Here is a 57,291-nt window from a genome sequence, read left to right on the forward strand (position 1 = left end):
CGGATCCTGCGCGACCTGTCGCTGTGGGAGAAGAAGGACAGCAAGGTCATAGCGCTGTCCGGCGGCATGAAGCGCCGCGTCATGATCGCCAAGGCCCTGTCGCACGAACCGCGCATCCTGTTCCTGGACGAGCCGACGGCCGGCGTGGACGTGGAGCTGCGCCGCGGCATGTGGGAGATGATCGGCCGCCTGCGCGAGAGCGGCGTGACCATCATCCTGACCACCCACTACATCGAGGAGGCGGAGGAGATGGCCGACACCGTCGGCGTCATCTCCGGCGGCCGCATCATCCTGGTGGAGAAGAAGGCCGCGCTGATGGAGCAGCTGGGCCAGCGCCAGCTGACGCTTCAGCTGCAAAGCCCCTTGCCCGCCATCCCGGCGGAGCTGTCCAGCTATCCCCTGACCCTGTCGGAGGACGGGCGGAAGTTGGTCTACCGCTTCGACAGCCAGCACGAGCACACGGGCATCGCGACCCTGCTGCGCCGGCTCGGCGACCACGGAATCGATTTCACCAACCTGCGCACCGAGGAAAGCTCCCTGGAGGAGATCTTCGTCAGCCTGGTCAGGGAGCGCGCGTGATGACCGCCGCGATCAATCTTCACGCCATCAAGGCGATCTATCTGTTCGAACTGGCCCGCACCTGGCGCACGCTGTTCCAGAGCATCGCCGGCCCGGTGATCTCCACCTCGCTCTACTTCATCGTGTTCGGGGCGGCGATCGGGTCGCGCTTCACGGCGGTGGAGGGCGTCAGCTACGGCGCCTTCCTGGTGCCGGGGCTGGTCATGATGTCGGTGCTGACGGAAAGCGTGTCGAACGCCTCCTTCGGCATCTACATGCCGCGCTATTCCGGCACGATCTACGAGGTGCTGTCGGCGCCCATCTCCGCCTTCGAGACGGTCATCGGCTATGTCGGGGCGGCGGCGACCAAGTCGATCATCCTCGGCACGCTGATCCTGCTGACGGCGCGGCTGTTCGTGGACTTCTCCATCGCCCACCCCTTCTGGATGGTCGCCTTCCTGGTGCTGACCTCCGTCACCTTCAGCCTGCTGGGCTTCATCCTCGGCATCTGGGCGGACGGCTGGGAGAAGCTGCAGATCGTGCCGCTGCTGATCGTGACGCCGCTGGCCTTCCTGGGCGGCAGCTTCTACTCGATCAGCATGCTGCCGCCCTTCTGGCAGAAGGTGACGCTGTTCAACCCGGTGGTCTATCTGGTCAGCGGCTTCCGCTGGAGCTTCTACGGCACGGCCGACGTCCCCGTGGCCCTGAGCCTCGCCATGACCGCGCTGTTCCTGGTGATCTGCCTGGGCGTGGTCTGGTGGATTTTCCGCACGGGGTACAAGCTGAAGAATTGATGGTTGCTTGAATCGTAGGTTGGGTGGAGCGCCAGCGAAACCCAACATCGTCGCCGTGATAGGGGTGTTGGGTTGCGCCTGCGGCTCCACCCAACCTACGATTCGGCTCTGCCCTCTGGCAGGAATTGATGGCAGGAATTGACGGTCGCTTGTCATTGCCGCCAACCCTTGCCTGACCGACGATCTCCCGACCGCTTCTCATCCCGGTCGCATGGAGGTCCCCGCATGCTCCCCACCCTGTCCCCCGGCCGCCGCGATGCCTGGGTGCTTGCCCTGTGCCAGGGGCTGTACACCGCCGCCATTTCCATCGACCTGACGCTGACCGGGCTGACCGGCTACCAGCTGGCCCCGGACAAGGCGCTGGCCACCCTGCCCTTCGCGCTGATCACCGTGGCCGGCGCCGTTGTCACGCTGTCGGCGTCCTTCCTGTTGCAGCGGCTGGGGCGGCGGCTGGGCTTCGCGCTCGGCGCGCTGGCCGGGGCCTGCGGCGGGGCGGTGTCGGTCTGGGCGGTGATGCACGCGAACTTCTGGGTCTTCTGCCTGGGCACGGCGGCGGTCGGGGTGTTCCAGGCCTTCGCCATGTATTACCGGCTGGCCGCCGCCGACGCGGTCGGGCCGGACGAGAAGGGGCGTGCGGTGTCTCGCGTGCTGGCCGGCGGAGTCGTCGCGGCGGTGCTCGGCCCGCTGCTGGCGGCCTGGAGCAAGGACCTGTTCCCCACGGCGCTGTTCGCCGGCGCCTACCTGATGGTCTGCCTGCTCGGCCTGCTGTCGCTGGCGCTGCTGCTTGGATTCTACCGCGACCACCAGACCGCCGCGGCGGCGGGCTCGCAGGCGCATGAGCCGCCACGGCCCTTCGCCGAGGTCGCCCGGCAGCCGATCTTCGCGGCCTCCGTCGCCAACAACGTGATCGGGTCGGCGGTGATGATGCTGGTGATGACCGCCGCCCCGCTCGCCGCGGTCGGGCACCACCACAGCATCGATGACGGGGCCGGCATCATCCAGTGGCACATGGTCGGCATGTACGCGCCGTCGCTCGTCGCCGGGGCGCTGATCCAGCGCGTCGGGCTGGGGCCGATGCTGTTCGCCGGCATGGTGTTGAACGCGGTCTGCGTTGCCGTGGCGATGGCCTCAACCGGCCTGACGGCCTTCTACCTCGCCCTGTTCTGCCTGGGGGTGGGCTGGAACTTCATGTTCGTCGGCGGCACCACCCTGCTCGCCCAGTCCTACCGCCCGGCGGAGCGCGCCAAGGTCCAGGGCCTCGCCGAGTTGGCCCGCTTTGTGGTCACCGCCATGGCGTCGCTCGTGGCAGGGCCGCTGCTGGAGCGCTATGGTTGGGCGGGACTGAACGTGGCGGTCCTGCCGCTGCTGGCACTGGCCGCCGTGATGACCCTGTGGTGGGTGGCGGCGCAGCGGCGTGGGGCCGCCGTCCTGGAGCGAGCGTAAGGCATGATGTCGAAACCCAAGCTGGTTGCCCAAAAACTGGTGGCGATGCTGGCCTACGACGGGGTGAACCTGATCGACGTCAGCGGGCCGTTGCAGACCTTCCAGACCGCCGGGCGGCTGGCGCGGGAGGCGGGGCTGCCCCCGCCCTACGAACTCCGCACGGTCTCCGTCGCCGGTGGCGGGGTGACGACCGGCCCCGGCCTGCCCATCCTGACGGAGCCGCTGGAGTCGCTGGACGGCCAGCCGGTCGACACGCTGCTGGTGCCCGGCGGCAGCCGGAACGGCCAGCCGATGGAGGAGCCGGAGCTGGTGGCCTGGCTGCGCCGGCGCGGGCCGGAGGTGCGGCGCCCCTGCTCCGTCTGCACCGGCGCCTTCCTGCTCGCCGACGCCGGGCTGCTGGACGGGCGGCGGGCGACGACCCACTGGGACTGGGCCGACCGGCTGAGCGCCCGCCACCCCGCCGTGACGGTCGACCCCGACCCGATCTTCATCAAGGACGGCCCGGTCTGGACCTCGGCCGGCGTCACCGCCGGCATCGACCTCGCGCTGGCGCTGGTGGAGGCCGACCTCGGTCACGCGCTGGCCATCGCCACGGCCCGGCAGCTGGTGATGTTCATGAAGCGGCCGGGCGGCCAGTCGCAGTTCAGCGTGCCGCTGTCGGCCCAATGCCGGAGTGACGGCGCCTTCCGCGACCTGCACGCCTGGATCGCCGCGCACCTGCACGAGGACCTGCGCATCGAGCGGCTGGCCGAGCAGGCCGGCATGTCGCCGCGCACCTTCGCCCGCCTCTACGTCGCCAAGGTCGGGCGCACGCCGGCCAAGACCGTGCAGGCCATGCGGCTGGAGGCGGCCTGCAACGCGCTGGAGCGCACCGGCGCGCCGTTGAAGCGCATCGCCGCCGACACCGGCTTCGGCGACGAGCAGACGCTGCGCCGTGTCTTCCAGAAACAGTACGGGATCAACCCGGTCGACTACCGCGCGCGCTTCTCGCTGCACGCGGAGTTGGCATAAGGAGAGGGGTTTTCACCACAGAGACACGGAGACACAGAGAAAAATAACCTTCTGTGTCTCCGTGTCTCTGTGGTTACTCTTCTTTCGATCAAATCCCGTCGAACAGAAGCTGCCCCGGCCCGTCCTTCGCAGCGGGCTTTTCCTTGGCCGCTTTCGGCTTCGCCGGCTTCTTCGGGGTTGCCGGCGGGTCCGGTGGAAGCAGGTCGGGCAGAGCGGCGCCGGCCGCTTCGGGCGGCGGTGCGGCGGGCTCCTCCGGCGGCGCAGCCATGGGCTCAACAGGCACAGGCTCAACAGGCGCGGGCTCAGCAGGCACGAGTTCGGGCGCCGCAGCCTCCGGCGCCACGGCCTCAGGCTCGGCCTTCGGCTTGGCGGCCTTCTTCTTCCGCGGCGGGCGGGGCGCGAAGCCGATGCCCTCCTTGGCGCGCTCCTTCGCCTGGTCGCGGGCGACGGCCTCCGGCGCGTTCGGGTCGCCGTCCAGCCACTTGCCGCGCTTGATGACCTCGTTCACGCGCCCCTGGTTCACGCCCAACTGGAAGGCGATCTCCTGCTGGGTCATGTCCGTGGTGTGGTGCAGGTGCAGGATCTCCGCCGCCAGTTCCGGCGTCATCTTCCGCCCGGTCAGCCGCCGCGCCGGCCGGACCGTCCGGTTGGCGCGGTCGCGGTCCCGGAGCTTGTCCAGGATCTCCAGCGCCTCGGTGTTGTTCGCGGCCTTCAGGGCCTCCTCGAATTCCTTCAAGGTCGTCACGCGATCCTCCCGCCCCCATTCCCGACAGAGCCGCCCGCCCGACAATATGAGACCCGCGCACCCCGATTGAAAGGATGCGGAGGTCTGGCCGCCCAAATCCTGCGGCATCCTGCGGCACAGCGCCGCAGCCAACCGTTTGCGTTCATCGCGTACGACCCCCGCCGGCCCGGCCATTTGACATCGGCCGAAAGTTTCGTGACTCTCCAATCCGACGTGGCGCACGGATCCGCCCTGCACCGCTCCCCGTTCAGCCAAACCGCCCAACGACGTCGGGACGCAGAGCCGATGGACAGCACCGCCAGCCAAACTCCCGACAACCAATCTCCCGACATCCGGGCTCTCGACCCGGCCCTTCTCCTGGAGGTCATCCAGGCGCAGACGGCCATCGCGAAGTTCGGGCTGGACCTGGGCGGGGTCATCCACTTCGTCACGGAGCGGGTGCAGGCGCTGACCGGCGCCAGCGGCGCGATGGTCGAGCTGGCCGAGGGCGACGAGATGGTCTACCGGGCGGCGTCCGGCATGGCCGAAGCGCAGCTCGGGCTGCGGCTGAAGCGGTCGGGCAGCCTGTCCGGCCTGTGCGTCGAGCGGGGCCGCATCCTGCGCTGCGACGATTCGGAATACGACGAGCGCGTAGACCGCGAGGCCTGCCGCCGGGTCGGGCTGCGCTCGATGGTGGTCGCCCCGCTCACCCACAACGGCACGACCGTCGGCGTCCTGAAGATCGCCTCGCCCGAACCCTGCGCCTTCGACGACCAGAACATCCTGGTGCTGACGCTGATGCGCGACCTGATCGCGGCGGCCATGTTCCACGCCGTCCAGCACGAGACCAGCGAGCTTTACCACCGCGCCACCCACGACGCGCTGACCGGGCTCGCCAACCGGGCGCTGTTCTACGACCGCCTGCGCCAGAGCCTCGCGCTCGCCGTTCGGCAGTCGTCGCAGTTCGGCGTCCTCAACCTCGACATGGACGGGCTGAAGACGATCAACGACCAATACGGCCACCGGGCCGGCGACGCCGCGATCCGGGAGACCGCCGCGCGCATCCGCGACGCGCTGCGCAAGTCCGACGTGGCGGCCCGGCTGGGCGGCGATGAGTTCGGCGTCATCCTGTTCGGCGTCGAGGACCGCAACTGCGCCGCGGCCAGCGCGGAGCGAATCGCCGCGGAAATCCGCCGTCCCTTCGCCTTCGAGGACCGGTCCCTGCCGCTCGACGCCAGCATCGGCGTGGCCGTCTTCCCGGAGGACGGGGAAGAGATGGACACCCTCATCGAACGGGCCGACCAATCGATGTACGCAACCAAGCGCGGGCGCCAGGGCCGCCGCACCAATCACGCGTAGCCGCGTCCGCTCCGAACGAAAAAGCCCCCTCCGTTGCCGGAGGGGGCTTCGCATTGTCAGCGCGGGGAGAAGACCGTCAGGCGGTGCTGCCGTCCAGCACGGCGTCCGTCGTCTCGCCCTGCTGCAGGAAGGACGCGCGCAGCGGCTTCAGAACGAACAGGGCCAGGATCGCCGCCACCGCGTTGAAGGACGCGGCGATGTAGAATACGGCGTGCCAGCCGAAGTGGCTCGCGATGATGCTGCTGAGCGGGACCATAAGGGCCGCGGTGCCCTTCGCGGTGTACAGCATGCCGGCGTTGGTCGCCGCGAACTTCGACCCGAAGGTGTCGCCCGCGGTGGCCGGGAACAGGCTGTAGATCTCGCCGAACACGCAGAAGAACAGCGCGGTGAACAGCACGAACAGCAGCGGGTTGCGGCCGAGCTGCGTCACCAGCACGATGGCGATGGCCGCGGTGCCGAAGGCGATGAACATGGTGTTCTCGCGGCCGATGTTGTCCGACACCCAGCCGAAGAACGGACGGCCGAGGCCGTCGAGGACGCGGTCCAACGAGATGGCCAGCGTCAGCGCCGGCAGCACGAGGCCCAGCAGGTTCACCGGCACGTCGGCGACGTGGAAGTCGTGGGCGATCGGCGCGATCTGCGCCGCGGCCATCAGGCCGCCGGAGGCCACCATGACGAACATGATGTACAGCAGCCAGAAGACCGGCGTGCGGATGACCTTGCCCGGGGCGAAATCGACCTTGGTCTGGGCCAGCCGGCTGACCTTGGCCGCCGCCTGGGTCTTCGGCGCCTTCCGCAGGAACCAGGACAGGACGAAGATGACCAGCCCCTGGGCGACGCCGAAGAACAGGAAGGCCTGCTCGTAGCCCTGCGACTGGATCATGTTGGCGATGGGGATGATCGTCGCGGCGGCACCGGCGCCGAAGCCGGCGGCGGTGATGCCGGCCGCGAGGCCGCGCTGGGTCGGGAACCACTTCAGCGCGTTGCCGACGCAGGTGCCATAGACCGCGCCGGCGCCGACGCCAGCGACCACCGCACCCAGATAAATCATCGGCAGGCTGTCGGCGTAGCTGTCGATCACCCAGGAGAGGCCGACCAGGACGCTGCCGACCATCACGACGATCTGCGGGCCGTAGCGGTCGACGAACCAGCCCTCGACCGGGACCAGCCAGGTTTCAGTGAAGACGAAAATCGAAAAGGCGATCTGGATCGCCGCGCGGCCCCAGCCGTGCTTGGCGTCGATGGGGTCGACGAACAGCGTCCATCCGTACTGCAGGTTGGCGATCATCGCCATGCAGAGCAGTCCGACGGAAAGCTGGATCCACTTGTTGTTCACCAGGGATTCGGTGCTGTTGCTGCTCGAGGCCATTTCCTCAATCCCGTTGCGTGCGGAACTCCGGCGCGGTCGATCGGCCGGCGGTCCGGCCCCGACCCGCGGGGGGTTTTCTGGGGTCTATCGTGGCATCCGGGATTTGGTATTCCAAATACGCAATAAGCAAAGCTGTTCGGTTTTCACACAGTGGAAATCCACAACAATCTCACTTGCAAATTTCCGAGGAAGGGGTCGGGCGCCGGGCAACGGTCGCCCAAAACCGACATGCACCATAAGCGTATCTGTAATGCGGTATCTTGTATACCAGATACATTGCCGGAAAGCGGGAACGGGAGCATATTGGCCTCAAGCAACCCGCCCAACAATCAACACCAAAAAAACCCGCCCGATCACCCCCACAAACATCCCGAAGCGGAGACCCCCCATGCTCAACGCCATCGCCCGCGCCCTGTTCGGCAACGCCGTTTTCGCCCCGGCCTTCGCCGGCCCCGCCCCCCGGATCGCCAGCACCGCCGCCCCGCTCCGTTTCGTCCAGGCGCCCACCCAAGCGTCGATGGCCCGCACCGGCGGGGAACGCCCGGAGGAGGAGTCGCTGGACACCCCGCTCGCCTGGGCCGACTTCCCCCGCGGTTTCTGAGCGCCCACAGTTTCAATGCGTTTCCTCCGTCCGCGGCGTGACGGCGCGGACGGATGAGGCCGGCGGCGGCTTTGCGCTGTTGATCGGAACGGCAAAGCCTTGCATCGTGCCGCCTGTGGCGCCGCCTGTGGTGCTCTGCCGCCGTGCCGCGGCGCACGGCCCCAGGCGACACAGCTTGCGGCATGTATGATCACGAAAGGACCAACCGTGGTTTCCGTCACTCGTCCGACCACCCCCTTCGACGGCCAGAAGCCCGGCACCTCGGGGTTGCGCAAGGCCGTGAAGACCTTCGAACAGCCGCGCTACCTTGAGAATTTCGTCCAGTCCATCTTCGACTGCGTGGACGGGCTGGCCGGCGCCACGCTGGTTGTCGGCGGCGACGGGCGGTATCACAACCGCACCGCCGTTCAGACCATCCTGCGCATGGCCGCCGCCAACGGGGTCGGGCGCGTCGTCGTCGGCCGCGGCGGCATCCTGTCCACGCCGGCCGCCTCCTGCGTCATCCGCAAGCGTGGCGCCATCGGCGGCGTCATTCTGTCGGCCAGCCACAACCCCGGCGGCCCGGACGGCGACTTCGGCGTGAAGTTCAACGCCGCCAACGGCGGGCCGGCTCCGGAATCGCTGACCGACGCCTTCTTCGCCCGCTCCAAGGTCATCGACGCCTACAAGACGGTGGAGACGGCCGACCTCGACCTCGACCGGCTGGGCGAGACGACTCTCGACGGCATGGCGGTGGAGGTGATCGACCCGGTCGCCGACTATGCGGAGCTGATGGAGTCGCTGTTCGACATGGCGGCGATCCGCGCGCTGTTTGCGTCGGGTTTCCGCATGGTGTTCGACGCCATGCACGCGGTCACCGGCCCCTACGCCATCGAGATCCTGGAGCACCGCCTCGGCGCGACCCCCGGCACCGTGATCAACGGCACGCCGCTGGAGGATTTCGGCGGCCACCACCCCGACCCGAACCTCGCCCACGCGGAGGAGCTGGTTGCGCGCCTGTTCGGCGCCGACGCGCCGGACTTCGGCGCCGCATCGGACGGCGACGGCGATCGCAACATGATCCTCGGCCGCAACGTCTTCGTGTCGCCCAGCGACAGCCTCGCCGTGCTGGCCGCCAACGCGCACCATGTTCCGGCCTTCAAGGGCGGGCTGACGGGCGTGGCGCGGTCCATGCCGACCAGCCGGGCGACCGACCGCGTCGCCGCCCAGCTGGGCATTCCCTGTTATGAGACGCCGACGGGCTGGAAGTTCTTCGGCACGCTGCTGGACGCCGGGAAGATCAACCTGTGCGGCGAGGAGAGCTTCGGCACCGGCTCCGACCACGTCCGCGAGAAGGACGGCCTCTGGGCCGTGCTGATGTGGCTGAACATCCTGGCCGCCCGCCGGCTGTCGGTCGCCGAGCTGATGGACGAGCATTGGGGCACCTTCGGGCGCACCTACTACGGCCGCCACGACTACGAGGCGATCCCGCAGGAGGCCGCCGACGTCCTGATCGCGGAGCTGCGCGGCACACTGCCGTCGCTGGCCGGCACCGCGGTGGGCGGCCGCAAGGTGGCGGAGGCTGACGAGTTCTCCTACACCGACCCGGTGGACGGCAGCCGGTCGGACCGGCAGGGCCTGCGCGTGTCGTTCGAGGACGGCGCCCGCATCGTCTACCGCCTGTCCGGTACCGGCACGTCGGGCGCCACGCTCCGCGTCTATTTCGAGCGGTACGAGCCGGTCGGCGGCGCGCACGGCCTGGACGCTGCGGACGCGCTGAAGGATCTGGCATCCCTGGCCGCCGACCTCGCCGGCATCGAGCGCCACACCGGCCGCACCAAGCCGGATGTCGCCACGTAAAGGCTGGGCCACGTAAAGGCTGGGCCACGTAAGTAAGGACAGGCGCGGCCCGCTCCCAAGGCCTGGGCGGGCCGCCCGTCAACCGCTTTATCGCACAGGCGGAGCAAACTCCCGGCTTGCTTTGCGGGAGGTGCGTTTTCAATAATCCGGCCTTCCCCGACCGGGCGCCGACAGGCCGCCGCGGCGGGTGTTGCATTGTCTGATGAATCTCTGAACGAGGACCCATTCCATGCGCGCCTTTGACGGCCAGCATTCCGACAACGTCGCCATCAAGCGCACGCGGGAGCAGAAGCAGCTCCAGCTCCAGCAGTTGAAGGAGCAGCTCGCCACCTTGAAGTCGCACGCCGCCCCGGCGATCCGCGAGGCGCTGGTCAAGCGCATCGCCGAGCTGGACGCGGAGCTTCGCCAGCCCCCCAAGCCGCCCCGCGAAGGCCGTGAAGGTCGGGGTGATGGCCCGCGCGGTCCCCGTGGCGAGGGCCGCGGCGATGGGCCGCGCCGCGACGGCATCCGCGCCGAGGGCCCCCGTGGAGAAGGGCGTGGAGAGGGCCGTGGCGAAGGCCGCGGCGAGGGTGCCCGGTCGCCCTTCGCGTCGCCGCGCCGCCGCGGGTGAGTGCGTCCATGGGCGACGACTCGGCCGCCCCCTCTGGCCCTCCCTCTGGCGCCCCGGCAACGGGGCGCCGCCTGGTCGACCAGGCGTGGTTCCTTATGATGCTGCCGCCCCTGTTCTGGGCGAGCAACGCCGTCCTGGGCCGCGCGGTGGCGGGCGCGGTGCCGCCGATCGGGCTCGCCTTCTGGCGCTGGGCATTGGGGGCGCTGCTGGTGCTGCCCTTCGCCTGGCGGCACCTGCGCCAGGACGCGCGCACGCTGGCGACCCACTGGAAGATCGTCGCCCTGCTGTCCCTGATGGGCATCACGGTGTTCAACACCTTCCTCTACATCGGGCTGAACAGCACCACGGCGCTCAACTCCGTGATGATCCAGTCCACGATGCCGGTGCTGATCGTGCTGATAAGCCTAGCGCTGTTCGGCGACCGGGTGTCGCCGCGGCAGGGCCTGGGCGTGGCGGTGTCGCTGGCCGGCGCCTGCACCCTGATCGCGCGCGGCGACCCGGCGGTGCTGCTCGGGCTGCAGCTGAACACGGGCGACCTGTGGGTCTTCGCCGGAGTGCTGGGCTACGGCACCTACACCGCCCTGCTGCGCCGACGGCCGGCGGTCCACCCGCTCAGCTTCGTCGCCGCGACCTTCGGGGTCGGGATGCTGATGCTCCTGCCCGCCTACCTGTGGGAATCGCTGGCCGTGCGGCCGATGCCGCTCACCCCCACGGCGCTGGGGGCGGTCGCCTATGTGGCGCTGTTCCCGTCGATCCTGGCCTACCTGTGCTTCAACCGCTCGGTCGCGCTCGTCGGCGCCAACACGGCGGGGCTGGCCATCCACCTGATCCCGGTGTTCGGCAGCTTGCTCGCCATCCTGTTCCTCGGCGAGCAGCCGCACCTCTACCACGCCGTCGGCATCGCGCTGATCGCCGCCGGCATCCTGCTGGCGACCCGCAGGCGGGGGTGAGTCGTGCTGTCGGGTTGCGCTCCACCCAGGTGGAGCGCAACCCGACGTCCTTACTTCCGCGCGGCGATCGAGGTTTCGGCGGACTTCACGAGATCCGGGCCGATCTGCTTGGCCCACTTCTCGTAAACGGCCTTGGTCGCGCCCTGGAAGGCCTTCTGCTGGTCGGGGGTCAGCTGCACGACCTCCACGCCCTGGGTGGCGATGTCCTTCAGCAGGCTGTCGTCGCCGGCGGTGATGCCCTTGCGGGAGATGGCGATCTCCTCGGTCGCGGCCTGGACGGCGGCGGCGCGCACGGCCTCCTGGTCCTCCTTGGACCAGCTGGCCCAGACCTCCTTGTTGACCACGAAGATCAGCGGGTCGGCGACGTAGCCCCACAGCGTCAGGTGCTTCTGGCCGAGCGTCGGCAGCTTGCCGGCGACGAAGACGGCCAGCGGGTTTTCCTGTCCGTCCACGGCGCCCGTGGACAGCGCCGGCTGCGCGTCGGCCCAGCTCATCTGCGTCGGGTTGGCGCCCAGCGCGGTGAAGGTGTCGAGGTAGAGCGGCGAGCCGACGACGCGGATCTTCAGGCCCTTCAGGTCCTCCGGCTTGCTGATCGCGCGCTTGGAGTTGGAGATCTCGCGGAAGCCGTTCTCGCCCCAAGCCAGCGGCACCACGTCCTTGGTGCCCAGCAGGTCGAACAGCTGCTTGCCGACCGCCCCCTGCGTCAGCGCGTCCATGGCCTTGTGGTCGGGCATCAGGAAGGGCAGCGAGAAGAGGTTCAGCTCCTTCACCTGCGGCGACCAGTTGATGGTCGACCCCACGGCCATGTCGATCACGCCCTGGCGGAGCGCGGTGAATTCCTTGGTCTGGTCGCCGTTCACCAGCGACGAGCCCGGGTACATCTTCACATTGATGCGCCCGTTGGTCTTCTCCTTGACCAGCTCCGCCCAGCGGTCGCCACCGATGCCCCAGGGGAACGGCTTGCCCAGCACGGTGGACAGCTTGTATTCCGCCTTGTAATCCGCGGCCGCCCCCGAATCAAAGGTTGCCGGCAGCGCCATGGCGGCCAGCGCCAAGCCGGCGAGCAGAGCCCTCAGAGACTTCATCTTGTTTCCTCCCGAATGCCCGAAACGAAAGATCGGGAGCGGGATCGTACAGAGACACGCACGAGTGTTCCACGTTGAATTTGACGCCCGCGGTACGCGCGCCGACAATGGGGCCATGCAAACAGGCAATATCTTGGGCGCCGCCCTGCTGCTGGCGGCCCTTCTGCTGGCGGCGATGGCCATCTCCGTCCCGATGACAACGGCAATGGCGCAAACCGTGCCGCTCGGCCCCAACCCCAGCGAATGCGAGATCCAGGCGGCACTGTTCGGCGCCGCGGGCACCGGCTGCCCGCCGGTGGCGATGAAGCGCCCGCCGCCCGAGCCGGCGGCGCCGGCCCACGCCCCCGAAGCGGTCGCCCTGCCCGCGGTGCCCGGCCCGGTCACGCTGCCGGCGGTTGGGCTGAAGGCGGCCTTCCGGATCAACTTCGACTTCAACTCCGCCAGCATCCGGCTGGAGTCGCGCGCCGTGCTGGACCGCGTCGCCGCCGTGATGGCGGAGCCGGCCGCCGCGGCCACGCGCTTCCGCATCGTCGGCCACACCGACGCGGTCGGCACCGACCGGGCCAACCTGACGCTGTCGCAGCGGCGGGCCGGCGCGGTGGTGGATTATCTGGTGGAGCGCCACGGCATCCGCCGCGACCGGCTGGAGTCCGGCGGCATGGGTTCCCGCGAGCCGCTGATCCCCGCCGACCCCAAGGCCGCCGAAAACCGCCGCGTGGAGATCGTGAATTTGGGCGGGTGAGGAATCCGTAGATCGGGTGGAGCGCAGCGCAACCCGACATACCGGTCCGCCCTACCCCTCCAGGTCGAACCAGCCCCAGCGGCCCCAGGCGCCGTCGAGGAAGGCGGCGGCGCGCTTGGCGCCGGGCAGGCCGCAGCAGGTCAGCAGCGAGGGCGGGACGCGCCCTCCGCCGCGGCTCCACCACAGGCTGGCGAGCGGCGGCAACGGGCCAAGCTGCTCCACCACCACGGCGGCCAGCGCGGGGTCGGCGCCCTCCACGTCCGGGCGGCCGAGAATCGCCATGCGGGCGGGCAGCGCGTCCACGTCGGCCCCGGCGCGGCAAGCGTCGGCGGCCAGCGCCTCGGCCCGGGCGAACCAGTTGGCGCAGGCGGCCGGCACCACGGCCAGGTTCGTCCCGGCCGGCAGGGTCGTCACGATGGTGAAGGGGTAAAGGCGCCCGACCCGGTCGGCGCTGGGCATCAGGATGCCGGCCAGCGGCGCGTCGCCGCACAGCCCGGCGGACAGGCCGAAGCGCCAGACGGGGGCCGCCTGGAACATCCGCTCCCACGGCGCGCCCAGGTGGCGGCCGGCGCCGGCCAGCACCTCCGACAGCCAGCCGTCCCACAGCATCAGCAACCCGCGCGGCAGCCCGTACCCGACGAAGTCACCCCGCGCCGGGACCTTGCCGTGGAATCCGACCGCGAATCCAGCGCTCATGAGGGCGGAAGGCTCGGGTTGGGACGGGGGGCCGGGGCTTGGGGACCGGGGGCTTGGTCCAGCACCTCCTGCACGCGGGCGACCAGCGCCTCGTCGGGCGGGACCGGGGCGAAGCCGACGTCGACCAGGGCGGCAAGATGGTCGCCGAGCGCGCGCCGCCGCTCCTCATGCGCCGGGCCGGGCAGCGTGCGCTGCCAGTCGGCGGCCAGCCATTCGGCGAGGCCGGCGGTGTCCAGCGGCTCCTGCCCGCCGACCATGCGGTAGGCGCGCAGCGCCGGGCGCAGCAGGTCCGGGCGCGCCCAGTTGGTGCGCAACTGCTCCTCCAGCCGCAGCGCGATGCGCGACAGGAAGACGCTGCGCAGCGCGCGCCGGTATACCTCCTCCGCCGGGCGGCCGATCCGCTCGCCCTGGTAGAGCCCGCCGCCCATGGACAGCGGCGCCCAGCCGCCGCGCTCGGTCCAGCCGCCGGGCAAGGCGCGCAGCGCGTCGAGCGCCGGCAGCACCGCCTGGAAGTCGGTGTCCGCCACGCGGGCGAGCGACCGCGGCGGGCTGTCCAGCAGCCGGATGCTGTCCTCGGCTTGGGCGACCGCCGCCTCCGCGCGCGCCAGCAGCGCGTCGTTGGCACGGTAGCTGTTCAGCCCGAACAGGCCGACCGCCACGCCGGCCGCCCCCGCGGCCCCCAGCGCGACGAGGCCGTGCCGCCGCCGCGAACGCTCCAGCGCGCGGTCGACGCCGACCAGGTTCGCCTCCGGGAACACCACCTCGGGCAGCAACCGTTCGAGGAAGAAGGTCTGGGCCGGAGCCTCGGCCGACGCGCCGGCCTGGGTGGCGCTGGTCACATAGACGCCGCGCAGCAGCGGCGCCTCCTCCTCCGCCTCGGCGGTGAAGGCGGTGTCGACGAGGTCGGCCAGCGCCGCCTCGTAGTCGGCCATGCGCAGCGGGAAGGCGAAGACGTCGCTGCGCCGCTGGATGTCCGGCTCCTGGTGCAGCCGCTCCGGCAGCCACTCGTCGAGCCGGCGCAGCAGCGAGGCGAACTGCGCGTGGAAGACGCCCAGCGGCTCGATGCCGTGCTCCAGCGCCAGGTCGGCGTCCCTCTTCGCGTCGGCCGCGGCGCCGGACGCGGCGCTGAAGGTCATGCCCCAGACCTGGGCGCGCTCCGCCCGGTCGAGCGTGTCGAAGAAGGTGGCGAAGCCCTCCACAAGGTCGGCCTTGGTGCACAGCAGGTAGACCGGCACCCGCAGGCCGAGATGCGCGCGCAGCTCCGCCAGGCGCTGGCGGATGGTGATGGCGTGGTTGTGCCGCTCCTCCTCGCTCCACTCCGCGAGGTCGGACAGGCTGATGGTCAGCAGCACGCCGTTCAGCGGCTGGCGCGGCCGGTGCTCCTTCAGCAGGTCGAGCAGGCCGGACCACACCCGCCCGTCCACCGTGCGTCGGCTGTCCTGGGTGGTGTAGCGCCCGGCCGTGTCGATCAGCACCGCCTGGTCGGTGAACCACCAGTCGCAGTTGCGCGTGCCGCCCAGATTCTGCACCGGCATGCCGTCCAGCCCGCCGCCGAGCGCCGCACCCAGCCGGGCGTTGGCCAGCGCCGTCGTCTTGCCGGAGCCCGGCGCGCCGATCACCAGGTACCAGGGCTGCTGGTAGAGGTAGCGTCCGCCCCAGCGCGCGCCGAAGCGCTGCGTCGTCAGCCGGCTGAGCACGTCGTCCAGCCGCTCGCGGACCGTGCCCAGCTCCTCCAGCGAGGCCTTCAGCTCCGGATCGCGGGAGGCGGCGAGCGCCTCCACCAGCCGGGCGTTGGCCGCCCGCTCCCGCTGATCCTCGCGGCGGTTCAGCAGAGCCCAGACGGTCAGCGCGACGAGAGTCGGCAACAGGCGCGCCGGCGTCCCCGCCAGCCCCAACAGCGGCGCGGCCGCCCAGCCGAACAGGCCGACCGACAGCGCGACCGCCAGCGTCCCGGCCCAGCGCAGCCGCGGGGCGACGTGCGCCGCCGCCGGGCGCAATCGGCGGAGGGGCCGGCGAACCGGCCGTTCCGGGCGCGGGACCTTCGGCGATGCTTCGTTCCCGGTTCGGTCGGAAGGACGGCGAGGGCGCATGGGTTCCGCAGCCTATTCGGGGTAGAGGCGGACATCGACGCGCCGGTTGGCGCCCCGATTGGCCGAGGTGGCGTTGGTGGCGACGGGGTCGCGGTCGCCGCGCCCCTCCGACGACAGGCGGGCGACGCCCAGCGTGCGTTCCAGGATCTTGCGCACGGCCAGCGCCCGCGCTTCGGTCAGCGCCTGGAGCGTCGGGAAGGCGCCGCTGCCCGGCGGCGGCTCGTCGGTGTGGGCGACCACCACGACGCGCCCGGCCTCGGGGCCGAGCGCCTGCCCGACGCGATCCACCACGGCGCGGTAGCGCGCCTTGACCACGTCGCTGGCGGTGGCGAACATGCCCGCCCCTTCCACGCGGATCACCAGCGCCCCGTCGTCGCCGGACAGGACCGCCACGGCGCCGGAGCGGATTTCCAGCTGCAACAGGCTGGTGACCCGGACGGCCAGCGAGGGCACGGCGGTCGGCGGAGGCGGCGGGACACCGCGGACGATCTCGATCGGCCGGTCGGGCAGCAGACCGGACAGCCGCGCCGCCAGGGGCTCCGCCCGCCCGGCCAGCGACGCCCCCCACTCCACATAGAGCATGGCGAGCAGGGCCGCGACCGCCACCGCCGCCAGCCAGGGCGGCAGGACAAGCCCCAGCGGCCGGAACCGCTCCGCCACGCCGCGCCACTGCGGCGACAGGGTGCGGTCGCGCTCCCCGCGCAGGCGGCGCAGCACGCGGTACAACTCGTCGCGCAGGTGGGCGTGGTCGTGGGCGCCGCGCGGCTTGTCGCGGAACTTGCCCTCGAAGCCCAGCGACAGGCAGGCGTAGAACAGTTCCAGCTCCGGCCGGTGCAGGCGCGGATCGCTCAGCATCGTGTCGAGCAGGTCGTAAAACCGTTCCGGCCCGCCAGCCTCGCGGTCGACCAGCGCGACCAGCCCCTCCCGCGCCCAGCGGCAGCGGGCGCCCCAGGGGGTGGCGCGCACCACGTCGTCCAGCGTGGCGCAGAGCGCGAAGCGGGCGACGCGCACCTCCTCCGCCGACAGGCCGGCGGCAGCGGCCTCCGCCTCGAAGCGGGCGAGGTCGGCGAGGATTTGGTCGCGCAGGCCCTCGGAATCCTCCAGCCCCGCCTGCTCGCGCAGGCCGGCGGCGAGGTCGAGCAGAGGAGCCGCGGCGGCCAGAAGCGGGTTGGTGGCGCCCCGCAGCCGGGCCGGCAGGATCGGCGGTGCGTCGGCCCTGGCCCGGTCCCGGCGGCGCCCGTCGCCGCGCGACCCGCCCCAGGCTGCCGGACCGGCGGCCAGGAAGGCCGGCAGCGCGCGCGGCGGCGCCATCTCCGGACGCGTAACATCCGGACGCCCAATATCTGGACGCCCTACATCCGGACGTGGACCCGGCGTTGCGGAGGTTTCGCCATCCCGCACGGCCGCATCGCCGACGCGTTCGTCCGTCCCCATACCCGTGCCGCCGCCCTTAAGAATGATCCATCCCTAAAGGAGGTATAGCAGGCCCGCGCGCGGGAAGAAATCGTAGGGTTTTATGCGCATTGACAAGGATTGCCGGTGTGACCCGAAAACCGCCCGAATCGGCGCGCGTCCAAACGACGCGGCGGGCCGGGCGGGCGGGTTCACTCCGTGGGCGCTTCGGTGGTGTCCATAAGTCCCGTCAGCAGGCCGCCACCGCACAGGAACAACCCGAAGGCGCAGACCAGTTCCGCCACGCTGCGGTCGTTCACCGCCCAGATGAGCGACAGAACGGCGAAGAGCAAGGCCGCCAGGAGAAAGGCGACGTTCAGCGCGTCCAACAATTCTTGAAACTGTTGCAGCCACGCCGCCGCGGCGCGGGAGTCCTTGCGGGGATCGGTCGTCATGGCGGCACCGTCCTTTTCCGTTGATGGACGAAGGATGGACGGAGGATGTACGGCCGAGCATTGATGCGGATCAAGCGCGCGCGGCAAAGGCGTGTCCAATCCTTACGACCAGCGCCGTGGCGGCATCGGCAAGGATCAGGACTTCGGGCTAATCCATATTGCGCAGACTTGTATCGTAAAGTTGCTGCGCCAGGATGGCTGTCACAAGGGAATCAACCGTCATGCTCATGTAACGGGCACGCCGATCCAATCTCTTGTAAACATCGAGTGGCAGTTCGAGCGTGACGTTGACCCTGTTGGATTGGGAACCGGTGTGGAAATGATCCGACATGTTCCCCTCCTTCCCTACTGACTGGGCCCTACTGACCGGGTCACGCCACCATAGGACCGGCCCCACGGCCGGTCCAGGGCGCAGTCCGCGAGGTGCGGTGCGCCGTTGCGCCGCACAACTCCCTCAAATTGGGGTGACCCCGGCCGCCATCGACCCGTGCACCTCGGCCAGGATCTCGTAGGAGCGCAGACGCGCTCCGTGGTCGTAAATGGCCGAAGCGACCATCAGCTCGTCGGCGCCGGTGCGCTCCAGAAACGCCGCCAGCCCCTGGCGGACCGTGTCGGCCGACCCGACGAAGGAGCAGGACAGCATGTTGGACGCCTGCGCCTTCTCCATCGGCGACCAATAGCTCTCGATGTCGTCGATGGGCGGCGGCAGCAGACCACGCGTGCCGCGGACGAGGTTGGCGAAGCTCTGCTGGGGCGAGGTGAAGAGGCGCTTGGCCTCCGCGTCGGTGTCGGCCGCGACAACGTTCACCCCGACCATCGCGTAGGGCCGGTCGAGTTGTTCCGACGGCTGGAAGCCGGCCCGGTAGACCTCCAGCGCCTGCATCAGCGCGTCCGGCGCGAAATGCGAGGCGAAGGCGTAGGGCAGGCCAAAGGCGGCGGCGAGCTGCGCGCCGAACAGGCTGGATCCCAGGATCCACAACGGCACGTTGGTGCCGGCGCCGGGAACCGCGCGCACGCGCTGGTTGGGCTGAACCGGGCCCAGAAGGGCCTGCAGCTCCAGCACGTCGCGGGGGAAGTTCTCCGCCGCCTCCGGGTCGCGACGGAGCGCGCGCAGCGTCATCTGGTCGGTGCCGGGCGCGCGGCCCAGGCCCAGGTCGATGCGGCCGGGGAACAGCGTTTCCAGCGTTCCGAACTGCTCTGCGATCACCAGGGGGGAGTGGTTCGGCAGCATGATGCCGCCCGATCCGACACGGATGGTGCTGGTGCCCGCCGCCACATGGCCGATGACGACGGAGGTCGCGGCGCTGGCGATGCCGACCATGTTGTGGTGCTCGGCCAGCCAATACCGGTTGTACCCCCAGCGCTCCGCGTGGCGGGCGAGGTCGAGCGTGTTGCGCAGCGCGTCCGCCGGGGTGCTCCCCTGCGGGACGTGCGCCAGGTCCAGAACGGAGAAGGGGATAGCGTGGTCAGCGGCCATGGGGGATCATCCGATGCTGTCGATGTAGTCCTGCACCGTCCTGGCCAGGGCGGCGCCCTCCGGCTCGAAGCGCAGGGCCACGGAGTTGATGCAGAAGCGCACGCCGGTCGGCGGCGGGCCGTCGGGGAACACGTGGCCCTGGTGGCTGCCGCAGCGGGCGCACAGGGTTTCGACGCGCACCATGCCGTAGCTGTTGTCCTGCAACAGCTTCACATGGGCGTTGTCAAAGGGCGCGGTGAAGCTCGGCCAGCCGGTGCCGGACTCGAACTTGGTCCCGGCCTGGAACAGCGGCAGGCCGCAGAGCTGGCAGCAGTAGGTGCCGGGAGTCTTGTTGTGGAGCAGAGTCCCGCAATGCGGTGCCTCCGTCCCGTGGCTCAGCAGCACGCGGCGCTCCTCGCCGGACAGGCGGGCTTCCAGCGTGCGGCGCTGCTCGGCCGTGGGCGGCGTCAGGTCGAAGCCGGCCGGGGACGTCTGCGGGGAGGTGTGCGGGGTTTCGGGCGTGTTCGTCATGGGGCGGGCCCTCTCGGCATGGCGGCCCTTACATATTGGCGCCCCCGCCGCCGATGACACCCGGCGTCCATTCGCTATCTTCAATGCGCAAATCGAATGAAGGGAGAGACACCCCATGAGCAACCAAAAGGGCGGCAAACAGCAGGGCGAGTGGCTGGACCTGACGGCGTCCGACGGCCACCGTTTCCGCGGCTACGAGGCGCGGCCGGCCGGCGCCGAGAAGGGCCGGATCCTGGTGATCCAGGAGATTTTCGGCGTGAACAACCACATCCGCAACGTCTGCGAGGACTTTGCCGCCGAGGGCTACCGGGCGCTCGCCCCCGCCCTGTTCGACCGCGCGGAGCGCGACGTGGAACTGGCCTACGACGACGCCGGCATCCAGCGCGGCCGCGAGATCATGGGCAAGATCGCCATCGACGACACGCTGAAGGACGTCGCCGCGGCGCTGGAGTATCTGGGCGGCGACGACGTGGCGGCGATCGTCGGCTACTGCTGGGGCGGCACCATCGCCTGGGCGGCGGCGCAACGCCTGGTGGTGCGCGCTGCCATCGGCTATTACGGCGGCGGCATCGCCAACCGCCTGAACGAGGCCCCCCGCGCCCCCACCCTGCTGCATTTCGGCGAAAAGGACCACGCCATCCCCCTGACCGTCGCCGACAGCGTCCGCGAGCGCCACCCAAGCGTGATGGTCCACATCTACCCCGCCGGCCACGGCTTCAACTGCGACGAACGCGCCAGCTACGACGCCGACAGCGCCGCGCTGGCGAAGCAGCGGACGCTGGGCCTGCTGCGCGCGGCTTTCTGAGAACGCGCGGACGGGGACGATAGGACATGACGGTCGCCGCGCCGACGCGGATTGCGGTGACCGTCGCCTTGGTCTGCAAAACACCTGGGCCTGGACATGGAAAGGCCCCGGAAGCTGTTTGCTTCCAGGGCCTTAGAGTGGTGCCGCAACAGGGATTTGAACCCCGGACCTACTGATTACGAATCCTCGCTGGGCATGTATACCTAGCCCTAAAAATAAGGCATTACGAAGCAAAACCGCCGGCTTTTCCTTTACTTATGGTTGCATACCGTCTAATTTATTACCTAGTTAGGACGGCTTATGAGACTGTCCTCCCTAGCAGGATTCCTTATTTCGATGCGCCGCGAATCGACTACGCGGAGGGGACAATGCCAAAGGTAAAGCTAACCAAGACGTCCATTGCGAAGGCGGTACGAACCGAAGGCAAGCAGTTGCTCCTGTGGGATACCGATCTGAAGGGATTTGGTCTTCTGCTTTCCGGCAAGACTGACGCCAAGACGTTCGTAGTTCAACGCGACATTGGCGGGAAAACCCGGAGGGTGACAATTGGTCCAGCGAATGTCATGTCGCTCGAAGACGCCCGCAAACGCGCGGAGCAGATCCTGAAGCAGTTCTACGATGGTATCGATCCCAAGCAAGCTGCAAAGGCAAAAGCGGAGCTCAGTCGGACGCAGGGCCTAACACTCCGCCAAGCGCTGGACTCAATGCTGATGACGCGAAAGAACCTGAGCCCCAAAACCGTGTTGGATTATAGGGGGTCGGTTACCCTGCACCTCTCTGACTGGGCCGACAAGCCCATCGCGACTATCACCACGTCCATGGTGCTGGAGCGGCACCGCCGGATCCAAGTGGAAGTCGCAAAGCGCCGAGCCCAAAGAATGAAGGGTGAGAAGCCTATCGCGACGTTCGCGCAGAACTTACCCGGAGCCCCGACGGCCAACGGTGTGATGCGGGCGCTTAAGGCAATTTGGAACCACGCTCGACTTTTGCCCGGCATTTCACTGGGCGACAACCCGGTGCGTATCATCGGTGCCTCGAAAGCGTGGTTTGAGGAGAAACCACGCACAGACCGCGTGCGGTTCTCCCTTTTGCCTAAATTCTACAAATCTGTTATGGAATTACCAAACCAAATTCATCGGGACTACATCTTATTGCTGCTTTTTACCGGCTTGCGCAGAGAAAATGGATTGAGTTTGCGGTGGACGGATGTCGATTTTGAGGAGCGCATGATTCGTTTAGAGTCCGGCCGCACCAAGAACGGCGCAGCGCTGGACCTTCCTATGTCAGATTTCGTCTACGACCTACTTCAGGCGCGCAAGCAAGCAGGCAACGACGGCGGCTGGGTCTTCCCGGCAAACTCCAAGTCTGGGCATTTGGAAGAGCCCCGGTATGCATTGGAGACCGTCTGCGCCGCCTCCGGTATTCACGTTACAGTCCATGGCTTGCGGCGGACATTCGCGGCTGTCGCTGAGGAATCGGGGATCACCGTTTTGGCCCTGAAAGCACTGATTAACCACAGCCTCGGCAACGACGTGACCGCCCGCCATTATGTCCAACTAACCCCCGAACGGCTACGGAAGCCTATGGAGATCGTGGCCGCCAACATGAAGGCACATATCGGCGTGAATGCTTATGGAAAATCGATACCGGAGGATACTCAGAACAAAACAGCTCAGCGGAGGAGTGATGCCGCAACGCAGGCCCCAAGCACCGACGCTTCCGACCCAGGTTCTTCCAACACTGACGTCGTTGGAAATTAGCACGTTCCGTCACCGGCGGCGCAAGGGCATCGTTCGCTATTTTCGATGATCCTAAGCATACGGTTTGCGCGCAGGGCGCCGTTTTTGGGTTCAGCCGAAAAAGGACACAAATCATGTCCATAATCCCCGCTTCTTCACGTCATCATCTAGATCAACGGGTGGACACACTCCTTGAACAGGGGCAGCAGTCGGCACTCGACGAATTGCTGACGACCAAGGAGTTGGCCAGCTGGCTTGGGGTTTCAGCCCAATGGCTTGAGCTAGGCCGTAGCAAAGGTTACGGCCCACCGTTCCGTCGCATTTCTACACGCATGATCCGGTACCAGCGCGGCGACGTTCGTGTATGGCTGGCTGAGCGCAAGCACATTATGGTTGCCAAATACGTAGCGAAATTTACCGGAGAAACCATAGGTAATGAGTTCGCGCCCACAATCACTTTTTGAAATGGCACCCGATAAAACACGTAGCCCCCTTAACGTTGTGCGGATAGGGGCCTACGGCCAACATTTTTGGGCGTTTTTGACTGACCGCCACGCACACGAGGACTCGCAGGTTGCAAAAATGCTATTGTCGTCACCGGACCTGCACAAGTTCGAAAAGCTGATCTATGGACCAGGCGGAGCGCTGTTTGTGCGCGAAGCGGGCCAGAGTCCGCCGCGGCGTGCCCCCCGCGCTGACGCGGCCCATCAGCGACGCGGACTCGCACGGCGACGAAAAATGGGCCGTGAGAGGCCCCTTCGTGCCGGTGCGCCACGTGAGGCGACGCCACGCGGCGGTCTTCAGCATGGCCTGCGCGGTGACCGGCGTCGCGCTGGCGACGGCCCGCTGGCGCGGCCGACCGGTCGTGGCGACCGGCCAGGTCAGCGACACCGTGGTGGCGTACACCGCTTGCGTGCTCGTCACCCCCACCGCCCAGGACAAGCCGCGCTGGCTGAGGGCGTGACGGAACGGGGCGCCATGGCCGTCGCCGGCATCGGCAACGACACAGCCAAAACGCACTCCCAGGGCCAGGACCCGATCCGCTTTCTCAATCGCCAGCTCCGGCTTGGTCCGCGGTTTCTGCTGGTCCTCCGGCACCTGGGCGCGCCGACAGCGATCGGGTTTGTCCGTCCAGTCCTCAGGCAGGAACAAGCGCATCGCCAGTGGGACCGGCACCTCGCGGCGGGCCAGGGTCAGGGTGACCAGGACCTGGCAGTTGGCGGTCTTGCCTACGACGCCAGCATACTGCGCGACGACCCCGACGGAATGCTCGCCTTTTTTCAGCACGGCGGTGTTGTCAATGGCCAGGATCGCATCCGGGCCGCCGACCAGCTGATCCGCCGTTCGCGCCAGGATCGCTTCCAGCGGAGCGGTGTCCCAGGAGCGGCTAGCGATGAAGTTGTGCAGTTGGTCGTAGTCGCCGGGCGTCAACGCCGCGGCGATCGGTTAGGACGCGCGACAACGCGATATCGTCAAGGCGATGATCCGCAAGTTCATCGAACGCTACGCCAAACCAAAGACCCGCGACTGGCGGACCACAGAGCGCATTTCCGAGAAGCATGGCCCGCCGAAATGGGGTACCCGACCGATCGATTCCATCACGCGCAAGGACGTGGTGCAGCTGCTCGACATGATGGTCGAACAGGGTATCCCGTCCGCGGCCAACCACACGCTGGCCGCCGTGCGCAAAATGTTCAACTGGGCGGCTGAACGCGGTGAGGTGTAAACGAACCCCTGTTTCTATGTCAAGGCACCTTCGTGGGTGGCCGAGCGTGACCGCGTACTCACGGACGCCGAGATCAAGGCGGTATGGGAGGCGGCGGAGAAGATGGGTTATCCATTCGGCCCCATTGTTCAGCTTCTGCTCATAACCGGACAGTCTGCGCGAACCGTTGATCCCGCTGCCCAAACCCGGCGGTCGGCCGCGCACCACCGACATGCGGCGCATGCTGGACGGCCTGTTCTACGTCGTGCGCACCGGGGATAGGCGGCCGCTCGTTTGATAACCTCTCTCGCCTCAAACGTTGGATGAGAACCTACGGCGTACCCTACGATTCTTCAAGCACCCGGAGTATGGCGCGTGCTCCAAATACCCGGCTGTGGCGTTTTCCGGTGAGCTCTTCAATAATTCCAGCTTCAGTCAGCTGTTCAATTCTTGAATACGCAGTTTCAACGTTCACTTCCAAAAGCCTCGCGAGCAGCTTAGTCGTTACGACTGGATATGACGGCAATATATCAATCACGTTGTTTATCGAAGAGCTTTTTTTGAAGCCAAGCCGGTCCTTCCACAAAGCAGTCAGTCTCAAAAATTCGTGCGCAATTTCCTCTTCTCTTTTCCGGGCCGTAATCATAGATCCAGCCATGAATTTGACGAGCGGCATCGACGCGTGTTCCCGCTGGGCACGTTGCATGGTCATCATGTATTCAGTCTTGGCTGTCTCAATTGTGCCCGCCAAGAGAATTGGTTGAACTCCGTATACTGTTAATATTAGAGTAAGAAGAAGACGCCCGACGCGGCTGTTACCCATGGAGAAGACGTGCAGCGCATCAAAATAGGCGTGAGCAAGTGTGGCACGTGCCAGCGCTGCCCCACTCGCGGGTTCAACCTCCTGCTGCATGAACCTGACCAAATATCCAAGGCCATGCTCGACCTGAATGGGAGAAAGTCCTTCGCAGTAGATCGGACTATCGTCTGTCGGATTTTTGCCGAATAGGACAGCTTGATGAAGCTGATGAATCAGCTTCGCCGTCAGGCCCATACGGCCCTTCTGCTGAACGACGGGAATGAAATGTTCTAAAGCAGCGACGTATTGCCTAACCTTATGGACCGCTCTTGGGCGGCTTGGGGCTTCAACCTCTTTACCCTTTGCCTCAAGCACCAGTAGGTCCTTCAGCGTGCAGCGGATCCCGTCCATACGTGATGACGAGAGGGCCTCCAGCCGGATGAGCATACGCGAACCGGCAAATAGCTCATGAGGCGGGATGAATGTTGCGTCAGCCCCGGAGAAGCAGGGCTTAATCGACCTATTGAGTTCATCAATTTTGGCGAAGGGAAATTCTTTCAGAAGACCATCGGGGGCCGCTGCATTGGGTGCGCTGGTTTCATTTAACAGTTTGGATCGCCCCCTCCACCGGCTTGCATATACCCGTATTTCCGGTCCATTAAAAAAAGTACCGTTTTTTTTATGAACCCCAGCACGTGCAAGCTCCCTAGAAATTTCCTCCCATTCGAGTCCCAAGGCTCGTGCCGAAGTGATATCCTCCTGAAAAATCCTGAGAACGTCAGAATTCGCCACTCCTTTAGGCCAAGAATAATTTCTTGCTTCATGAGCGGCAGCCCCAAGCGCTTTTCTGAACGTTTCGGCTATGCGTTGGATGTTCATCGCTTCCCTGTTTGATGAAATAACGCCCGCGATCACGACGCCCCACTTACATGTAGGCATGCCGATCTCAGTGCGCTCGCATTTTGGAGACGAGAGTCGATAGCGTCCTCAAAGCATCCAAAACCAAGCCCGTTTCAGAAGTTACCCAGGGCAGCACGGCTACATAGTTTGCGCACTCTCCGCGCACAAAAAAAGAGCGGTGGCCGCAGCCACCGCTCCCTTTTTCTGTCGCGAACGACCTTGGCTTAGAACGCCAGGACCGAGCGGACGAGGACGACGTGACCCGTGTCGTCCGGCGTACCGGAAACCGCGGTGGTCGGCTTGTCGCTCTTGGAGTCGAAGTAGTCGTACTGAGCCTGCAGGGTCAGGCCCGGGGCGACGGTGTAGCCGACGCCGACTTCGTAGACGTTCAGGTGACGGCTGCCCGCCAGGGCGACCGAGCCGGCGTCGGCGCCGAACTTGTAGTTGAAGCCGACGACGAGCGGGCCGGTGGTGTACTGAACGCCAGCGGTATAGTTGCGGGTGTCTTCGGTGAAGTTGCCCGCGATCTTGTTCTGGCCCGACTTGCCGTAGTCGGTGTAGCTGCCGCCGACGGAGAAGCCGGCGTAGCCGACCTGCGCGCCAACCTGCCAGGCGTTCAGGTCCTCGTAACGGTCGCCAGCGACGCCACGGCCCAGGGCATCACCCCAGAAGTAGCCGGCGCTGCCCTTGACGGTGAAACCGGCGAAGGTGTTGCTGTAGTTCGCGCCGACTTCGATCATGTCCTGGAAGTTGGACGTGAAGCCCCCGGTCGCCGCGGTGGCGATCTTCAGGCGATCGACGTCCTGGTTGAACGAGTCGTTGCGCGGGGTGTAGCTGGCGCCGAGCTGCAGGCCGGCGAAGCGCGGCGAGAAGTAGACGATCTTCGTCGCGTTGTTCTCGAGGGCCAGCGACGGCCACACGATCGAGTTGCCGGTCACGCCCGGAGCAACGCCGCCGTTGACGTCGGCGCCCTGGTACGGGCCCGTCAGGCCACCGATCTGCGCACCGGCGGTGCCCGGCGCGCCACCGATCCAGTTGACGACGCGGTCAACGAGGGCCAGCGGCAGGTAGTCGGTCGGCGTCGAGATGTAGGTCTCGTCGTTGAAGGAGTTGGTCACACCGAGGCGGACCTGACCGAACGCGCCCTGCGCGAAGATGTAAGCGCGGTCAGCGGTCATGCCCGTGTTGGCGCCGGCGGCGCGGATACGGACGCGGCCACCGTACTCGAGGCCGTTGTCAGCCTTGGCGGTCGGGATGATGTTGACGCGGAAGCGGTTCTGGAACTCCGTGGAGCGCAGGCCCGAATCCTTGTCCTGGCTCACGTAGCCAGCCTCGAAGTAGGCGTCGCCGCCGACCTTGACCTCGAACTTGGCCTGGGCGTTGGCCGCGCCGGCACCCATCGCCAGAGCAACGGCGGCGCAGCCCGCCAGCAGATACCGATTCATGATTGTTGCCTCCATCCTGGCAGCTTTAGTGGCCGATTTGGCCTGTGACGGGCCAATAGCTACATGCATGAATGAGGATCGGCAATTGGGTTGGTGCCCCTGGGCAACAAAACAGTGGGGGGTGTGGCACTGGAAGCACATTCCATTGTGGGGACCCTAGCTTCCATGCGGCGCGCCCCGTTCCGTCTTCGCGCCATGGTGTCCTTTTCGCGCGGTCCCGGTCTAGGCCGTGTCGGCAAAGTTCAGAGCCATTGAAGGATCGCTGCGATGGTGATCATGGCAAGATAGTTGACGGCGCGCTTCTCATATCGTGTGGCGATTCGGCGGAACTGTTTCAATCGATTGATCAGACGCTCGACGCGATTGCGTTCCCGATAGGCGTCGCGGTCGAACTCCGGGTCAGGCCGCTCGTTGCTCCTGGTCGGGATCACCGGCGGAACGCCGCGTCGCCGCAGAGCGGAGCGGATGACGCCGCTGCTGTAACGCTTCTCCGCGGTGCGCAAGGTGGCGGTGGTTACGCGCCCGCTGCGTGGCGAGCCGCCATGAAGGAACGCGAACGCGAGCCCGGAGGGCCAGCGCAAGCTATGAGCGCGATGAGGAGATCGCCCGTCTGACGGCCAAGGTCGGCGCGATCACCATGACCAACGAGCTGCTGGAGGAGAAGATCGCCGCACCGGAGGGCAAGCGCCCTTTGGCCCGGCGGAGGTCGAGACGATGAGCCGGACCACCTCGCCCTCCACCGGCCGCCCCTACGGTCTGCCCCGGGTTGCCCGCACGTGGCGGGTCTCCCGCGCCACGGTCTACCGCCACCGGACGGACGCCCCAACACCGGGGCCCCGCCGCCCGGGTCCACTTGGACCGTGCTCGGATGCCGAGTTGGTCGAACACATCCGCCAGCAGATCCTCGCCGCGCGCTTTCACGGCGAGGGCTATCGCAAGATCTGGGCGTGGCTCCGCTTCGCTGGAATCCGCACCTCGCCCCGCCACGTGCGGCGGCTGATGGGGGCGCACGACGGCACCGTCATCACCGAGACGGTGAACGTGATGTGGGGAGCCGACATAACAGAGACGATCACGGTGTGCGAGGGCGTGGCGCGTCTTCATCGCCGTCGATTACGCCAACTCCGAGGCGGTGGGCGTCCACGCTTCGAAGAGCGGCAACCGCTTCGACGTCTTGGAGCCAGTCCGCCAGGGCATGCTGCGCCATTGCGGCGCCATCGGTCCGGGTGCGGCGGCCGGGCTGAAGCTGCGCCACGATCACGGGGCCAATGACATGTCCGGCGACTTCCAGGCCGAGATCCGTTGTCTGGGCATCACCAGCTCGCCCTCCTTCGTGCGCGAGCCGGAGGGCAACTCGTACAAATGCTGTTGATCACGGGACAGCGCCGGGAAGAGGTAGCGAGGATGCGATGGGGCGATATCATAGACAGCGTTTGGACCTTGCCGCGCGAGGATACAAAAGCTGACCGCGCACATGAGGTGCCGTTGTGGAGGCTCGCGCTTGAAATCCTGAACCAAATGCCGCGCTTCAGTGGCCCATACGTGTTCACGACCACGGATGGAGTTAAGGCGGTAAGCGGCTATAGCAAGGCAAAGGCCCGGCTGGACATGCAGTCTGGTGTGACCGGGTGGCGGCTGCACGACCTTAGGCGCACTTGCGGCACGGGACTTGCCCGCCTTGGGGTGCCCATGGCCATCATACCGCGGGTCTTAAACCACGCTGAGGGGGGGGTACCAAAATTTACGCCCGACACAGTTATATAACGGAGAAGAAGCAAGCCATTGAACAGTGGGGCAGGAAGTTCTGTCAAATCACTGAGAGTGAAAAGCATGAATGAAGAACGATGGACAGAGGCTTTGCTTGAAGAAATCAAAGAGAAGATCCGAGACACCAATGTCAGAAGCAAACTCCACTTCGGTAGTGAATTCAATTCACTCATCCATAATATGCAATTCGTGTACGATACGGAGCCTCTGCCAAGCTGCTACAATGAAATAAAAAAGGCCGAGAAGCTGGTCGCTCTTGCGATAGATATCCTTAAAGGGAATGACGTCTATATCTCGGTAAGCAGATATGGATTTGACACGCTCGACGAGGACACGGGAGAATACGTTTCTGGAATGTCGAAGCTGGCTGATGTACAAACCTGCCTAAAAGCAGCGATCGACGACCTCGGTCCAGGACGACCTAAAAACAGAAAGCTCCACGACCTTGTGTCTATGTCCGCCGCGTTCTGGGAAGAACACGTTGGAGAGCCGTTTACAGTGCACTTTGAAAAGATCGGTGGCGCTCTCGAGCCAATCTCGAGCGCGGCAATCTTTACTATAACGATAATTGAGCGCATTGATAGGCCATTTGATAGCCGTTCAAGAAGGGAAATACCCAGAAAAAGCATTCGAAATGCAATGGAAGCCTACATTGAGAAAAAATTCCGCAAAGCACCTCAGTAGGTTGCAAATTGCCATTTAAAAGCAATTCTCTAAGCCAACTTCCTCCTAGGCTTCCCAAGGATTTGGCTAACCGAAACGGGCTTCAATAAGCGTCCTAATACCGCCAAGCCTTGGCGCTGACTCGGCGTCAGGATTTCCCACAGAAAGCGGTCCGTGATTCGACTCCGCATTGCCAAGACGCTGTATTAAGCCAGCCTGTCGCGCATCGCGCGCCAGCTGAAGCTGTCGAAGAAGACCTGGCCCCGCCTTCCACAAGCCAACGCCAAAGCACAGGCCACCTGCCAAAAAAGGGCTGCGCGGCACGCTGAACGCGTCGGCCGCAGGGCATCCTGAGTACTGCCTCCAGCGGTGGTCTACGATAAAGCCCGCGTCGGCTAGAAAGGGCGAACGGCGCGCTGCTGGTGGGTGCGCGGCGAGTCTCCGACTGGGCTGTGCGACGAGCGCTTTACCTCGGTTTACCTCGACGCCGCCGTTTGTTCAGCCCCGGGGCCGACTTCGCGGGTGATGCCAACTATGCCCCTGCTCCTGGACGGCTTCGCCAGAAGCCTGGAGCCGAACGTACAGGCCGTGCTGGTGCTCGACCAGGCCGGTCGGCAGGGATCAGGGGCGCTGAGCGTGCCCGACAAAGTCACTCTGGTATCACGGTAACCCTACCGCCCCGAACTGAACCCGGTGAAGCAGGTCGGGTTGTATTTACACGAGCGCTTTCTATCCCACTAGCAGGATGCGGAAAAACGGGCCGATGCAGCGCCTTCGCCTCTGCTGAGGCTTGAAGATGGCGTTTTGAACGCCCGTTTTGGTCGGGATGGAGCGTTTTTCCTCGCTCCGAGGCTCCCGGAGCCGCCGTTCAGGCGGACTCCGGGCACGATTACGCTGCAGCCAGCAGCTTGGGCAGGCGGATCAGGTTGTAGGCGGCAGCGGTCAGGGTGAACATCCAGCCGACGCGAGCCGTGCCTCGGTGACGGGTCTTGCGCAGCCCGGCCGCTTTGATCCAACCGAACACCTCTTCGATCCGCTTGCGGATCCGAAGGCTGACGGCGTAGCCGGGGTGACGGGTGGTCCGGCCGTCGATCGCCGAGCGGCGGTTGCTGGTGTTCTGCGCGACATGCGGGGCGGCGCCCAACTCGCGCAGGTTCGCCACGAAATCCTTGGTGTCATAGGCCTTGTCGGCGGCCACCGTGATGCGGTGGCGCCCGGGAATGGCCTCGACCATGGAGACCGCCGCCTCGCGTTCGGCCAAGCCGGTGGCCGCGGTGAGCCGGACATCGACCACCAGGGCGTGGCGGTTCTCCATCAGCGCGTGGCCCATGAAGGCCAGTTTCGCCGGCTGCCCGTGGCCCTTGCGGTACAGCCGCGCCTCGGGATCGCTGGTCGAGGCGTGCGTTTCGTTGGACCGCTTCTCGCCATGGAAGTCGCGTTCACCGTTGCGCCCCGGGCCCGGCGGCTCGCCGCTGCCGTCCTTGGGCCGGAAGCTCTTCACCGAGGCCCACGCTTCGATCAACGTGCCGTCCACCGAGAAGTGCTCGTCCGACAACAACGCCTTGACCTTCGGCTGGCCCAGCACGGTGGCCAGGAACTTGGCCGCCACATCGCCGGCCAGCAGACGCTCACGGTTCTTGGTGAAGACCGTCACGTCCCACACCGGGGCATCCATCGACAGGCCGACGAACCAGCGGAACAGCAGATTGTAGTCCAACTGCTCCATCAACTGGCGTTCCGAACGCACCGAGTAGAAGGCCTGGAGCAGCAGCGCACGCAGCAGCTTCTCCGGCGGGATCGAAGGCCGTCCGATCTTCGAGTACAGACCCTCGAAGGCTGGCGACATCACCTCCAGCGCTTCATCCACGATGGCCCGGATCGCTCGCAGCGGGTGGGTGGCCGGAACCCGCGCCTCGCAACTTACGTAGCTGAACAGACCCTCGCTGCGTTCGTCCGAACCCCGCATCGTCCCCTCGCCGGCCGCTTTCTCCACGACCGGAGGGAATCACGACCGCCCGGCCGGGCAAAGCCTTTTTCCGCGTCCTGCTAGTTCCTCGACGACCACGACGAGGACGTTGCCCAAGCCTGCGGCGACGTCGGGAGTGCCTTTAACGCCGCACCCGAGCGGTTGCAATGCCAGACCAGCTACCCGTGGCTGCTATCTGTAAGCTGCTTAGGCGCGGCGGTATTTGACCCGCGGAGAGGACACGAACAACCTCTCCCATGCTGCCCGTCCGTGCAAGGAAAACCGATCCCGCAAAAGGGTGCGAAAAACCCCGGAATTAACGGTTTGGACATTCCTTTTTAGACGCTTCGTAACCGGGTAGAGTATCTCTAGGTCTAACGGCATTAACGATTGGCGAAATGGAAATACTATCAGAGTTTTCCCACGAAGACCGTTTCCTCCTCATCCACGAGGTCACGTCTATAACGCGCCTCAGCAAGCCACGTATTTACCACCTCATCTCTGAAAGGCGCTTTCCAGAACAAGTTCGCCTTTCTGATAACCGCGTCGCGTGGATGGAGTCTGAAGTTCTTGGTTGGTTAACCGCTCGGCTTCAAGAACGCCGCTGCAACCAAGAAAAGAGCCCGGGCCAGATACCCACAACTCCATCCGCATCATGATCGTCTCCCGCCCCGACGGCTAGGACGAAAGACGACCCGGCCGTGCATCGCGACCGAGGGAGTCGCCAACCCATCACCCTTCTTCCGCGGGTGATGGGGGCTTTAATGTAGGCGAAGGTACACCAACGAAATGTTGAATCTTAACGGCTGCGATGATCAAAACGGGCAGTTGCCGCGTGAGGCAACCGCGTTCACCCACAGGCCAGCAAACTCTACTGGAAATCCTCGCAATGGGGAAGGTGGGGAAGAGCAACAAAATAGCCAAACTGTCAGCTTCTTGAGTGCATATATCCTGCCACACGTGCATCTCGGGCACCATTGGATGCGGGAAAACGGCCGTTTCTGCTTCCGAAAACAAGAGGTTAACCACAGTTTTCTGGACAGCCATGGAAAAAACACCATCGCGACGAGCCTTATCGCTCCGGGCTGCGACACGCTTACTGCGGCAGTCATTGATTTCGATGATCACCCTAAACATGGTCACCCGGTGGTAGGCTGGGAGCGGGTGTGTGAGACGGTTAAGCGCGTTCTTCACCACCTTTATAAGCGCGGACACTACCCAATCCCGTTTCGATCAAGTGGAGGACGAGGAGTCCACCTTTGGGAACGTTTTCAAACGCCGCAGGATGCTGAGGCCGTTCGGCACTTTATGGCGGATGCACTGTCAACTTGTGGCTTTGAAGAGCTGACAGGCGCATTCCGTTTTAAATATGCAGACGGAGCGGTCCTCATTGCAGAGTTGTTTCCGAAGAGCGGATCTGTCGATCCGGACAGGTTTGGAGATGGTATATCTCTTCCTCTCTCCCGTAATTCAATATTGCTCGACCGAAACCTTGAACCTCTGGCTGAGGAGCGCTGGAATAGAGCAGTTTTTCCGTACTGCTCCAATGTACAGCCTCCTGCGGAGCACCCGGACGATCGCGATATCAATAGGAGCAGTATCTTTTCAGGGAGCAACCTGAGAGACGTTGAAAACGCTCTTCGGTTTTACAGAAATGACGACCTCGATTATGATGCTTGGGTGAGGGTTGCGTTTTCCCTAAAGAACGAGTTTGGAGATGATGCATGGCCCCTGTTTGAAAAATGGTCCAGCGCGTCATCCAAAAACGACCCGCGCTCCACGGAACAGACCTGGAAGGGGATACGTCTGCGGCCAGAGGGTAGCCGCAGACGCATGCTGGGGTCCATCTTTCGCGAGGCCATAACGCGGGGCTACCAACCGCCCGCAAGACGCAGATCGGAACAGATGTCGGCGTACATGCCAGACCCACGGCTTCCAAGCATCGAAATCGTCGACGGCGCGCTTGCCGAGGTGATCGATAAGGCCGAAGAGGCCCTAATACAAGCCGACACGGGCCTATACCAACGCGGCAGCATGATTGTTCGTGTGGCTGAGGCGAAGATCGCCATGGACAATGGCTCCGAGGTTGTTGGCACACGCTTGGTCGCAGTGAAGCCGTATTACATCATGGAGATGATGATGAAGGCGGCCACATGGACGCGGCGGAATGCCCAAACGGGGATAGCGCGAGTGGTCGATTGCCCGGTAAAGATGGCCGAGGTGTATATGGCTCGAGAGGGATCGTGGCGACTGCCTGTGTTGACGGGTGTTGTAAACGCCCCGACTCTGCGCGCAGACGGCTCAGTCCTGGACAAGCCAGGATACGATCCGGTAACCGGGCTATTGTTCGATCCCCAAGGAGTAGCGTTCCTGCCATTTCCGCCATCGCCGACAATGGATCACGCCCGAGCGGGGTTGGAGGTGTTGAAAGAGCTGATCAGAACATTCCCATTTTTGAGCAATGCGGACCGTGCTGTTGCTCTCTCGGCCATTCTAACGGCGGTTATCCGGCGGTCCATCCGCACCGCCCCCATGCACGCGTTCACAGCGCCAACTGCCGGTTCTGGCAAATCGCTTTTGGCGGACATCGTTGCGACCATAGCCACTGGTCGACGGGCCGCGGTTATCTCCCAAGGCAAGACGGAAGAAGAAATGGAAAAGCGGCTCGGCGCTGCACTGATTGCCGGCGATGCCATTATCACCATTGACAACGCCGAGACTGCAATCGGTGGCGAGCTGCTGTGCCAGTCCCTCACCCAACCCACTCTCAAAATCCGTGTACTTGGCAAGTCACTCAACGTGGAGGTTCCCGCAGACGCCCTTATAATGGCGACCGGCAACAATCTCGTGCTTGCTGGCGATATGACACGCAGGTCTCTGCTATGCAGCCTGGATCCTGGCGTGGAGCGCCCAGAGTTGAGGGTATTCGAGAACGACCCGCTCGAGGCGATTCAGGCCGATCGCCCGCGGTATCTAAGCGCAGCTCTGACGATCCTGCTGGCCTATCATATTGCCGGCCGGCCGCAGCAACTTCCACCTCTCGGCTCATTTGCGACATGGTCGCGATGGGTCCGTGACGCCTTGCTCTGGCTGGGTGAGCCTGACCCTTGCATAACCATGGAGAAAGTGCGCGCTTCGGACCCGAAGCTTGAGGCGTTGGCCAACGTAGTCCAACAATGGGCCGCCGTTGTCGGTGATCGCCGTGTTCCGGTAAAGGAGGTCATCGAAGTGGCAACCAAGTTGGACCATCACAGCGGTCTGAATGGCCGAACCGAATTCAAACATTCAAATTTTCGCGAAGCTTTGCTTGTCGTCGCGGGTGACGGAGCCATGGTGAACAGCAGGCGGCTTGGGAAGTGGCTGGCCTCTAACAGGGACCGGATCGTTGGCGGTATGAAGCTGGTCGGCGACAATGGGTCCGGTGGAGTTCAGCACTGGCAACTCGTACAGTGCCCCCCCGCTTAATTGGTTGCCGGTTCGAAGGGTTTAGAGGGTTTCTCACGATACGCTTCAGATCGCAATAGGCGGGAACCCGAGGTGGTACGTTCGCAGAGCTCCCTCCGCGAAACCCTCTAAAGCCTTTACCCCCCTTCAAAGCCCGAAGTGTCCGTTCATTGCATCTCGGCGAGTTCACCCTTTTGCTCGGCTCTCTCCGGCCAATCCGGCGGCTAGCGCATTGACGCAGACAGAGGATTCATAAGGGGCCCTTGGACGTGCGTCTAGGAAGGGAGAACCGACCTCCGGCGTCTCCGCACAGCACTCGTCCGCAGGCCGCGCTGATATCCCGCTTTACTACAAATTCAGATGAGCCGTTCCCAAGCCCTGCAAGCATCAGGTGTAGGACGGCTCCCTTCCGTTAAGGAGGGAGGGGGGTTGGAATCCTGGACGAGGACAGGCTCTCCGCCGCTCGGTGTCCATATTTTTCCGCAACGCGAATTCAGGATAGAATATAGCATTTTAACATATTTTTATCGACCTTCGTTGCGGCGTGCAGGCTTCATAAAGGCTTCATAACGCGTGGCGGGCGATACCTCACACCATAAGCTGGATGGCGATGTCCATGACCAAGGTATGGGCCTTTTCGGAATCCCGCGGCCCATTGGTCATCGCCACGATCGGCTGGCGCGAGAACGCCTGTAGAAAACTTCAACCTGGCGGTCGCGAAATCCTTGTCAGCACGCTATGTCCCAAGACGGGACAATCGACCGAGGCTGTGTTTGGGGACGGCATGCTGTGGATCGCCCGGACGGGCGCGCCGTGGTGGATCTTGCCGGAGCGGTACGGCGCGCTCAGCACGGTGGCGAGCCGGTTCTGCTACTGGCACCGCGCCGGGATTTGGCAGCGCATTCTGGAGGCCTTGCTGGACCGTGCTGGCCGCCGAGGCCAAGTGGATGTAGCCTGCGTCGTGGACAGCACCGCTGGCGCCCGCATGGCCAGCCGCGAAAACGGGGGCATATTTCCGGTGAATGTAGAAATCGTGCCCGCCGAGACTTGGGTCGCCGTCGCTCTGAACGAGGGATGCGCCGCGCAAACTCAGCGAATCGGGTGATGGCGCGATTGCCGTGATTACCATGTCGCGGTTCTTGCCCACGGGCGAGATGGGCGGAACGGCGCGCGCAACCGCATCTAAGCTTTCCACGCGATGGCCCGCACCGCTGTCGGCAAACCCTCAGGCGCGCGGAGTTCGTTGGTGCCCCGCTCCAGCCACTAGACTGCTCGGACGGCGCCACGCCGAAATACGCCAAGAGCTTCGCCCAGCGGCCGCAGCGCCTGGCTCAGGGTCGATTCCTCGACCTTCCCATTCAGTCGATCACGGCGCCTCTCGGCATCCGCGACCGTGTCGATCCGCACCTGTAGAATGATCGGTTGGGCCGGGTGTGCGAAACGCTGATGCGCCAACCATCCACCGATGTGCGGCCGTCAACGCGCACCGCCTCTATCGCCCCGGTCCGCCCCAGCACCAGGGGGCGCATGGTGATTCGTAGCTGATAAATTGTCTGAAGTTACCCCTACCGTTACCCCGGGGTGAAGAAGGGATTAGCGACTTTTCGCTAATTTCTTGAAAAGATTGGTGCGCCCGGCGGGATTCGAACCCACGGCCCCAGGATTGGGAATCCATCAGCTGATTATACCACCGCACCTAAACGGTATCAAATGGGGTCACGGAAAGCTGGTCGGCAAGCGGAGCCTTCCCGGCGCCGCGGTGAAAGTGTTCCAGACTTCATAGCAAGCTTGGACGACGGCGTCGCAGTCGTTTATAAGCCGCGGAGAGGAAACATTCGTATGGGTAAAACCAAACGCGCTCGAGAGGAGTCAATTCGGAACTACAGGTCGGCAGCGGCACTAGCGTGAAATCGTCGAGGGAGACCAGGACGCGTAATCCATGCCAGCCGGCTTGGTCGAGTACTAGCACATGGCCTGGACGTCCGCGACGAGCCTCTCCACAGAGCCATGCTGCTTCGGATCAGGGCCGGCGAAGATGATGGCCTTGAGCACCGCCTGCTCGCCTGCGCTCCGCCATACCTGGCTGCAGGGTCGAGGACAGTCGAAGAGCCTAGCTACCCCTTCGATGTTGTAGCGCACCACCGCATCGCGCAGCATCTGGCGGTCTATGCCGGCCAGCAGCGCCACCACCCGCTCCTTGCTCTCCCGCCGCGCCATGGCGCGCAGCTCACTGGCGCTCAGGTCTTTCCAGATCGGCGACGCCGCTGGCATGCATTTCTCCCCGTGTGGACAGGGGAATCGAATCACGCACAGGAGGCTCGAGAATTCCTTCGTGAATCAACGCTTTCGCTCGTCGGTATCGGATGTCATGCGTGGGACGGCCATTCCGGTAAAAGCCTCAATTTTCCTTATTTCCATCGAAGGTCGAATAAGGCCTGGACATGGAAAGGCCCCGGAAGCTGTTTGCTTCCAGGGCCTTAGAGTGGTGCCGCAACAGGGATTTGAACCCCGGACCTACTGATTACGAATCAGTTGCTCTACCCCTGAGCTACTGCGGCGGCGACGTCGTTTCCGTCGTCGTGGGCGCGGAACATAACCGCATGGGTCGGGGGATGCAAGAGGACTTTTTTCGGATGTGTGCGATTATCCGTGGCGGTCGATGACGTCCAGGAAGGCCTCGGCGTAGCGATCCAGTTTGCGGGCGCCGACTCCGGGCAGACGGGCGAAGGACTGGCGGTCGCGGGGGCGGGAGGCGACCATTTCCAGCAGCGTGCTGTCGTGGAAGATGACGTAGGGCGGAACGCCCTGGGCACGGGCCAGTTCGGTGCGGCAGTCCTTCAGCGCGTGCCACAGGGCGTCGTCGGCGGGCGACAGCGTCCCCCGCGCGCCGGCGCGCGACACGCCCTCCCCCGACAGGCCGCTGGAGGACGCACCGCTCCCGCCGCGGGAGACGTGGCGGCGCAGCGCGTCGTGGACGCCGCGGCGCTTTTCCACGACCGGGTCCTTGCGCAGCTTGACCGTGGTCTGGCCCTTGATGACCGGGATGCCGGCATCGGTCAGGCGGAAGCCGCCGTAGCCCTCCAGGTCCACCGTCAGGTAGCCGGCGGCGACGAGCTGGCGGTAAACCGACTGCCACTCGGCCTTTGAAAGCTCCTTGCCGCAGCCGAAGGTCTTCAGCGCGTCGTGGGCCTGCTGCGCCACCTTTTCCGTGGAGTTGCCCAGCAGCACGTCGATCAGGTGCCCGGCGCCGTAGCGCTGGCCGGTGCGGTAGACGGCCGACAGGGCCTTCTGCGCGGCGATGGTGCCATCCCAGGTCTCCACCGGCTCCAGGCAGGTGTCGCAATTGCCGCAGGGCTCGGCCAGCGTCTCGCCGAAATAGTTCAGCAGCACCTGGCGGCGGCAGGAGGACGTCTCGCAGAAGCCGAGCAGAGCTTCCAGCTTCGACCGCTCCACGCGGCGGTGGGAATCGCCGGCCTCCGACTGCTCCAGCATCTGGCGCAAGCTGACCACGTCGGCCATGCCGTAGCTCATCCAGGCGTTGGCCGGCAGGCCGTCACGGCCACCGCGGCCGGTTTCCTGGTAGTAGGCTTCCAGGCTCTTCGGTGGGTCGAGATGGCAGACGAAGCGGACGTTCGGCTTGTCGATGCCCATGCCGAAGGCGACCGTCGCCACCATGACGATGCCTTCGCCCTTGATGAACAGGTCCTGGTTCGCCTCGCGCACCTCCGGCGGCAGACCGGCGTGGTAGGGCAAGGCCTCGCGGCCCTGCTGGTTCAGCCAGGAGGCGATCTCCTCCACCTTCGCCCGCGACATGCAATAGATGATGCCGGCGTCCTCCGGGTGGTTGTCCCGCAGGAAGGCCAGCATCTGCTGCCGCTCGCTCTTCTTCGGGACGACGCGGTAGGTGATGTTCGGCCGGTCGAAGCTGGACAGGAAGACGCGGGCCTCGGTCAGGCCCAGCTTGTCCTTGATCTCCGCACGGGTCTGCGCGTCCGCCGTGGCGGTCAGCGCGATGCGCGGCACCATCGGGTGCCGCTCGTGCAGGATGGAGAGCTGCAGGTATTCAGGCCGGAAGTCGTGGCCCCACTGGCTGACGCAGTGCGCCTCGTCCAGCGCGAACAGGGCCAGCTTGGTGCGGTCCAGCAGGTCGAGGAAGCGCGGCGTCACCAGCCGTTCCGGCGCCACGTAGACGAGGTCAAGCTCGCCCCGGACCATGGCGCGCTCCACCTCCCGCGCCTCGGCCGGGTCGAGGGAGGAGTTGAGGTAGGCCGCGCGCACGCCGAGTTCGCGCAGCGCCGTCACCTGGTCGCGCATCAGTGCGATCAGCGGGGAGACGACCACGGTGATGCCGTCGCGCACCAGCGCCGGCACCTGATAGCACAGCGACTTGCCGCCGCCCGTCGGCATGAGGACGAGCGCGTCGCCGCCACGGATCACGTGGGCGATGATGTCGGCCTGCTGCCCGCGGAAGGCGGAATAGCCGAAGACCGACCGCAGCACCTCAAGCGCCGGGTCAGAGTCCGGATTCCGGGCCGGGTCCGTGGGGCGGGCCTGGAAGGAAAAGAGCGAGTCCACGCCGATGCGATTCTGGAACAGGACGATTCAAAATCTGGTGGCCGGGGTGCGACCCCGAACTCAAGGCCTATGATGTGGCACAGATTGCCCGATTCGGGAAGACGCAATCCGGAATTGGTGGGGGGACAAGCGTGGCGCATCGCCGGATCCGCCCCCGATCCGCCGCCGATCCAATGGTCCGGACGGACGGAAAAGGTCACCGCCACGGCCGGTCCGCGGCGTGGGGCGGCGGGCGAATCCGCTGGGCTTGGCAGCGCCGCTGCGTATACTGCGCCGATGGCACGCATGCTGTACCTTCGCGACATCGAGGTCGATGTGGATGTCCGCTGCCTCGCCTGCGGACACGAGGGCGTGCTGCCGCGTGCCGCCATGCTCCGGCGCTTCGGACCCAATTACCCGGTGCTGTCCATCGCCCCGCACTACCGCTGTTCGCGGTGCGATTCCCGCGACACCGAAAGCCGGCCGGCCGCCCCGCCCGTGACGTTCGCCGCCGCGGCGGAGGTGGAAGAGGCGCCTTCCTTCGCCGGCCCCCTCGCCGCACTGCAAGGGCTGCTTGACGCGGTGCGCGGCCGCGGGGACGAGGAGGAAGAGCATGAGGCGCCCCCTCCGCCGCCCGCCGTTGCGCCGGCATCGGCGATCCACGCGCGCGCCCTGCCTTCGCTCGAACTGGAAGACCTGATCGCCGACACCACGCCTCCCGAGGCGGCGGGACGCCGTCCGTTGTGGGAGCCCGTGTCGCTCGCCGACATGGCGGCCGATCTGCGCGATGACGATCCCGACGAGGCCGAGCCCCTCATCCACGAGGATGAGGACCAGGGCGACGAAGATGAGGACGCGGACGCTTCCGACCTCCCCCGTCCTTTCGCCATCGCCGACGCCGGGCCGGAACGAGCGACGCCGGAGGATGACGACGATCCGGTCGCGCACTTCAACCGCACCATCGCCGCCCTGCGCGGGATGCTCGGCGACGACGACACGCCACGGGACGCGCCGCGGCCCAAGGAGTCTCCCCGCCCGCCCGTGGTGAATCGCGACGTGGATCGCGACGACGAGCCTGAGGACGACGAACCGCCGCACGCCGTCCCCGGCCCCCTGCTGGCGCGCACCGATTTCGAGGACGAGGACGAGCCTTCGGAAGACGAATCCCCGGAGGAGGAGCCCGCGGAAGACGATCCGGCGGATGAGGACATCGTCGCCTTCGCCATCCGGGACCCGGAGAAGGCCCCGCCCCGGCGGGAGCGCCCGATCGATCCGGAGGAGCAGCCGCTCGACAAGACCCTCGCCGCCCTGCGCAACATGGTCCAGGAAGCGGCCGGCGACTCCGACGACAACGAGATCGATGATGACGACGACACGGGCGAGGACGCGGCGGAGGAGTTGCCGGACGACTTGACCGTCGGTTGGCGGCCGGAGCGGGCCCCCGACGAGTCCGCCACGCCCTCGCCGCGCCCCCGGCCGCTGTTCTTCGCCGACGATGAGAACGAAGACGAGGACGATCTGCGGAAGGGCGACGACCTTGATGATGAGGAGATCCCACCCCCGCGGAAGTCCGCCCAGGAAATGGACATGGAGGAGGCGTTGCGCGCCCTGCGCGCGCTCGTCGAGCAGGAGGATCCGGAGGAGGACGACCCGCTGCCTCCCCTGCCGCCCACCCCGATCCCCCTGCGGGCCGGCCGGCCGAGCATGTCCGAGCTGATGGAGCAGGCCACGCAGGGCGAGGAGGACCCGTCCGAATGGCCGGACGGCACCGACGGCCGGAAGACGGCGCCCCCGTTCCCCACCCCCATTCCGCTGGGTGTGGCGCCGGATGAGGACGACGACGAACCGCTCGACCTTGCGAACATGGTGGAGGAGCCGCGCCCGGCGCCCGAGCCGAAGTCGACGGTACGAGGGGTGCCGAAGGGGGACGACACGAAGAGGAGCGGGAAGGCCGAGTCGGGTTCGCTCGACAAGACCATCGCCGCCCTGCGCAGCATGCTGGAACTGGACGGCAAGCGCGGCCGGTAGGCCGTCAGCCCCAGTAAGCCCTCAGCCGTTCTCCGCCAGCACCGACCCCGCCAGATAGAGCGACCCGCAGATCAGCACGCGCGCCGGCCCGGCTGGGGCGCGTTCCAACAGGTCGGCCAGCGCCGCCGCGACGTCCGGCGCGGAGGCAGAATCCGCGATGCCGCAGTCCCGGGTGGCCGCGGCGGTGTCCGCGGCGGACAGCGACGCCTCCTCGCCGGGGATCGCCACGGTGCGCGCGGCGGTGACGAAGGGCGCCAGAGGCTCCAAGAACTCCCGGGGCTCCTTGCTCGCCAGCATGCCGTAGACCAGCAGCAGCGGGCGCTTGGGGTCCTCCTGCGCCCAGGCGGCGGCCTGGACGGCCAGCGCCTCTCCCGCGGAGTCGTTGTGGCCGCCGTCCAGCCACAGCTCCCACCCCGCCGGCAGGCGCTCGGCCAGCGGACCGCGGGTCAGCCGCTGCAGGCGGGCGGGCCACTCCACGGCGGCGAGGCCACGGCGCACCGCGGCGTCGTCCACCTTCACCGGCAGGTGATCCAGGCAGGCCAGCGCCACGCCGGCGTTGACGATCTGATGCGCGCCGGCGAGGCCCGGCGGCGGCAGGTCGATGCGGCGCTGGGGGCTTTCGAAGCGGAAGCCGGTGGCGGTGGGGGTGACGCGCCAGCCGTGGATGGGGGCGCCGACCCTCGCCGCGTGGACCACCAGCGTGCCCATGGCCTCGTCGGACGGCTGCGGGAAGAGGACGGCGGGGACGCCCGGCTTGAAGATGCCGGCCTTCTCGCCCGCAATCGCCTCCAGTGTGTCGCCCAGGAACTGGCGGTGGTCGTAGGAGATGCGCGTGATCGCCGTGACCGCCGGCCGGTCGACCACGTTGGTCGCGTCCAGCCGCCCGCCGAGCCCGGTTTCCAGCAGCACGACGTCCGCCGGCTCCCGCGAGAAGGCCAGGAAGGCGGCGACGGTCGTCACCTCGAAGAAGGTGATCGGCGCGCCGGCGTTGGCGACTTCGCATTCTTCCAGCAGGGCGGCCAGCCGGTCGTCGTCGATCAGCCGGCCCGCCACCCGGATGCGCTCGTGGAAGCGGACGAGATGCGGCGAGGTGTAGACGTGCACGCGCAGGCCCGCCGCCTCCAGCATCGCGCGCAGGAAGGCGACGGTGGACCCCTTGCCGTTGGTGCCGGCCACATGGACCACCGGGGGCAGGCGCCGTTCCGGATGGTCCAGGGCGGCCAGCAGCCGGTGCACGCGGTCCAGCGACAGGTCGATGACCTTGGGGTGCAGACCCTTCAGGCGGTCGAGCACCGGGTCGGCGCGCGACCCCTCAGGCTTGGTCCCCATGGAACCGACGTCTCCCCTGTTCAGCCCGTCAGACCAGCCACATCAAACCGGCTGTTCGGCGCCGGTCTTCTCCGCGCCCGCCTGGGGCGGGGTGGCATCCGGGGCCTCCGCCTGGACACGGGCCTTCTCCTCGGCGGCCGGCTGCGTGGTCGGCAGGATGGCGGGGACCTCGTCCAGGGACTCCGGCTCCGCCGGGACCAGGGACGTCTGCATCAGCAGGGCCAGCACGCGCGACAGGGTCGGGCGCAGGTCGCGGCGATGGACGACCATGTCGACCATGCCGTGCTCCAGCAGGTATTCGGAACGCTGGAAGCCCTCCGGCAGGGTCTCGCGGATCGTGCTCTCGATCACGCGGGCGCCGGCAAAGCCGATCTGCGCGCCCTTCTCGGCGATGTGGATGTCGCCGATCATGGCGAAGGAGGCCGTGACGCCGCCGGTCGTCGGGTCGGTCAGGACCACGATGTAGGGCAGGCCGGCTTCCTTGACCATCTCCACCGCGATGGTGGTGCGCGGCATCTGCATCAGCGACAGGATGCCTTCCTGCATGCGCGCCCCGCCCGAGGCCGGGACGACGATCAGCGCGGCGTTCTGCGCGATGGCCGCGCGGGCCGCCGCCAGGAGCCCCTCGCCCACCGCGATGCCCATTGAGCCGCCCATGAAGCCGAAGTCGAAGGCCGCCACGACCGCCGGCTGCCCGCCGATCAGGCCGGAGCCGACGACGATGGCGTCATGCCGGCTGGTCTTCGACTGCGCCTCCTTCAGGCGGTCGGTGTAGCGCTTCTGGTCGCGGAACTTCAGCGGGTCGACCACGGTCTTCGGCAGCTCGATCGACTGGTACTCGCCCTCGTCGAACATGGAGGCCAGACGCTTGATCGGGTCCAGCCGCATGTGGAAGCCGCAGTGCTGGCAGACGTTCAGGTTCTCTTCCAGGTCGCGGTGGAAGAGCATCGCCTCGCAGCTCGGGCACTTGTGCCAGAGGTTGTCCGGAACCTCCTTGCGGGCGTACAGGGCGCGGATCTTGGGGCGGACGTAGTTGGTGAGCCAGTTCATCGAAAGGTTTCCTGAATTCCCGCTTTCCGGGTTTGCCTTTGGCCAGTCTCGGTGCCGGTCTTGGTTCAGCCGCGCGCCCGGCGCACGCCGGCGGCAAGATCGCGCACGAAGCCCAGCACGTCCTCGACCAGACCCGGCCGGGCCTTGCCCGCGGCGTCCAGACCGTCGGCGATGCGGGTCACGATGGCGGAGCCGACCACCGCCGCGTCGGCGACGCGGGCGATGTTGGCGGCCTGCTCCGGCGTCTTGATGCCGAAGCCGACGGCGACCGGCAGGTCGGTGTGGCTCTTCAGCCGGTCCACCGCGCCGGCCACGGCGGCGTTGTCGGCGCTGGCCGTGCCGGTGATGCCGGCGATCGACACGTAGTAGACGAAGCCCGAGGTGTTCTGCAGCACCGCCGGCAGACGCTTCTCATCCGTGGTCGGCGTCGCCAGGCGGATAAAGTTCACCCCGGCCTTCAGCGCCGGGATGCACAGCTCCTCGTCCTCTTCGGGCGGCAGGTCGACGATGATCAGCCCGTCCACCCCGGCCGCGACGGCGTCCGCCAGGAAGCGATCCACCCCGTAGGCGTGGATGGGGTTGTAATAGCCCATGAGGATGACCGGCGTGTCGGCGTCCTTGGTCCGGAACCCGCGCACCAGATCCAGCGTCTTGCGCGCCGTGGTGCCGGCGTGCAGCGCGCGCAGGCTAGCCGCCTGGATCGCCGGGCCGTCGGCCATCGGGTCGCTGAAGGGCAGGCCAAGCTCGATCAGGTCGGCGCCGGCGGCCGGCAGCCCGTCCAGCAGGGCGCGGCAGGTCTCCAGGTCCGGATCGCCGGCGGTGATGAAGGTGACGAGGCCGGCGCGGCCCTCCGCCTTCAGGGCGGCGAAACGCTTGGCAATACGACCTGATTCCGTGCTCACAGCTTCACTCCCAGATGCTCGGCGACGGAGAAGATGTCCTTGTCGCCGCGGCCCGACAGGCACAGCACCATCAGGTGGTCCTTCGGCAGTTTCGGGGCGCGCTTGACGATCTCCGCCAGCGCGTGCGCCGATTCCAGCGCTGGGATGATGCCCTCGGTGCGGGCGCAGAGCTGGAAGGCGTCCAGCGTCTCCTGGTCCGTGGCCGAGACGTACTCGACGCGGCCGATGTCGTGCAGCCAGCTGTGCTCAGGCCCGACGCCCGGATAGTCCAGGCCGGCGGAGATGGAGTGGCCCTCCAGGATCTGCCCGTCCTCGTCCTGCAGCAGGTAGGTGCGGTTGCCGTGCAGCACGCCGGGGCGCCCGCCGGTGATGGAGGCGGCGTGCGCCAGCGGGCCCTTGTCGATGCCGTGGCCGGCGGCCTCGACCGCGACCATCTTCACCGTCGGCTCGTCCAGGAAGGGGTGGAACAGGCCGATGGCGTTCGACCCGCCGCCGACGCAGGCGACCAGGCTGTCCGGCAGCCGGCCCTCCAGCTCCTGCATCTGGGTGCGCACCTCGTCGCCGATAACCGACTGGAAGTCGCGGACCATGGCGGGGTACGGGTGCGGGCCGGCGGCCGTGCCGATCAGGTAGTAGGTGTCGGCGACGTTGGTGACCCAGTCGCGCAGCGCTTCGTTCATCGCGTCCTTCAGCGTCCGGGCGCCGGAGGTGACGGGCACGACCTCCGCCCCCAGCAGCTTCATGCGGAAGACGTTCGGCTGCTGCCGGGCGATGTCGGTCTCGCCCATGTAGATGACGCATGGCATGTCGTAGAGCGCGCAAACCGTCGCGGTCGCCACGCCGTGCTGGCCGGCGCCCGTCTCGGCGATGATCCGCTTCTTGCCCATGCGCCGGGCCAGCAGGATCTGCCCGATGCAATTATTGATCTTGTGCGCGCCGGTGTGGTTCAGCTCCTCGCGCTTGAAGTAGATCTTGGCACCGCCCAGCATCTCCGTCAGGCGTTCCGCGTAGTAGAGCGGATTCGGCCGGCCCACATACTGCTTGAGCTGCTGGCGAATTTCGCCCTCGAAGGCGGGGTCCGCCTTCGCTTCCTTGTAGGCCTTCTCCACCTCAAGGATCAGCGGCATCAGCGTTTCAGCGACGAAGCGGCCGCCATAGATTCCGAAATGCCCACGCTCGTCGGGGCCGGAACGGTATGTGTTGGGTCTGGTCATGGCCTGGAAAACTGCCTGAAGCGGGTACGAGGGCGCCCGGAAGGCGCCACCATAGCGGCGCGGCGCCCGGATTTGAAGCGTTCGCCGCGCGTCATGTCGACATCGCCCCCAAGATGGGGACGGGACGGAGCCGGGCAAGGGGGGCCTCACCCTCCCAGCGGCGGCGCGAACATCAGGCCGCCCTTGCTCCACAGCGCGTTCAGCCCCCGCTCGATGCCGAGCGGGGAGCCGGCGCCGAGGTGGCGGTCGAAGATCTCGCCGTAGTTCCCGACCTGGGTGATCACCCGCAACCCCCAGCCGTCGTCGAGGCCGAGTCCCCAGCCGAGCCCCGGCGTCGCGCCCAGAAGCTTGCGCACCTCCACGTCCACCGTGTCCTCCTTCACCGCCGCGGCGTTGGCGGCGGTGACGCCCTTCTCCTCGGCCAGGACGGTCGCCAGGAAGACCCAGCGCACGATGTCGAACCAGCGCTTCTCCCCGGTCCGCACCATGGGCCCCAGCGGCTCCTTGGAGATGGTCTCCGGCAGGATGACGTAATCGTTGCTGTCCGGGGCCATCAGGCGCCGCTGGGCGTACAGGCTCATGCGGTCGCTGCTGAACAGGTCGCAATGGTGGTTGAAGAAGGCGGAGGTCGCCCCCTCGTCGGAGCGCACCCGCTTCAATGTGAGGCGCGCCCCGCTGCGGGCCATCCAGTCCTCCAGGTTGCGCAGGGAGGTGGTCTGCTCGATCGCGCAGACCGACGTCGTGGTCTTCGCAAGGTCGTCGAGATGCGCGACACCAAGCGACCGGTGGGCGATGAAGCCCTGGCCGTCGAACAGGTAGACCGTCGGGAAATCCACCCCGAAGGCGGCGTCCCGCTGCAGCGTCCAGGTGGTGCCCTCCATGACCACGTCCACCTCGCCGTTGCGCAGGATGGCGAAGCGGTTCTCGGCATTGGCCTCCACGAACTCGACGCGGTCGGCGCTGCCGGTGACGGCGGCGGCCAGCGACCGGCACATGTCGGCGAAGAACCCCCGCCAGCGCCCGGATTCGTCCAGGATGGACAGCCCGCTCCCGCGCGAGGTGACGCCGCAGCGCAGGACCCCCGCCTCCTGCACGGCCGCCAGGGTGTCGGCCCGCGCCGGCCGGCCGGGAAGCGCCCCGAGCACCGCAAGCTCGAGGACGGCGACCCCGAGAACCATCCCGGCAAGAGCCCGGACCAACCGCATCGCCCCTCCCCGACCCGCAACATCCCTTGTCCCAGAATCTTGCGGGCAACCGGCGCGGGTCAAGCGCCCGTTCCGGGAGGTCGCTTCTGGGGGCCGGTTTGCGCGGCGGCGGCGCAACGTGCTATCTGACGGGGGTGACCGGTCGGGTTGACACCGGTGGGGTTGACAGGGGGACAGGGGCATGCGGTTTCCCCGGCTGGGCGTGGCGTTCCGCATCCTGGCGGGCTTGACCGTGATCGCCGGCCTCACCGTCACCACCAGCGTGGTGGCCGTGTCGCTGTTCGGGCGTTTCCAGGAAGGGTTCGAGCAGGTCGCCGCCGCGAAGGTCCCCGGGCTGATCAGCGCCTCGCAGCTGGCGCAGCAGAGCGGCACGCTGGCGGCGAACGCCCCGGCGCTGGTCGCTGTGCAGAGCCAGTCGGTGCGCGAGGCGGTGATGTCGCGGCTGGGCGACCAGATCGTCCTGCTGGAGGACCTGATGGCCCGCCTGCGCGTCCGCGGCGCCGACCCCGTCGACCTGGCCGAGCTGGAGCGCCGCAAGAACGAGCTGGTCGGCAACCTGCTGGCGCTGAACAGCCAGGTGGAGCGGCAGCTGGCCGCGTCAGCGGAGGTGAGCGGGCTGGTTAACCGCCTGATGATGCTGGCCGAGCGCGTCCGCCAGGCGGAGCAGACCCTGCTGGACGACGTTCCCCTGCCCGCCGGCCCCGACGAACTGGCCGAGGCCTACCGGCGCGAACGCATCATCGACCATTGGACCGACGCGGCCTACCACGCCGCCACCATCATGCTGGCGGCCTCGCGCGCCGACCACGAGGCGCGGCTGGAGCGGCTGCGCGACGATTACCGCGCCGCGATGGACCGCGCCGCCGCCGCGGTGGCGGAGCTTCCCCCGGACCTGCTCGCCGGGGCCGAGCCGCTGTACCGGGAGCTTCAGGCCCTGGGCCTGGGTGAACGCAACCTGTTCACCGGCCGGCAGGAGGAGATCGTGCTGGCGCGCACCATCAAGGGGCTGGTCGCCCGCAACCAGAACGTCTCCGACCGGCTGGTCGCCGCGGTGTCGGACCACGTCATGGCAATCGAGCGCGACATCTCCCGCCGCTCCGCCGAGTTCGAAGGCGTCATCCGCAACGGGAAGCACGCCATCCTGGTGATGGCGCTGGTCTCGATCCTGGGCGCCGTCGGCATCTTCTTATACATCCACAAGAACGTGGTGCGGCGGCTGCGCGGCCTGCAGGAGGCGATGACCGCCTCCGCGGCGGGCCGGCCGGTGACCATCCCGACGCGCGGCCTGGACGAGATCGCCGACATGGCCCGCGCCCTGCACTATTTCGTCGCCACCATCCGCGCCCGCGAGCGCGACCTGTCCGACGGGGAGCGCCGCCTGCGCGCGATCCTGGAGCAGAGCCCGGTCGGCGTGTCCATCGGCCGGGCCAATGGCGCGCATCCGTTCCAGACGGTGGCCTTCGCCAACGCCCGCGCCGCGGAACTGGCCGGCCAGCCGCTGGACGCCTTCGTCGGCAGCCGGCAGCCGCTTCCCCTGCCCCCGTCCCTTCCCATCGAGGTGGCCGGAGCCGCCCACGACTTGGTCGCCCGCGACGTGGAGGTCGCGATCGACCGGCCGGACGGTACCCGCGTCTGGGCGCTCCAGACGATCCAGCGCACAGAGTTCGAGGGCCGCTCCGCCATCCTCGCCTGGAGCTACGACATCACCGCCCGCAAGCGCGCCGAGGAGGCGCTGCGCCACGCCAAGGAGCAGGCGGAGGTCGCCGCCAAGTCGAAGTCCGAGTTCCTGGCGACCATGAGCCACGAGATCCGCACGCCCATGAACGGCGTGCTGGGCATGCTGGAGCTGATGGCCCTGACGCCGCTGAACGCGGAACAGGCACAGATCGTCACCACCGTGCGCGACAGCGCGACCGCCCTGCTGCGCATCATCGACGACATCCTGGACCTGTCGAAGATCGAGGCCGGCAAGCTCGACCTGGAGGAGATGGACCTCGACCCGCGGGAGCTGGTTGAGGGCGTGGCCGAGCTGCTGGCGCCGCAGGCCCACCAGAAGCGGCTGGCGCTGGTCTGCGACGTCGACCGCTCGGTGCCGCCGGTGGTCCGGGGCGACCCGGGCCGGCTGCGTCAGATCCTGTTCAACCTGGCCGGCAACGCCATCAAATTCACCGACGCCGGCCGCGTCGTCCTGCGCGCCCGGCTGGAGGGCCGGCCAGAGGACCGGTCGGAAGGCGCTCCCGCCGGGGATGCCGTCCGCCTGCGCTTCGCGGTGGAGGACACCGGCATCGGCATCAGCGCGGCCGGCCAGTCTCGCCTGTTCCAGCCCTTCAGCCAGGCCGACAGCTCGACCACCCGGCGCTTCGGCGGGACCGGGCTGGGGCTGGCGATCTGTGCGCGTCTGGTGGAGATGATGGGCGGGCGCATCGGCGTGGAATCGGCCCCCGGCCACGGGGCCGTCTTCTGGTTCTCGATCGACCTGGCGGCGGGCGACCCGGGCGTCCAGCACCCGGATGGGGGACGGGCCGATGGGGGATGGGCTAACGGGGGACGTGACGCCATCGACCTGTCGGGCCTGTCCATCCTGGTCGCCGACCCCGATCCGGTGCAGCGCGCCGTCCTGATCCGCAGCCTGGAGGACCGCCAAGCCGCCGTCGCCGACGCCACCACCGCGGAGGAGGCGGTGGAACTGCTGACCCTCTCCGGCGCCGACCTGCTGGTCCTGGCCGGCGGCCTGCCGGACCACCACCCGGACGACGCGCCGGGGGAGCCCAACCCGCAGCTGACCGCCACCGAACTTCTGCAACGCATTCGTCAGGCCGGCGTCCGCCCGCCGCCGACCCTGCACCTGCTGGACGGGCGCGATCCGCCGGCCGACTGCCCGGACGGCCCCGGCGCCGATCAGGCCCACGACCACCTGACCCGCCCGGTGCGCCGCGATGCGCTGTTCCGCAAGCTGGCGATCCTGGCCGGCCGCGCCGCCCCGCTCAGCGAAGCAAAGTCCGGCCCGGCCGATGCGGCGCTGGACGGATCGGCCCTTCCGGGACCGGCCTTCGCCGATCCGGAGTCGGGCGTCCCGATCCTGGTGGCGGAGGACCACCCGACGAACCAGCAGGTGATCCTGCGCCAGCTCCGCCAGTTGGGGTTCGAGGCCGACCTGACCGCCGACGGGCTGGAGGCCCTGACGGCGTGGCGGAGCGGGCGCTACCGCCTGCTGATCACCGATTGCCACATGCCGCGCCTGGACGGCTATGAACTGGCACGCCAAATCCGGAACGCCGAGTTCCGGGATTCGGAAACGTCATTCGGCGAAAACCGTCCGCGCCTGCCGATCGTCGCCATGACGGCCAACGCGCTCGCCGGCGAGATGGAACGCTGCGCCGCCGCCGGCATGGACGACTACATCGCCAAGCCGGTGAGCCTGAAGCAGCTGGCCACCGTGCTGGACCGCTGGCTGGGCGAAGGTTCCGCCACCCCGCCAGAGGACTCGTCCGCCGCCGTTGCCGCCGACACCACCCACGTGCCGCTCGACCTCGCCCATGTCCGCGAGACCTTCGGCACGCTCGACCGCACAGCGCTGGAACTGCTGGCCTATTTCCTGGAAACGACGCGGCCCCTGCTCGACAAGGCGGCCTGCGCCCTGGAACGCGGCGACCTGGACGCCGCCCGCGCCGCGGCCCACACGCTGGCCGGTGCCGCCCGCACCGCCGGTGCCAACGATCTCGCCTGGCACAGCGCGGCCCTGGAGGTCGCCGCGGAGGCCGGCGACGGACCGGAGGCCGAACGCTGCCTGGAGGCGATGCGCGCGGCCTTCCCGGTGGTGGAGGCGGCGATCAACACCATCCGCATCGGGGAGGGCGTGTGGTGACGGCCCGTGGTGGAGGGACGGCCGCCGGCCGCTACCCTTTCGCGATATGTCGCCTGGAACGTCGAACACCATCCATCGCGCCCGGCTGTTGGACTTTCGTCGCGCCCTTCCCAACCTAAAATTTCCGAATGACCAGTGCGGATCGCCGGAAACGGGTTCACCTCTCCGAAAGTGGCACCACCCGCCGCCCTGCCTTGTCCCGCCGAAGGGCGTGGACTAGTCTCTGGCTCGTGAACGCGTTTACCAAACCATACGCCCTGGCTGCGCTCGGGCTGGCGGTGGGACTCGGCTTATCGGCCGGGCCGTCCTCCTCGCCGTTCGCCCTGGGATTCGCCGGCGTGCTCGGGGCCGCGGGCTTTGGCGGGTTGTTTTGGAACGCCAAGGAAAACCGCCGCCGCGCCGACAAGCTGTCGGCCGACATCGCCCGGCTGGAGGCGCTGCTGGCCGCCAGCCCGCACCCCTGGTGCGCCTGGAACGCGCAGGGCCTGTCCGCGGCGGCGCCGGACTGCGCGGCCCTGCTCGGCACCGTCCCGGAGGGCGATCTCGCCGCCGCCTTCGCCACCGCCGATGCCCCCCGAGTCGCGGAGGCGATGCGCCGGCTGCGGGACCGGGGGGAGGGCTTCCGGATCGAGGCGACGGCGCGCAACGGGCGGAAAATCCTGCTGTCCGGCCGGCGTTCCGGCGGCGGACCGCCGGGTGGCCTGCCCGCGGCGGACGAACCGGCGGGGCACCAGGACGTGGTCTGGCTGGAGGACGTCACCGACCGCTGCACCGAGCGCGACGATCTGACGCAGGGGCGTGTGGACGCCGAGTCGGCGCTGGCGGAATTACGGGCGGCGGCGGACGCCCTGCCGGTGCCCGTGTGGCTGCGCCGGGCGGACCTGGGGCTCGCCTGGTGCAACCGGGCCTACGCCCGCGCCGTGGATTCCGACCCTGCCTCCGCCCTATCCGCGCAGGCGGAGTTAGCCTCCGCCACCGCCGGGCGGGCGCTGGCCGAGCGGGCGCGGACGGGCGGCGTCGCCCAATCGGAGCGGGTGACGGTGGTCGTCGGCACGGAACGGCGCCTGCTGGAGGTGACGGAGGCCCCGCTGCCCGCCCCGGACGGCGGGGGCACGCTGGTGGTCGGCTACGCGCTCGACCTCACCGCGGTGGAGGAGATGCGGGCGGAACTGGGCCGTCACCTCGCCGCCCATGGCGAGGTGCTGGAGCGGCTGGGGGCGGCCATCGCCATCTTCGGGCCGGACACGCGCCTGACCTTCTTCAACCAGGCCTACGCCCGCCTGTGGGAGCTGGAGGAGGTCTGGCTGCGCAACCAGCCGACTCACGCCGAGATCCTGGAGGAGCTGCGCGCCCGCCGCCGCCTGCCGGAATACGCCGATTACCAGAGCTACAAGCGCGAACGGCTCGGCCGCTACACCCGCCTGCTGGAGCCGGTGGAGGAGATGCTGCACCTGCCCGACGGCACCACCCTGCGCAGCCTCGCCGCCCCGCACCCCATGGGCGGGCTGATGCTGATCATGGAGGACGTGACCAACACGCTGGCGCTGGAGTCCTCTTACAACACGCTCATCGCCGTCCAGCAGGAGACGCTGGACAACCTTGCGGAGGGCATCGCGGTGTTCGGCGGCGACGGGCGGCTGAAGCTGTCCAACCCCGCCTTCGCCCGCATCTGGGACCTGCACGAGGACGACCTGCACGGCGAGCCGCACATCTCCGACCTGTTCGAGCGGATGCGCCCCTTCCTGGAGAACGGCGGCGACTGGGACAGCCTGAAGGACGAGATGATCGGCGCCACGCTGGAACGCGCCGTGCGCTCCGGCCGGCTGGAGCGCGCAGACGGTTCGGTCGTGGAGTTCGCCACCCTGCCGCTGCCCGACGGGGCGGTGCTGAACAGCTACCTCGACGTCACCGACAGCGCCCGGCTGGAGCAGGCGTTGCGCGCCTCCAACGCCGCGCTGGAGGCCGCCGACCAGCTGAAGTCGGAGTTCATCGCCAACGTCTCCCACCACCTGCGCACGCCGCTGAACGGCATCATCGGCTTCGGCGAGGTCCTGGCGAACCAGTATTTCGGGGAGCTGAACCCGCGCCAGATGGAATACGTCAAGGGCGTGCTGAACGCCGGGGAGCGGCTGCTGGCGCTGATCGACGACGTGGTGGACATGACCAGCCTCGGCGCCGGCGTCACCACGCTGGAGCGCGGTGCGGTGGACGTGCCCGACCTTCTGGGCACGGTGGCGGAGCTGACGCGCGAATGGGCGCGGCGCGAGGGCCTGCGTCTCGACCTCTCCGCCCCGGCCGCGCTGGGGGAACTGGAAGGCGACGCGCGGCGGCTGAAGCAGGCGCTTTTCACGCTGGTGGTCGGCGCCATCCGCCACCCGCCGGGTGACAAGCGCATCCTCCTGGCCGGAGAGCGCACCGCGACGTCGCTGGTGGTGACCATCGGCAGCGCCGCCCCGCCCGACGCAACGGCTATGCCGTCCCGTTACGACCGCACCGACCCGCGGGGTGCGGCGGCGCTCGGCCTGTCGCTGGTCCGCAACGTGATGGAATTGCACGGCGGCCGCCTGGAAGTCGAGGAATGGATGGGCGACGGCGCCCGCTTCCGCTGCATCCTGCCGATACGGCCGTAACCTACGGCCCCCTCACCCCTGCCGCCGCCGCGCCTCTCCGAACGGCTGCTCTTCCCGACCGACCGGGGCGGCGGCCGGCTGCACGGACGCGGAGGCCGGGCTGTCCCGCGTGATCAGCCGCGCGCCGCGCTGGTAGGTGGCGTAGCGCCACAGCCACTGCAGGGTCACCAGCACGCGCTTCTGGAAGCCGACCAGCAGGTAGACGTGGATGATGGCCCACAGCACCCAGGCGAACCAGCCCTTCAGGTGACGCCTGCCGAAGTCGAAGACGGCGGCGCTGCGCCCGACGATCGCCGTGTTGCCGCGGTTGTGGAAATGGAAGGGCTCCATGGGCTGGCCGCGCAGCAGGTTGGCCTCCAGCGCCGCGCCCAGATGCTCGCCCTGCTGCTTGGCGACCTGGGCGAGGCCCGGCAGCGGCTTGCCGTCGTCGCCGGCCAGCGTCGCCGTGTCGCCCAGCGCGTAGACGTCCGGCACGCCCGGCACGGACATGTCGGCGTTGACCGGGATGCGCCCGGCCCGGTCGGTGTCCACCCCCAGCCACCGCCCGGCGGGCGAGGCCTTGACGCCGGCGCCCCAGACGATGGTCCCCGCGGGGATGAAGCGCCCGGCCACGGTCGCCCCCTCCGGCGTGATCGACTCCACCGCCTGGCCAGTCAGCACCACCACGCCCAGTTCCTCCAGCTTGCGGCGGGCGTAGGTGGCGAGGTCGTCGGGGAAGCTCGCCAGGATGCGCGGCCCGGCCTCCACCAGCAGCACCTTGGCGGCGCGCGGGTCGATGCGGCGGAAGTCCTTGGCCAGCGCGTGGCGCGCCAGTTCGGCGATGGAGCCCGCCATCTCCACCCCCGTCGGCCCGCCGCCGACGATGATGGAGGTCATCAGCGCCTTCTGCCGCTCGGGGTCGTCGCACATCTCCGCCTGCTCGAAGCTCATCAGCAGGCGGGCGCGGATGCGGCGGGCGTTCTCGATGGTCTTCAGGCCGGGCGCGATCGCCGCCCAGTCGTCGTGCCCGAAATAGCTGTAGGAGGAGCCCGTCGCCAGCACCAGCCGGTCATAGGAAACGAAGCTGCCGTCGGCCAGCATCACCCGCTTCTGCGCTTGGTCAATGCCCGTCACCTCCCCCATCAGCACGTCGATGTTCGGGTGCCGGCTGAGGATGCGCCGGATCGGCTCCGCGATGTCGGCGGGGGAGAGGGCGGCGGTCGCCACTTGGTACAGCAGCGGCACGAACAGATGGTAGTTGTGCCGGTCGATGACCGTAACGCGGATGTTGGTGCCGCCGAGCGACCCCGCGCAGGCGAGGCCGCCGAACCCGGCCCCCACGATCACCACATGCGGGCGGCTGTCCACGGGCGCTGGCGTTCGGTCGAGCTGGGGCACGGCACGGTCCCTCCGGTCGGTCGGGGTCTCGACGAACAACCGGCGGCGGGGTGCTTATGTTGCGGTGCGTCGTGGCGCGCTCAGGGATGCGCCATCAGGTAGCGCATGGTCGTCAGCAGGATACCGGTCATGACGACCAGCATACCGCCCAGCTTGATGGTCATCCGCTGCTCAATCTGCTTCAACTCGGCCCGCAGACCGTTCTCAACAAGCCGAAGTTCGGATTTCACGCCCGTGACCGTCGACTCGACACCGACAAGCCCGGCTTTCGACTCCGCCCTCGGCTCGGCAATCAACGTCTCCAGCCGGTGCTCGACCCGCTCCACGTCCGCCTTGCTCGCGGCTTGGCTATCCATGAAATCGGCCAGAGCCTCCACCTGCTCGGAAGAAAAGCCGGCCTTCTGGAGCTTCAGGATGGCGGACGCGCTCACCAAACCTCCCGGACATTGCGGATCAACACGCACCTACAATAGGGCGGCCCCTCCGTCCGGTAAAGCCCCCTACCGCGGCAGGGTCACGGTCACCCGCAATCCCCCCTCCGCCCGGTTGGCCAGCGCGATGTCGCCGCCGTGGCCGCGCACCACCGTCCTTGCGGTCGCCAGCCCCAGCCCGACCCCACCCGTGTCGCGGGAGCGGGAGCGTTCCAGACGGTAGAAGGGGGCGAAGACCTTCTCGAACTCCGCCTCCGGGATGCCGGGGCCGGTGTCGTCGATCTCCACGCGGACGATAGACGTGGACGAGGGCCCGTCCTCCGGCCGCAGGCGCACGGTGAAGCCGCCGCCGTAGGCGATGGCGTTGTCCATCAGGTTGGCGAAGGCGCGGCGTAGCGCCACCGGCCGGCCGTCGAGTGCCGCGTGCGCCGGTCCCTCGTAGACCGCGCTGTGCCCGGCGTCGACGCGGTCCTCGCACAGGCTCTGCAGCAGGTCGGCGAGGTCGAGGGGGCCGCGCGGCTCGCGCTTGGCGTCGTCGCGGGCGAAGGCCAGCGTGGCGTTGATCATCGCCTCCATCTCGTCGAGGTCGGACAGCATCTTGCGCTGCATCTCCGGGTCCTCAACCAGCTCGGCGCGCAGGCGCAGGCGGGTCAGCGGCGTGCGCAGGTCGTGGCTCATGGCCGCCAGCATCTGGGTGCGGTCGGCGACGAAGCGGGCGAGCCGCGCCTGCATCCGGTTGAAGGCGCGGGTGGCGGCGCGCAGCTCCCGCGGGCCGCTTTCCGGCAAGGGCGGCGCCTCGCCGTCCACGCCCAGCCGCTCCGCCGCCACGGCGAAGCGCGCGATGGGCGCCGTCAGCCGCCGCGCCGTCCACAGCGAGACGATCGCGATGGCGGCGACGATGCCGGCCATCCACAGCGCGAAGCGCAGCAGGCGGAACGGCCCCTCCAGCGGGTCGCCGCCGGCGAAGACCAGCCAGGACCCGTCGTTCAGCTGCACCGACAGCCGCACGTCGCGGCCCCAGTGATGGTCCTCCGCCGGGAAGGGGCCGGTCATCGGCGGATCGCGGCGCAGCTCGATCATCACCGAGCGGTCGCGGTCGTCCAGCCCGTTGCGGATGGCCCGGCGCAGCCGGTCGAAGGGGAAGCCTTCGCGCAGGTTGTCGGCCTTGAAGCGGGGTGCGTCCCGCTCCCACTCCACGCGCAGCACCGGGTCGTCGATGGCGCGCACCAGCCGCGTGCGCTCCGGCACGGGTGTGCTCTCGACCAGCTGGACGATGGAGGTGACGCGCTGCACCAGCACGCGCGGGCTGTGCACCGGCGGCCCTTCCGGGCGGTCGGTCAGGTAGACCAGCGCGCTGACCGCCTGGGTCAGCAGCAGGGCCAGCACGACCGTCAGCGCCATGCGCGCGGCGATGCTGTCGGGCAGCCGCAGCCAGCGGCGGGCGACGAGCAGGCGGCTTTTCCGCGCGGTCTCCATCACGACCCCGCCCCCCCGGACCCGACGACCGGCGGCGTGAACAGATAGCCGCCGCCGCGCACCGTTTTGATCAGAGTCGGTTCCGCCGGGTCGGGTTCGATCTTGCGGCGCAAGCGGCTGACCTGGACGTCGATGGAGCGGTCGAAGGGCACCGCCGACCGCCCGCGGGCGAGGTCCAGCAGCTGGTCGCGGGTCAGCACGCGCTGGGGATGCTCCACGAAGGCGACCAGCAGGTCGTACTCGCCGGCCGACAGCTGGACCAACACCCCGTCGGGGGAGCGCAGCTCCCGCT

At 67.4% G+C, this 57,291-nt stretch carries 48 protein-coding genes, 1 tRNA gene and 2 pseudogenes (2 of these 51 only partly in view); 24 read left to right on the forward strand and 27 right to left on the reverse strand.

What is annotated here, in order from left to right; translation table 11 throughout:
• From M2351_RS13775 to M2351_RS13790, 4 genes are all read left to right on the forward strand, one after another.
• Positions 1-579, forward strand: partial view of an ABC transporter ATP-binding protein gene (locus M2351_RS13775; RefSeq protein ID WP_264656610.1) — the 3' portion only. It extends 348 nt beyond the left edge of the window; the window shows 579 of its 927 coding nt (coding positions 349-927); its start codon lies off the left edge, out of view; the stop codon is at positions 577-579.
• Positions 579-1,352, forward strand: a complete 774-nt coding sequence (locus tag M2351_RS13780; protein WP_264656611.1) for an ABC transporter permease — start codon at positions 579-581, stop codon at positions 1,350-1,352. The genes M2351_RS13775 and M2351_RS13780 overlap by 1 nt, the downstream gene beginning before the upstream one ends.
• 225 nt (positions 1,353-1,577) lie before the next feature.
• Complete coding sequence (locus M2351_RS13785; RefSeq protein ID WP_264656612.1) at positions 1,578-2,795, forward strand: MFS transporter; 1,218 nt, start codon at positions 1,578-1,580, stop codon at positions 2,793-2,795.
• A 3-nt stretch (positions 2,796-2,798) separates the two neighbouring features.
• Positions 2,799-3,806 carry a GlxA family transcriptional regulator gene (locus M2351_RS13790; protein ID WP_264656613.1) on the forward strand — a complete coding sequence of 336 codons (1,008 nt, stop codon included), beginning with the start codon at positions 2,799-2,801 and terminating at the stop codon, positions 3,804-3,806.
• An 88-nt stretch (positions 3,807-3,894) separates the two neighbouring features.
• Here M2351_RS13790 and M2351_RS13795 read toward each other — a convergent pair whose 3' ends face one another.
• Complete coding sequence (locus tag M2351_RS13795; RefSeq protein WP_264656614.1) at positions 3,895-4,551, reverse strand: RNA polymerase sigma factor sigma-70 region 4 domain-containing protein; 657 nt, start codon at positions 4,549-4,551, stop codon at positions 3,895-3,897.
• A 285-nt stretch (positions 4,552-4,836) separates the two neighbouring features.
• Between M2351_RS13795 and M2351_RS13800 the strand changes: the two genes are divergently transcribed.
• Complete coding sequence (locus M2351_RS13800; protein ID WP_264656615.1) at positions 4,837-5,889, forward strand: sensor domain-containing diguanylate cyclase; 1,053 nt, start codon at positions 4,837-4,839, stop codon at positions 5,887-5,889.
• A gap of 76 nt (positions 5,890-5,965) precedes the next feature.
• On the opposite strand, the gene oxlT is transcribed toward M2351_RS13800, so the two are convergent.
• A complete protein-coding gene (oxlT, locus tag M2351_RS13805; RefSeq protein ID WP_264656616.1) occupies positions 5,966-7,258 on the reverse strand; it encodes an oxalate/formate MFS antiporter in 1,293 nt (430 codons plus the stop codon).
• Between the two features lie 388 nt (positions 7,259-7,646).
• Between oxlT and M2351_RS13810 the strand changes: the two genes are divergently transcribed.
• The 4 genes from M2351_RS13810 to M2351_RS13825 all read left to right on the forward strand — a co-directional run bounded on the left by M2351_RS13810 (position 7,647) and on the right by M2351_RS13825 (position 11,258).
• Positions 7,647-7,859 carry a hypothetical protein gene (locus M2351_RS13810; RefSeq protein ID WP_264656617.1) on the forward strand — a complete coding sequence of 71 codons (213 nt, stop codon included), beginning with the start codon at positions 7,647-7,649 and terminating at the stop codon, positions 7,857-7,859.
• 186 nt (positions 7,860-8,045) lie between these two features.
• Entirely contained in the window at positions 8,046-9,698 is a 1,653-nt protein-coding gene (locus tag M2351_RS13815; RefSeq protein WP_264656618.1) for an alpha-D-glucose phosphate-specific phosphoglucomutase, read from the forward strand.
• A 229-nt stretch (positions 9,699-9,927) separates the two neighbouring features.
• A complete protein-coding gene (locus M2351_RS13820; protein WP_264656619.1) occupies positions 9,928-10,308 on the forward strand; it encodes a hypothetical protein in 381 nt (126 codons plus the stop codon).
• Between the two features lie 8 nt (positions 10,309-10,316).
• The gene (locus M2351_RS13825; RefSeq protein ID WP_264656620.1) at positions 10,317-11,258 is read left to right on the forward strand and encodes a DMT family transporter; all 942 of its coding nucleotides are present in this window, start codon (positions 10,317-10,319) and stop codon (positions 11,256-11,258) included.
• 50 nt (positions 11,259-11,308) lie between these two features.
• Here M2351_RS13825 and M2351_RS13830 read toward each other — a convergent pair whose 3' ends face one another.
• Positions 11,309-12,343: a DctP family TRAP transporter solute-binding subunit gene (locus M2351_RS13830; protein WP_264656621.1), complete on the reverse strand. Its 1,035-nt coding sequence runs from the start codon at positions 12,341-12,343 to the stop codon at positions 11,309-11,311.
• A 115-nt stretch (positions 12,344-12,458) separates the two neighbouring features.
• Here M2351_RS13830 and M2351_RS13835 point away from each other — a divergent pair, with 115 nt between their 5' ends.
• Positions 12,459-13,085: an OmpA family protein gene (locus M2351_RS13835; RefSeq protein ID WP_264656622.1), complete on the forward strand. Its 627-nt coding sequence runs from the start codon at positions 12,459-12,461 to the stop codon at positions 13,083-13,085.
• A 51-nt stretch (positions 13,086-13,136) separates the two neighbouring features.
• Here M2351_RS13835 and tagF read toward each other — a convergent pair whose 3' ends face one another.
• From tagF to msrB, 7 genes are all read right to left on the reverse strand, one after another.
• Positions 13,137-13,781 carry a type VI secretion system-associated protein TagF gene (gene tagF / locus M2351_RS13840; RefSeq protein WP_264656623.1) on the reverse strand — a complete coding sequence of 215 codons (645 nt, stop codon included), beginning with the start codon at positions 13,779-13,781 and terminating at the stop codon, positions 13,137-13,139.
• Entirely contained in the window at positions 13,778-15,778 is a 2,001-nt protein-coding gene (gene tssM / locus M2351_RS13845) for a type VI secretion system membrane subunit TssM (protein WP_264656624.1), read from the reverse strand. Before tssM ends, tagF begins: the two co-directional genes overlap by 4 nt.
• A 105-nt stretch (positions 15,779-15,883) precedes the next feature.
• Complete coding sequence (gene icmH / locus M2351_RS13850; protein WP_264656625.1) at positions 15,884-17,182, reverse strand: type IVB secretion system protein IcmH/DotU; 1,299 nt, start codon at positions 17,180-17,182, stop codon at positions 15,884-15,886.
• A gap of 293 nt (positions 17,183-17,475) precedes the next feature.
• Positions 17,476-17,718: a hypothetical protein gene (locus tag M2351_RS13855; RefSeq protein WP_264656626.1), complete on the reverse strand. Its 243-nt coding sequence runs from the start codon at positions 17,716-17,718 to the stop codon at positions 17,476-17,478.
• A 148-nt stretch (positions 17,719-17,866) separates the two neighbouring features.
• Positions 17,867-18,049, reverse strand: coding sequence for a hypothetical protein (locus tag M2351_RS13860; RefSeq protein ID WP_264656627.1), 183 nt, complete (start codon positions 18,047-18,049; stop codon positions 17,867-17,869).
• Between the two features lie 123 nt (positions 18,050-18,172).
• Positions 18,173-19,195 carry an LLM class flavin-dependent oxidoreductase gene (locus M2351_RS13865; RefSeq protein WP_264656628.1) on the reverse strand — a complete coding sequence of 341 codons (1,023 nt, stop codon included), beginning with the start codon at positions 19,193-19,195 and terminating at the stop codon, positions 18,173-18,175.
• 6 nt (positions 19,196-19,201) lie between these two features.
• Positions 19,202-19,705: a peptide-methionine (R)-S-oxide reductase MsrB gene (msrB, locus tag M2351_RS13870; RefSeq protein WP_264656629.1), complete on the reverse strand. Its 504-nt coding sequence runs from the start codon at positions 19,703-19,705 to the stop codon at positions 19,202-19,204.
• Between the two features lie 115 nt (positions 19,706-19,820).
• On the opposite strand from msrB, the gene M2351_RS13875 reads away from it, so the two are divergent.
• The 3 genes from M2351_RS13875 to M2351_RS13885 all read left to right on the forward strand — a co-directional run bounded on the left by M2351_RS13875 (position 19,821) and on the right by M2351_RS13885 (position 22,713).
• A complete protein-coding gene (locus M2351_RS13875; protein ID WP_264656630.1) occupies positions 19,821-20,510 on the forward strand; it encodes a dienelactone hydrolase family protein in 690 nt (229 codons plus the stop codon).
• 368 nt (positions 20,511-20,878) lie between these two features.
• Positions 20,879-22,270 (forward strand): tyrosine-type recombinase/integrase, encoded by a 1,392-nt coding sequence (locus M2351_RS13880; protein ID WP_264656631.1) that lies wholly within the window; start codon positions 20,879-20,881, stop codon positions 22,268-22,270.
• Positions 22,271-22,383: 113 nt separating this feature from the next.
• Positions 22,384-22,713 (forward strand): helix-turn-helix transcriptional regulator, encoded by a 330-nt coding sequence (locus M2351_RS13885; RefSeq protein WP_264656632.1) that lies wholly within the window; start codon positions 22,384-22,386, stop codon positions 22,711-22,713.
• 221 nt (positions 22,714-22,934) lie between these two features.
• Here the strand turns inward: M2351_RS13885 and M2351_RS13890 are convergent.
• Positions 22,935-23,695, reverse strand: a pseudogene (locus M2351_RS13890) (IS701 family transposase); the annotation flags it as partial.
• Positions 23,696-23,729: 34 nt separating this feature from the next.
• Here M2351_RS13890 and M2351_RS13895 point away from each other — a divergent pair.
• Positions 23,730-23,975: a phage integrase central domain-containing protein gene (locus tag M2351_RS13895; RefSeq protein WP_264656634.1), complete on the forward strand. Its 246-nt coding sequence runs from the start codon at positions 23,730-23,732 to the stop codon at positions 23,973-23,975.
• Positions 23,976-24,129: 154 nt separating this feature from the next.
• Positions 24,130-24,231 (forward strand): annotated as a pseudogene (locus M2351_RS13900) (transposase); the annotation flags it as partial.
• A gap of 66 nt (positions 24,232-24,297) precedes the next feature.
• Here the strand turns inward: M2351_RS13900 and M2351_RS13905 are convergent.
• From M2351_RS13905 to M2351_RS13915, 3 genes are all read right to left on the reverse strand, one after another.
• A complete protein-coding gene (locus M2351_RS13905; RefSeq protein ID WP_264656635.1) occupies positions 24,298-25,668 on the reverse strand; it encodes a Fic family protein in 1,371 nt (456 codons plus the stop codon).
• A 209-nt stretch (positions 25,669-25,877) separates the two neighbouring features.
• Positions 25,878-27,098 (reverse strand): porin, encoded by a 1,221-nt coding sequence (locus M2351_RS13910; protein WP_264656636.1) that lies wholly within the window; start codon positions 27,096-27,098, stop codon positions 25,878-25,880.
• A 242-nt stretch (positions 27,099-27,340) separates the two neighbouring features.
• The gene (locus M2351_RS13915; protein WP_406567384.1) at positions 27,341-27,679 is read right to left on the reverse strand and encodes a transposase; all 339 of its coding nucleotides are present in this window, start codon (positions 27,677-27,679) and stop codon (positions 27,341-27,343) included.
• Positions 27,680-28,230: 551 nt separating this feature from the next.
• On the opposite strand from M2351_RS13915, the gene M2351_RS13920 reads away from it, so the two are divergent.
• From M2351_RS13920 to M2351_RS13925, 3 genes are all read left to right on the forward strand, one after another.
• The gene (locus tag M2351_RS13920; protein WP_264656637.1) at positions 28,231-28,470 is read left to right on the forward strand and encodes a hypothetical protein; all 240 of its coding nucleotides are present in this window, start codon (positions 28,231-28,233) and stop codon (positions 28,468-28,470) included.
• A gap of 32 nt (positions 28,471-28,502) precedes the next feature.
• Positions 28,503-28,862 (forward strand): tyrosine-type recombinase/integrase, encoded by a 360-nt coding sequence (locus M2351_RS45075; protein ID WP_406567395.1) that lies wholly within the window; start codon positions 28,503-28,505, stop codon positions 28,860-28,862.
• 66 nt (positions 28,863-28,928) lie between these two features.
• A complete protein-coding gene (locus M2351_RS13925; RefSeq protein WP_264656638.1) occupies positions 28,929-29,549 on the forward strand; it encodes a hypothetical protein in 621 nt (206 codons plus the stop codon).
• Positions 29,550-30,417: 868 nt separating this feature from the next.
• On the opposite strand, the gene M2351_RS13930 is transcribed toward M2351_RS13925, so the two are convergent.
• Entirely contained in the window at positions 30,418-31,494 is a 1,077-nt protein-coding gene (locus tag M2351_RS13930) for an IS5 family transposase (RefSeq protein WP_264656639.1), read from the reverse strand.
• Between the two features lie 398 nt (positions 31,495-31,892).
• Between M2351_RS13930 and M2351_RS45080 the strand changes: the two genes are divergently transcribed.
• The 3 genes from M2351_RS45080 to M2351_RS13940 all read left to right on the forward strand — a co-directional run bounded on the left by M2351_RS45080 (position 31,893) and on the right by M2351_RS13940 (position 36,043).
• A complete protein-coding gene (locus M2351_RS45080; RefSeq protein ID WP_406567385.1) occupies positions 31,893-32,153 on the forward strand; it encodes a helix-turn-helix transcriptional regulator in 261 nt (86 codons plus the stop codon).
• A gap of 130 nt (positions 32,154-32,283) precedes the next feature.
• On the forward strand, positions 32,284-34,959 hold the full coding sequence (locus M2351_RS13935) for a PriCT-2 domain-containing protein (protein WP_264656640.1): 2,676 nt from the start codon (positions 32,284-32,286) through the stop codon (positions 34,957-34,959).
• 595 nt (positions 34,960-35,554) lie between these two features.
• Entirely contained in the window at positions 35,555-36,043 is a 489-nt protein-coding gene (locus tag M2351_RS13940) for a transposase (protein WP_264656641.1), read from the forward strand.
• 857 nt (positions 36,044-36,900) lie between these two features.
• On the opposite strand, the gene M2351_RS13945 is transcribed toward M2351_RS13940, so the two are convergent.
• The 3 genes from M2351_RS13945 to recQ form a co-directional block, all read right to left on the reverse strand.
• Positions 36,901-37,209, reverse strand: a complete 309-nt coding sequence (locus M2351_RS13945) for a COG3415 family protein (protein WP_264656642.1) — start codon at positions 37,207-37,209, stop codon at positions 36,901-36,903.
• Between the two features lie 212 nt (positions 37,210-37,421).
• Positions 37,422-37,496, reverse strand: a tRNA-Thr gene (locus tag M2351_RS13950).
• Between the two features lie 85 nt (positions 37,497-37,581).
• Entirely contained in the window at positions 37,582-39,513 is a 1,932-nt protein-coding gene (gene recQ / locus M2351_RS13955) for a DNA helicase RecQ (protein WP_264656643.1), read from the reverse strand.
• A 285-nt stretch (positions 39,514-39,798) separates the two neighbouring features.
• Between recQ and M2351_RS13960 the strand changes: the two genes are divergently transcribed.
• Positions 39,799-41,520 carry a hypothetical protein gene (locus M2351_RS13960; RefSeq protein ID WP_264656644.1) on the forward strand — a complete coding sequence of 574 codons (1,722 nt, stop codon included), beginning with the start codon at positions 39,799-39,801 and terminating at the stop codon, positions 41,518-41,520.
• 21 nt (positions 41,521-41,541) lie between these two features.
• Here M2351_RS13960 and M2351_RS13965 read toward each other — a convergent pair whose 3' ends face one another.
• From M2351_RS13965 to M2351_RS13985, 5 genes are all read right to left on the reverse strand, one after another.
• Positions 41,542-42,849, reverse strand: a complete 1,308-nt coding sequence (locus M2351_RS13965; protein WP_264656645.1) for a bifunctional folylpolyglutamate synthase/dihydrofolate synthase — start codon at positions 42,847-42,849, stop codon at positions 41,542-41,544.
• Between the two features lie 42 nt (positions 42,850-42,891).
• The gene (gene accD / locus M2351_RS13970) at positions 42,892-43,899 is read right to left on the reverse strand and encodes an acetyl-CoA carboxylase, carboxyltransferase subunit beta (RefSeq protein WP_264656646.1); all 1,008 of its coding nucleotides are present in this window, start codon (positions 43,897-43,899) and stop codon (positions 42,892-42,894) included.
• Between the two features lie 65 nt (positions 43,900-43,964).
• On the reverse strand, positions 43,965-44,801 hold the full coding sequence (trpA, locus tag M2351_RS13975) for a tryptophan synthase subunit alpha (RefSeq protein ID WP_264656647.1): 837 nt from the start codon (positions 44,799-44,801) through the stop codon (positions 43,965-43,967).
• Positions 44,798-46,015 (reverse strand): tryptophan synthase subunit beta, encoded by a 1,218-nt coding sequence (gene trpB, locus M2351_RS13980; RefSeq protein ID WP_264656648.1) that lies wholly within the window; start codon positions 46,013-46,015, stop codon positions 44,798-44,800. Before trpB ends, trpA begins: the two co-directional genes overlap by 4 nt.
• Positions 46,016-46,161: 146 nt before the next feature.
• Entirely contained in the window at positions 46,162-47,220 is a 1,059-nt protein-coding gene (locus tag M2351_RS13985) for an amino acid ABC transporter substrate-binding protein (RefSeq protein ID WP_264656649.1), read from the reverse strand.
• Between the two features lie 181 nt (positions 47,221-47,401).
• Here M2351_RS13985 and M2351_RS13990 point away from each other — a divergent pair, with 181 nt between their 5' ends.
• Both M2351_RS13990 and M2351_RS13995 read left to right on the forward strand, forming a co-directional pair.
• Positions 47,402-51,085, forward strand: coding sequence for a response regulator (locus tag M2351_RS13990; RefSeq protein ID WP_264656650.1), 3,684 nt, complete (start codon positions 47,402-47,404; stop codon positions 51,083-51,085).
• Between the two features lie 230 nt (positions 51,086-51,315).
• Positions 51,316-53,715, forward strand: coding sequence for a PAS domain-containing sensor histidine kinase (locus tag M2351_RS13995; protein WP_264656651.1), 2,400 nt, complete (start codon positions 51,316-51,318; stop codon positions 53,713-53,715).
• Positions 53,716-53,727: 12 nt separating this feature from the next.
• Here M2351_RS13995 and M2351_RS14000 read toward each other — a convergent pair whose 3' ends face one another.
• The 4 genes from M2351_RS14000 to M2351_RS14015 form a co-directional block, all read right to left on the reverse strand.
• Positions 53,728-55,092: an NAD(P)/FAD-dependent oxidoreductase gene (locus M2351_RS14000; RefSeq protein ID WP_264656652.1), complete on the reverse strand. Its 1,365-nt coding sequence runs from the start codon at positions 55,090-55,092 to the stop codon at positions 53,728-53,730.
• An 80-nt stretch (positions 55,093-55,172) separates the two neighbouring features.
• Complete coding sequence (locus M2351_RS14005) at positions 55,173-55,523, reverse strand: hypothetical protein (RefSeq protein ID WP_264656653.1); 351 nt, start codon at positions 55,521-55,523, stop codon at positions 55,173-55,175.
• Between the two features lie 69 nt (positions 55,524-55,592).
• Positions 55,593-56,999, reverse strand: coding sequence for an ATP-binding protein (locus M2351_RS14010; RefSeq protein WP_264656654.1), 1,407 nt, complete (start codon positions 56,997-56,999; stop codon positions 55,593-55,595).
• A protein-coding gene (locus M2351_RS14015; RefSeq protein WP_264656655.1) for a response regulator crosses the window boundary here: on the reverse strand, positions 56,999-57,291 show its end. Its footprint extends 448 nt past the window's final position; only the last 293 of its 741 coding nucleotides appear in the window; the start codon falls outside the window, past its right edge — the gene reads right to left on this strand; it ends in the stop codon at positions 56,999-57,001. Before M2351_RS14015 ends, M2351_RS14010 begins: the two co-directional genes overlap by 1 nt.

The sequence above is a fragment of the Azospirillum canadense genome, from assembly GCF_025961225.1.
Taxonomy (GTDB): domain Bacteria; phylum Pseudomonadota; class Alphaproteobacteria; order Azospirillales; family Azospirillaceae; genus Azospirillum; species Azospirillum canadense.

What these genes read in the sequence shown, in the direction of transcription:
- M2351_RS13820 (WP_264656619.1), top strand. Translation starts at nt 9,928, where the DNA reads ATGCGCGCCTTTGACGGCCAGCATTCCGACAACGTCGCCATCAAGCGC.
- M2351_RS45075 (WP_406567395.1), top strand. Translation starts at nt 28,503, where the DNA reads ATGCGATGGGGCGATATCATAGACAGCGTTTGGACCTTGCCGCGCGAG.
- M2351_RS13880 (WP_264656631.1), top strand. Translation starts at nt 20,879, where the DNA reads ATGCCAAAGGTAAAGCTAACCAAGACGTCCATTGCGAAGGCGGTACGA.
- M2351_RS13835 (WP_264656622.1), top strand. Translation starts at nt 12,459, where the DNA reads ATGCAAACAGGCAATATCTTGGGCGCCGCCCTGCTGCTGGCGGCCCTT.
- M2351_RS13925 (WP_264656638.1), top strand. Translation starts at nt 28,929, where the DNA reads ATGAATGAAGAACGATGGACAGAGGCTTTGCTTGAAGAAATCAAAGAG.
- M2351_RS13985 (WP_264656649.1), bottom strand. Translation starts at nt 47,220, where the DNA reads ATGCGGTTGGTCCGGGCTCTTGCCGGGATGGTTCTCGGGGTCGCCGTC.
- M2351_RS13780 (WP_264656611.1), top strand. Translation starts at nt 579, where the DNA reads ATGACCGCCGCGATCAATCTTCACGCCATCAAGGCGATCTATCTGTTC.
- M2351_RS13860 (WP_264656627.1), bottom strand. Translation starts at nt 18,049, where the DNA reads ATGTCGGATCATTTCCACACCGGTTCCCAATCCAACAGGGTCAACGTC.
- M2351_RS13895 (WP_264656634.1), top strand. Translation starts at nt 23,730, where the DNA reads ATGATCCGCAAGTTCATCGAACGCTACGCCAAACCAAAGACCCGCGAC.
- accD (WP_264656646.1), bottom strand. Translation starts at nt 43,899, where the DNA reads ATGAACTGGCTCACCAACTACGTCCGCCCCAAGATCCGCGCCCTGTAC.
- M2351_RS13945 (WP_264656642.1), bottom strand. Translation starts at nt 37,209, where the DNA reads ATGCCAGCGGCGTCGCCGATCTGGAAAGACCTGAGCGCCAGTGAGCTG.
- M2351_RS13790 (WP_264656613.1), top strand. Translation starts at nt 2,799, where the DNA reads ATGATGTCGAAACCCAAGCTGGTTGCCCAAAAACTGGTGGCGATGCTG.
- M2351_RS13910 (WP_264656636.1), bottom strand. Translation starts at nt 27,098, where the DNA reads ATGAATCGGTATCTGCTGGCGGGCTGCGCCGCCGTTGCTCTGGCGATG.
- M2351_RS13800 (WP_264656615.1), top strand. Translation starts at nt 4,837, where the DNA reads ATGGACAGCACCGCCAGCCAAACTCCCGACAACCAATCTCCCGACATC.
- M2351_RS13930 (WP_264656639.1), bottom strand. Translation starts at nt 31,494, where the DNA reads ATGCGGGGTTCGGACGAACGCAGCGAGGGTCTGTTCAGCTACGTAAGT.
- M2351_RS13855 (WP_264656626.1), bottom strand. Translation starts at nt 17,718, where the DNA reads ATGACGACCGATCCCCGCAAGGACTCCCGCGCCGCGGCGGCGTGGCTG.
- oxlT (WP_264656616.1), bottom strand. Translation starts at nt 7,258, where the DNA reads ATGGCCTCGAGCAGCAACAGCACCGAATCCCTGGTGAACAACAAGTGG.
- M2351_RS13965 (WP_264656645.1), bottom strand. Translation starts at nt 42,849, where the DNA reads ATGGGGACCAAGCCTGAGGGGTCGCGCGCCGACCCGGTGCTCGACCGC.
- M2351_RS13830 (WP_264656621.1), bottom strand. Translation starts at nt 12,343, where the DNA reads ATGAAGTCTCTGAGGGCTCTGCTCGCCGGCTTGGCGCTGGCCGCCATG.
- M2351_RS13885 (WP_264656632.1), top strand. Translation starts at nt 22,384, where the DNA reads ATGTCCATAATCCCCGCTTCTTCACGTCATCATCTAGATCAACGGGTG.
- M2351_RS45080 (WP_406567385.1), top strand. Translation starts at nt 31,893, where the DNA reads ATGGAAATACTATCAGAGTTTTCCCACGAAGACCGTTTCCTCCTCATC.
- M2351_RS13960 (WP_264656644.1), top strand. Translation starts at nt 39,799, where the DNA reads ATGCTGTACCTTCGCGACATCGAGGTCGATGTGGATGTCCGCTGCCTC.
- M2351_RS14010 (WP_264656654.1), bottom strand. Translation starts at nt 56,999, where the DNA reads ATGGAGACCGCGCGGAAAAGCCGCCTGCTCGTCGCCCGCCGCTGGCTG.
- M2351_RS13785 (WP_264656612.1), top strand. Translation starts at nt 1,578, where the DNA reads ATGCTCCCCACCCTGTCCCCCGGCCGCCGCGATGCCTGGGTGCTTGCC.
- M2351_RS13875 (WP_264656630.1), top strand. Translation starts at nt 19,821, where the DNA reads ATGAGCAACCAAAAGGGCGGCAAACAGCAGGGCGAGTGGCTGGACCTG.
- msrB (WP_264656629.1), bottom strand. Translation starts at nt 19,705, where the DNA reads ATGACGAACACGCCCGAAACCCCGCACACCTCCCCGCAGACGTCCCCG.
- tagF (WP_264656623.1), bottom strand. Translation starts at nt 13,781, where the DNA reads ATGAGCGCTGGATTCGCGGTCGGATTCCACGGCAAGGTCCCGGCGCGG.
- icmH (WP_264656625.1), bottom strand. Translation starts at nt 17,182, where the DNA reads ATGGCGCCGCCGCGCGCGCTGCCGGCCTTCCTGGCCGCCGGTCCGGCA.
- M2351_RS13815 (WP_264656618.1), top strand. Translation starts at nt 8,046, where the DNA reads ATGATCACGAAAGGACCAACCGTGGTTTCCGTCACTCGTCCGACCACC.
- M2351_RS13825 (WP_264656620.1), top strand. Translation starts at nt 10,317, where the DNA reads ATGGGCGACGACTCGGCCGCCCCCTCTGGCCCTCCCTCTGGCGCCCCG.
- M2351_RS13940 (WP_264656641.1), top strand. Translation starts at nt 35,555, where the DNA reads ATGACCAAGGTATGGGCCTTTTCGGAATCCCGCGGCCCATTGGTCATC.
- M2351_RS13865 (WP_264656628.1), bottom strand. Translation starts at nt 19,195, where the DNA reads ATGGCCGCTGACCACGCTATCCCCTTCTCCGTTCTGGACCTGGCGCAC.
- M2351_RS13935 (WP_264656640.1), top strand. Translation starts at nt 32,284, where the DNA reads ATGTTGAATCTTAACGGCTGCGATGATCAAAACGGGCAGTTGCCGCGT.
- M2351_RS13990 (WP_264656650.1), top strand. Translation starts at nt 47,402, where the DNA reads ATGCGGTTTCCCCGGCTGGGCGTGGCGTTCCGCATCCTGGCGGGCTTG.
- trpB (WP_264656648.1), bottom strand. Translation starts at nt 46,015, where the DNA reads ATGACCAGACCCAACACATACCGTTCCGGCCCCGACGAGCGTGGGCAT.
- M2351_RS13810 (WP_264656617.1), top strand. Translation starts at nt 7,647, where the DNA reads ATGCTCAACGCCATCGCCCGCGCCCTGTTCGGCAACGCCGTTTTCGCC.